This window comes from Methylohalomonas lacus (assembly GCF_024808875.1).
GTDB lineage: Bacteria > Pseudomonadota > Gammaproteobacteria > Methylohalomonadales > Methylohalomonadaceae > Methylohalomonas > Methylohalomonas lacus.
Genome location: NZ_JANUCT010000010.1, coordinates 1 through 55774, shown reverse-complemented (window position 1 = coordinate 55774; position 55774 = coordinate 1). Strand labels below are relative to the sequence as shown.

55 protein-coding genes and 1 tRNA gene (1 of these 56 cut by a window edge) are annotated in these 55774 nt (G+C 59.3%); 33 read left to right on the top strand and 23 right to left on the bottom strand.

Annotated features, from left to right (window positions below; genetic code table 11):
- Together hemW and J2T55_RS08240 are read left to right on the top strand one after the other, a co-directional pair.
- Positions 1–1079, top strand: partial view of a radical SAM family heme chaperone HemW gene (gene hemW, locus J2T55_RS08245; RefSeq protein ID WP_259055549.1) — the 3' portion only. Its footprint begins 106 nt before the window's first position; the window shows 1079 of its 1185 coding nt (coding positions 107–1185); its start codon lies off the left edge, out of view; the stop codon is at positions 1077–1079.
- A gap of 31 nt (positions 1080–1110) precedes the next feature.
- Entirely contained in the window at positions 1111–2094 is a 984-nt protein-coding gene (locus J2T55_RS08240) for a zinc-dependent alcohol dehydrogenase family protein (protein WP_259055548.1), read from the top strand.
- 71 nt (positions 2095–2165) lie between these two features.
- On the opposite strand, the gene J2T55_RS08235 is transcribed toward J2T55_RS08240, so the two are convergent.
- Positions 2166–2705, bottom strand: a complete 540-nt coding sequence (locus J2T55_RS08235) for a PepSY domain-containing protein (RefSeq protein WP_259055546.1) — start codon at positions 2703–2705, stop codon at positions 2166–2168.
- A gap of 119 nt (positions 2706–2824) precedes the next feature.
- Between J2T55_RS08235 and J2T55_RS08230 the strand changes: the two genes are divergently transcribed.
- Positions 2825–3403 (top strand): nitroreductase family protein, encoded by a 579-nt coding sequence (locus J2T55_RS08230; RefSeq protein ID WP_259055544.1) that lies wholly within the window; start codon positions 2825–2827, stop codon positions 3401–3403.
- A 3-nt stretch (positions 3404–3406) separates the two neighbouring features.
- Here the strand turns inward: J2T55_RS08230 and J2T55_RS08225 are convergent, their stop codons facing one another.
- Entirely contained in the window at positions 3407–3538 is a 132-nt protein-coding gene (locus J2T55_RS08225) for a hypothetical protein (RefSeq protein WP_259055543.1), read from the bottom strand.
- A gap of 247 nt (positions 3539–3785) precedes the next feature.
- Between J2T55_RS08225 and J2T55_RS08220 the strand changes: the two genes are divergently transcribed.
- From J2T55_RS08220 to J2T55_RS08205, 4 genes are all read left to right on the top strand, one after another.
- Positions 3786–4559 (top strand): UDP-2,3-diacylglucosamine diphosphatase, encoded by a 774-nt coding sequence (locus J2T55_RS08220; protein ID WP_259055542.1) that lies wholly within the window; start codon positions 3786–3788, stop codon positions 4557–4559.
- 20 nt (positions 4560–4579) lie between these two features.
- Entirely contained in the window at positions 4580–5626 is a 1047-nt protein-coding gene (locus tag J2T55_RS08215; RefSeq protein WP_259055540.1) for a glycosyltransferase family 4 protein, read from the top strand.
- 77 nt (positions 5627–5703) lie between these two features.
- On the top strand, positions 5704–7437 hold the full coding sequence (locus J2T55_RS08210) for a lysophospholipid acyltransferase family protein (protein WP_259055539.1): 1734 nt from the start codon (positions 5704–5706) through the stop codon (positions 7435–7437).
- Positions 7438–7681: 244 nt separating this feature from the next.
- Positions 7682–9142, top strand: coding sequence for a GGDEF domain-containing protein (locus J2T55_RS08205; RefSeq protein ID WP_259055629.1), 1461 nt, complete (start codon positions 7682–7684; stop codon positions 9140–9142).
- A gap of 490 nt (positions 9143–9632) precedes the next feature.
- On the opposite strand, the gene J2T55_RS08200 is transcribed toward J2T55_RS08205, so the two are convergent.
- Positions 9633–10217 (bottom strand): hypothetical protein, encoded by a 585-nt coding sequence (locus J2T55_RS08200; RefSeq protein WP_259055538.1) that lies wholly within the window; start codon positions 10215–10217, stop codon positions 9633–9635.
- 826 nt (positions 10218–11043) lie between these two features.
- Between J2T55_RS08200 and J2T55_RS08195 the strand changes: the two genes are divergently transcribed.
- From J2T55_RS08195 to J2T55_RS08185, 3 genes are all read left to right on the top strand, one after another.
- Complete coding sequence (locus tag J2T55_RS08195) at positions 11044–11457, top strand: DUF2141 domain-containing protein (protein ID WP_259055537.1); 414 nt, start codon at positions 11044–11046, stop codon at positions 11455–11457.
- 145 nt (positions 11458–11602) lie between these two features.
- Positions 11603–12064, top strand: a complete 462-nt coding sequence (locus J2T55_RS08190; RefSeq protein ID WP_259055535.1) for a GNAT family N-acetyltransferase — start codon at positions 11603–11605, stop codon at positions 12062–12064.
- A 30-nt stretch (positions 12065–12094) separates the two neighbouring features.
- Positions 12095–12577, top strand: coding sequence for an AAC(3)-I family aminoglycoside N-acetyltransferase (locus J2T55_RS08185; protein WP_407660068.1), 483 nt, complete (start codon positions 12095–12097; stop codon positions 12575–12577).
- Positions 12578–12680: 103 nt separating this feature from the next.
- On the opposite strand, the gene J2T55_RS08180 is transcribed toward J2T55_RS08185, so the two are convergent.
- Positions 12681–13859, bottom strand: coding sequence for a magnesium transporter (locus tag J2T55_RS08180; RefSeq protein WP_259055530.1), 1179 nt, complete (start codon positions 13857–13859; stop codon positions 12681–12683).
- A gap of 194 nt (positions 13860–14053) precedes the next feature.
- On the opposite strand from J2T55_RS08180, the gene J2T55_RS08175 reads away from it, so the two are divergent.
- Positions 14054–15250, top strand: coding sequence for a BaiN/RdsA family NAD(P)/FAD-dependent oxidoreductase (locus tag J2T55_RS08175; RefSeq protein ID WP_259055527.1), 1197 nt, complete (start codon positions 14054–14056; stop codon positions 15248–15250).
- Positions 15251–15274: 24 nt separating this feature from the next.
- Here the strand turns inward: J2T55_RS08175 and J2T55_RS08170 are convergent, their stop codons facing one another.
- The 3 genes from J2T55_RS08170 to J2T55_RS08160 are packed head-to-tail and all read right to left on the bottom strand — an operon-like array spanning position 15275 to position 17187.
- A complete protein-coding gene (locus J2T55_RS08170) occupies positions 15275–15865 on the bottom strand; it encodes a DUF6655 family protein (RefSeq protein WP_259055525.1) in 591 nt (196 codons plus the stop codon).
- A 47-nt stretch (positions 15866–15912) separates the two neighbouring features.
- Positions 15913–16548, bottom strand: coding sequence for a hypothetical protein (locus tag J2T55_RS08165; protein ID WP_259055524.1), 636 nt, complete (start codon positions 16546–16548; stop codon positions 15913–15915).
- A gap of 21 nt (positions 16549–16569) precedes the next feature.
- On the bottom strand, positions 16570–17187 hold the full coding sequence (locus tag J2T55_RS08160; RefSeq protein ID WP_259055522.1) for a bactofilin family protein: 618 nt from the start codon (positions 17185–17187) through the stop codon (positions 16570–16572).
- Between the two features lie 232 nt (positions 17188–17419).
- On the opposite strand from J2T55_RS08160, the gene J2T55_RS08155 reads away from it, so the two are divergent.
- Positions 17420–18154, top strand: a complete 735-nt coding sequence (locus tag J2T55_RS08155) for a protein kinase domain-containing protein (protein WP_259055520.1) — start codon at positions 17420–17422, stop codon at positions 18152–18154.
- Between the two features lie 64 nt (positions 18155–18218).
- Here J2T55_RS08155 and J2T55_RS08150 read toward each other — a convergent pair whose 3' ends face one another.
- Positions 18219–18572 carry a DUF4711 domain-containing protein gene (locus tag J2T55_RS08150; protein WP_259055518.1) on the bottom strand — a complete coding sequence of 118 codons (354 nt, stop codon included), beginning with the start codon at positions 18570–18572 and terminating at the stop codon, positions 18219–18221.
- Positions 18569–19885: an MFS transporter gene (locus tag J2T55_RS08145; protein ID WP_259055516.1), complete on the bottom strand. Its 1317-nt coding sequence runs from the start codon at positions 19883–19885 to the stop codon at positions 18569–18571. Before J2T55_RS08145 ends, J2T55_RS08150 begins: the two co-directional genes overlap by 4 nt.
- 288 nt (positions 19886–20173) lie before the next feature.
- Between J2T55_RS08145 and J2T55_RS08140 the strand changes: the two genes are divergently transcribed.
- Positions 20174–20392: a hypothetical protein gene (locus J2T55_RS08140; RefSeq protein WP_259055514.1), complete on the top strand. Its 219-nt coding sequence runs from the start codon at positions 20174–20176 to the stop codon at positions 20390–20392.
- 48 nt (positions 20393–20440) lie between these two features.
- On the opposite strand, the gene J2T55_RS08135 is transcribed toward J2T55_RS08140, so the two are convergent.
- The gene (locus J2T55_RS08135) at positions 20441–21316 is read right to left on the bottom strand and encodes a LysR family transcriptional regulator (RefSeq protein WP_259055512.1); all 876 of its coding nucleotides are present in this window, start codon (positions 21314–21316) and stop codon (positions 20441–20443) included.
- Between the two features lie 169 nt (positions 21317–21485).
- On the opposite strand from J2T55_RS08135, the gene J2T55_RS08130 reads away from it, so the two are divergent.
- The 5 genes from J2T55_RS08130 (at position 21486) to J2T55_RS08110 (ending at position 26838) form a co-directional block, all read left to right on the top strand.
- The gene (locus tag J2T55_RS08130; RefSeq protein ID WP_259055511.1) at positions 21486–21968 is read left to right on the top strand and encodes an ATP-dependent zinc protease family protein; all 483 of its coding nucleotides are present in this window, start codon (positions 21486–21488) and stop codon (positions 21966–21968) included.
- A gap of 4 nt (positions 21969–21972) precedes the next feature.
- Positions 21973–22878, top strand: coding sequence for a 30S ribosomal protein S6--L-glutamate ligase (rimK, locus tag J2T55_RS08125; RefSeq protein ID WP_259055509.1), 906 nt, complete (start codon positions 21973–21975; stop codon positions 22876–22878).
- A 5-nt stretch (positions 22879–22883) separates the two neighbouring features.
- A complete protein-coding gene (locus J2T55_RS08120; RefSeq protein WP_259055507.1) occupies positions 22884–23930 on the top strand; it encodes a succinylglutamate desuccinylase/aspartoacylase family protein in 1047 nt (348 codons plus the stop codon).
- 137 nt (positions 23931–24067) lie between these two features.
- Positions 24068–25861 carry a putative bifunctional diguanylate cyclase/phosphodiesterase gene (locus J2T55_RS08115; protein ID WP_259055505.1) on the top strand — a complete coding sequence of 598 codons (1794 nt, stop codon included), beginning with the start codon at positions 24068–24070 and terminating at the stop codon, positions 25859–25861.
- A gap of 92 nt (positions 25862–25953) precedes the next feature.
- The gene (locus J2T55_RS08110) at positions 25954–26838 is read left to right on the top strand and encodes a bile acid:sodium symporter family protein (protein ID WP_259055502.1); all 885 of its coding nucleotides are present in this window, start codon (positions 25954–25956) and stop codon (positions 26836–26838) included.
- 16 nt (positions 26839–26854) lie between these two features.
- On the opposite strand, the gene alkB is transcribed toward J2T55_RS08110, so the two are convergent.
- Genes alkB through ada form a run of 3 tightly spaced genes read right to left on the bottom strand, consistent with a single transcriptional unit; the run spans position 26855 to position 29322 of the window.
- The gene (alkB, locus tag J2T55_RS08105) at positions 26855–27508 is read right to left on the bottom strand and encodes a DNA oxidative demethylase AlkB (RefSeq protein ID WP_259055500.1); all 654 of its coding nucleotides are present in this window, start codon (positions 27506–27508) and stop codon (positions 26855–26857) included.
- A gap of 10 nt (positions 27509–27518) precedes the next feature.
- Complete coding sequence (locus J2T55_RS08100; protein ID WP_259055498.1) at positions 27519–28259, bottom strand: 2OG-Fe(II) oxygenase; 741 nt, start codon at positions 28257–28259, stop codon at positions 27519–27521.
- A complete protein-coding gene (ada, locus tag J2T55_RS08095; RefSeq protein WP_259055495.1) occupies positions 28243–29322 on the bottom strand; it encodes a bifunctional DNA-binding transcriptional regulator/O6-methylguanine-DNA methyltransferase Ada in 1080 nt (359 codons plus the stop codon). The genes J2T55_RS08100 and ada overlap by 17 nt, the downstream gene beginning before the upstream one ends.
- Positions 29323–29446: 124 nt before the next feature.
- Here ada and J2T55_RS08090 point away from each other — a divergent pair, with 124 nt between their 5' ends.
- From J2T55_RS08090 to J2T55_RS08080, 3 genes are all read left to right on the top strand, one after another.
- Positions 29447–30055, top strand: a complete 609-nt coding sequence (locus J2T55_RS08090; RefSeq protein WP_259055492.1) for a DNA-3-methyladenine glycosylase family protein — start codon at positions 29447–29449, stop codon at positions 30053–30055.
- An 87-nt stretch (positions 30056–30142) separates the two neighbouring features.
- On the top strand, positions 30143–30751 hold the full coding sequence (locus tag J2T55_RS08085; RefSeq protein WP_259055490.1) for a mechanosensitive ion channel family protein: 609 nt from the start codon (positions 30143–30145) through the stop codon (positions 30749–30751).
- Positions 30752–30900: 149 nt separating this feature from the next.
- Positions 30901–31545 carry a hypothetical protein gene (locus J2T55_RS08080; RefSeq protein ID WP_259055487.1) on the top strand — a complete coding sequence of 215 codons (645 nt, stop codon included), beginning with the start codon at positions 30901–30903 and terminating at the stop codon, positions 31543–31545.
- Positions 31546–31587: 42 nt separating this feature from the next.
- On the opposite strand, the gene J2T55_RS08075 is transcribed toward J2T55_RS08080, so the two are convergent.
- Positions 31588–35595: a translocation/assembly module TamB domain-containing protein gene (locus J2T55_RS08075; RefSeq protein ID WP_259055484.1), complete on the bottom strand. Its 4008-nt coding sequence runs from the start codon at positions 35593–35595 to the stop codon at positions 31588–31590.
- Positions 35592–37343 (bottom strand): autotransporter assembly complex protein TamA, encoded by a 1752-nt coding sequence (locus J2T55_RS08070; RefSeq protein ID WP_259055481.1) that lies wholly within the window; start codon positions 37341–37343, stop codon positions 35592–35594. Before J2T55_RS08070 ends, J2T55_RS08075 begins: the two co-directional genes overlap by 4 nt.
- Before the next feature lie 717 nt (positions 37344–38060).
- Here J2T55_RS08070 and J2T55_RS08065 point away from each other — a divergent pair.
- Genes J2T55_RS08065 through J2T55_RS08055 form a run of 3 tightly spaced genes read left to right on the top strand, consistent with a single transcriptional unit; the run spans position 38061 to position 41148 of the window.
- On the top strand, positions 38061–38645 hold the full coding sequence (locus J2T55_RS08065) for an ATP-dependent zinc protease family protein (RefSeq protein ID WP_259055479.1): 585 nt from the start codon (positions 38061–38063) through the stop codon (positions 38643–38645).
- A gap of 5 nt (positions 38646–38650) precedes the next feature.
- The gene (locus J2T55_RS08060; protein ID WP_259055477.1) at positions 38651–40201 is read left to right on the top strand and encodes an inactive transglutaminase family protein; all 1551 of its coding nucleotides are present in this window, start codon (positions 38651–38653) and stop codon (positions 40199–40201) included.
- Entirely contained in the window at positions 40198–41148 is a 951-nt protein-coding gene (locus tag J2T55_RS08055) for an alpha-L-glutamate ligase-like protein (RefSeq protein WP_259055475.1), read from the top strand. The genes J2T55_RS08060 and J2T55_RS08055 overlap by 4 nt, the downstream gene beginning before the upstream one ends.
- 254 nt (positions 41149–41402) lie before the next feature.
- Here J2T55_RS08055 and J2T55_RS08050 read toward each other — a convergent pair whose 3' ends face one another.
- The 4 genes from J2T55_RS08050 to rplM all read right to left on the bottom strand — a co-directional run bounded on the left by J2T55_RS08050 (position 41403) and on the right by rplM (position 42914).
- Positions 41403–41606, bottom strand: a complete 204-nt coding sequence (locus J2T55_RS08050; protein WP_259055472.1) for a hypothetical protein — start codon at positions 41604–41606, stop codon at positions 41403–41405.
- Between the two features lie 377 nt (positions 41607–41983).
- Positions 41984–42057, bottom strand: a tRNA-Gln gene (locus J2T55_RS08045).
- Between the two features lie 36 nt (positions 42058–42093).
- Positions 42094–42483: a 30S ribosomal protein S9 gene (gene rpsI, locus J2T55_RS08040; protein WP_259055471.1), complete on the bottom strand. Its 390-nt coding sequence runs from the start codon at positions 42481–42483 to the stop codon at positions 42094–42096.
- Positions 42484–42485: 2 nt separating this feature from the next.
- Positions 42486–42914, bottom strand: a complete 429-nt coding sequence (gene rplM / locus J2T55_RS08035; RefSeq protein ID WP_259055470.1) for a 50S ribosomal protein L13 — start codon at positions 42912–42914, stop codon at positions 42486–42488.
- Positions 42915–43060: 146 nt separating this feature from the next.
- Here rplM and coq7 point away from each other — a divergent pair, with 146 nt between their 5' ends.
- The 3 genes from coq7 (at position 43061) to J2T55_RS08020 (ending at position 45840) form a co-directional block, all read left to right on the top strand.
- Positions 43061–43708, top strand: coding sequence for a 2-polyprenyl-3-methyl-6-methoxy-1,4-benzoquinone monooxygenase (gene coq7 / locus J2T55_RS08030; protein ID WP_259055468.1), 648 nt, complete (start codon positions 43061–43063; stop codon positions 43706–43708).
- Between the two features lie 96 nt (positions 43709–43804).
- Positions 43805–44257: an Hsp20/alpha crystallin family protein gene (locus J2T55_RS08025; RefSeq protein WP_259055466.1), complete on the top strand. Its 453-nt coding sequence runs from the start codon at positions 43805–43807 to the stop codon at positions 44255–44257.
- Positions 44258–44448: 191 nt separating this feature from the next.
- Positions 44449–45840 carry a DegQ family serine endoprotease gene (locus J2T55_RS08020; protein WP_259055465.1) on the top strand — a complete coding sequence of 464 codons (1392 nt, stop codon included), beginning with the start codon at positions 44449–44451 and terminating at the stop codon, positions 45838–45840.
- A gap of 1 nt (position 45841) precedes the next feature.
- Here J2T55_RS08020 and J2T55_RS08015 read toward each other — a convergent pair whose 3' ends face one another.
- Entirely contained in the window at positions 45842–46819 is a 978-nt protein-coding gene (locus J2T55_RS08015) for a hydrogen peroxide-inducible genes activator (RefSeq protein WP_259055462.1), read from the bottom strand.
- 145 nt (positions 46820–46964) lie between these two features.
- Between J2T55_RS08015 and J2T55_RS08010 the strand changes: the two genes are divergently transcribed.
- Positions 46965–47510 carry a Slp family lipoprotein gene (locus J2T55_RS08010; RefSeq protein WP_259055461.1) on the top strand — a complete coding sequence of 182 codons (546 nt, stop codon included), beginning with the start codon at positions 46965–46967 and terminating at the stop codon, positions 47508–47510.
- 51 nt (positions 47511–47561) lie between these two features.
- Here the strand turns inward: J2T55_RS08010 and J2T55_RS08005 are convergent, their stop codons facing one another.
- Positions 47562–48386, bottom strand: coding sequence for an HAD-IA family hydrolase (locus J2T55_RS08005; protein WP_259055459.1), 825 nt, complete (start codon positions 48384–48386; stop codon positions 47562–47564).
- A gap of 286 nt (positions 48387–48672) precedes the next feature.
- On the opposite strand from J2T55_RS08005, the gene J2T55_RS08000 reads away from it, so the two are divergent.
- From J2T55_RS08000 to J2T55_RS07980, 5 genes are all read left to right on the top strand, one after another.
- Complete coding sequence (locus tag J2T55_RS08000) at positions 48673–49536, top strand: SirB1 family protein (RefSeq protein ID WP_259055455.1); 864 nt, start codon at positions 48673–48675, stop codon at positions 49534–49536.
- A 10-nt stretch (positions 49537–49546) separates the two neighbouring features.
- Positions 49547–50632 carry a PA0069 family radical SAM protein gene (locus tag J2T55_RS07995; protein WP_259055453.1) on the top strand — a complete coding sequence of 362 codons (1086 nt, stop codon included), beginning with the start codon at positions 49547–49549 and terminating at the stop codon, positions 50630–50632.
- 56 nt (positions 50633–50688) lie between these two features.
- The gene (zapE, locus tag J2T55_RS07990; protein WP_259055451.1) at positions 50689–51786 is read left to right on the top strand and encodes a cell division protein ZapE; all 1098 of its coding nucleotides are present in this window, start codon (positions 50689–50691) and stop codon (positions 51784–51786) included.
- Between the two features lie 193 nt (positions 51787–51979).
- Positions 51980–52192 (top strand): hypothetical protein, encoded by a 213-nt coding sequence (locus J2T55_RS07985; RefSeq protein ID WP_259055449.1) that lies wholly within the window; start codon positions 51980–51982, stop codon positions 52190–52192.
- Between the two features lie 204 nt (positions 52193–52396).
- On the top strand, positions 52397–53479 hold the full coding sequence (locus tag J2T55_RS07980; protein ID WP_259055447.1) for a DUF294 nucleotidyltransferase-like domain-containing protein: 1083 nt from the start codon (positions 52397–52399) through the stop codon (positions 53477–53479).
- 63 nt (positions 53480–53542) lie between these two features.
- Here J2T55_RS07980 and J2T55_RS07975 read toward each other — a convergent pair whose 3' ends face one another.
- Together J2T55_RS07975 and J2T55_RS07970 are read right to left on the bottom strand one after the other, a co-directional pair.
- A complete protein-coding gene (locus J2T55_RS07975) occupies positions 53543–54895 on the bottom strand; it encodes an ATP-binding protein (protein ID WP_259055445.1) in 1353 nt (450 codons plus the stop codon).
- Positions 54896–54898: 3 nt separating this feature from the next.
- Positions 54899–55579 (bottom strand): response regulator transcription factor, encoded by a 681-nt coding sequence (locus tag J2T55_RS07970; protein WP_259055441.1) that lies wholly within the window; start codon positions 55577–55579, stop codon positions 54899–54901.
- Between the last annotated feature and the right edge of the window lie 195 nt (positions 55580–55774).

Sequence of the window (55774 nt, the reverse complement as noted above, 5' to 3'; positions counted from 1 at the left end):
AACTGCCGGGCGGCGACTATGTCGACGCGCTGCTGCGTGATCTCGATTACACGCTTGACCGCAGATCACAGCCGCCGCTGCAGAGCATTTTCATCGGCGGCGGCACGCCGAGCCTGCTGCCGGCCGACAACATGGCGCAGTTGCTCGACGGCATTGCCGCGCGCCTGCCGCTGGCCGATGACTGCGAGATTACCCTGGAAGCGAATCCCGGCACGGTCGAGGCGGCGCGTTTCCGCGATTTCCGTGCCGCCGGCATCAATCGCCTGTCGCTCGGCGTGCAGAGTTTTGCCGATGAACAACTGCGAAAACTCGGCCGCATTCACGACGCCGCCGAGGCCCGGCGGGCTATAGCCACGGCCGCCGACGCCGGCTTCGACAACTTCAATATCGATCTCATGTTCGGTCTGCCGGAACAAAGTGTGGATGCGGCGCTGGCGGACCTGGAACAGGCGTTCGCCTGCCAGCCGCGGCACATTTCCTGGTACCAGCTGACCATCGAGCCGAACACGGTGTTCTACAAGCAGCCGCCGGTATTGCCGGACGATGAAAATCTGTGGGCGATGCAGTGTGCCGGCCAGCGCCTGCTGCGCCAGCACGGTTACGACCAGTACGAGGTTTCGGCCTACGCCCGCGCCGGCAGCCAGTGCCGGCACAACCTGAACTACTGGCGTTTCGGCGACTATCTCGGTATCGGTGCCGGGGCACATGCCAAGCTGACCGATGTCGACGCGGGCACGATCCGGCGCCAGGCGCGCCACCGCCTGCCGGCCGCCTACCTGCAGAAAGCCGGTACGGCCGGTGTCATCGCCGATGATCGGCGGCTCGATACGGACGACGCCGTGTTCGAATTCATGCTGAATGCGTTGCGGCTCGAACGCGGCGTGCCCGTGTCACTCCTGCGCCGGCATGCCGGCGTGACCGAAGCCGATATCGCGGTGGCGCTGGACAACGCCCGCCGCCTGGGCCTGCTGCGCCGCGATCGCCGGCGGCTGCAGCCAACCGCGCGCGGCCGGCGTTATCTCAATGACCTGGTCGCCCTGTTCCTGCCGGACAATGATGCTGTTGCAGTCCATGGCTGACGCAGCAGTAAAATCCGTCATGCAAACCCCTATGCAAACAATGGTACTGGAGACCATCGGTGAGCCGCTGGTGGCGCAGACCCGGCCCGTGCCGGAACCCGCCGCCGGCCAGGTGCTGATCCGGGTCGACGCCTGCGCCGTCTGTCGCACCGACCTGCATGTCGTCGACGGTGAATTACCCGGGATACGCACACCGATTGTGCCCGGGCACGAGATCATCGGTCGCGTCGCCAGGCTGGGACAGGGCGTGACGGTGCTGGCTGTCGATGACTGCGTCGGCGTGCCGTGGCTGGGCTGGACCTGCGGCGAATGTCGCTACTGCCGACGCGGCCAGGAAAACCTGTGCGAGCGCGCGCGTTTCACCGGTTACCAGATCGACGGCGGCTACGCCGAATACGCGCTCGCCGAGGCCGGCTACGTGCTGCGTTTCGATCAGGTCGTTGACCCGGTCGCCACGGCGCCGCTGCTGTGCGCCGGGCTGATCGGTTATCGCTCATTGCGCATGACCGGCGATGCGCAGCGGTTGGGCCTGTACGGTTTCGGTGCTGCCGCCCACATCGTCGCGCAGATCGCATTGCACCAGGGTCGCGAGGTGTATGCCTTCACCCGGCCGGGGGATACGGCAAGTCAGGATTTTGCCCGCCGCCTCGGCGCGCACTGGGCCGGTGATTCGGACCAGTTGCCGCCGCAGCCGCTGGATGCGGCGATACTCTACGCGCCGGTCGGTGCGCTGGTGCCGGCGACCCTCCGGGCGGTGGATCGCGGCGGGATCGTTGTCTGTGCCGGCATTCACATGAGCGAGATCCCGGCGTTCGCCTACGAGCTGCTGTGGCAGGAACGGCGTGTGCAGTCGGTGGCCAATCTGACGCGTGATGACGGTGCGGCTTTCCTCGACCTGCTCAAGGAAGTCGCCGTGCATACCGAAACCCGCCGCTATGCGCTGAATGAGGCCAACCGCGCGCTGGACGATCTGCGCCATGGCCGCTTGCAGGGCGCGGCCGTGCTGGTGCCCTGAGTCGGGACACAAAAAAGCCCGCCGCGTCCGTGGACGGGGCGGGCCGAATGCTGGCAGGCCAGCGGCGGCGATCAGTTCAGCTGATCTTCTTCACCGATTTCCCACTCTTCCACCTGGACCTCGACGATTTTGCCGGTGACGGCGGAAACCTCGATCTTCCATTCGGTGCCGTCGCTATCGACGATGTCGAATTCATAGGACGGGTCGCCGTTGGCCTCGATCTCGTACTCGACTTCTTTAACCGTGCCCGGATACAGATCGGTGGCGGTCTTCTTGGCGTCAGCCTCGGATACCTTCATGCTCTTGTTGAACAGCGGATCCTCGGCACTGTCCACCTCGCGTTCCATTTCCAGGATGCGGGCGTCCTTGGCGCTGCACTCGAATTCCCATTCGTTGCCGTCGGCGTCACGGACTTCCACTTCATAGGCCGGTACGCCCTCGTCGGTGAATGACAAGTACTCGACCTTGACGAAATCGCCGGGTTTGATCTTGCTGACGGTCTTCAGGCATTTTTCCAATCCGCCCTTGCCGTGGCCGGCGAGCGCGTTGCCGCTGAAGCCGAGCACGCCGAGCAGCAGAATCGGTACAATGATGGTGATACGGTTAATCATGCGGAACCTCCTTGGGGGTCTCACTAAATTGTAGACCATCATAACTGATGCTGCAGCGCAGTAATACAGGAAAAAATACTGGTTTTTCAAAGGATAAATTCCCAGCCACGAAGTAATCCATGTCCTGTTCAACAGAGGTTCAACAAGTGACCGACAGCCTGGAGGCGACCATTACCGGTCGCCGGACCATTCATAACTTCCGCCCCGAGCCGGTGCCGGATGAGCTGCTGATCGCCGGTCTGCAGGTGGCCTGCTGGGCGCCAAACCACCGCATGAACGAGCCTTGGCACTTCTATCTGCCGGGGCCGCAGACGCGCGAGGCCATCTGTCAACTGAATGCCAGACAATTAGCCGAAACCAAGGGCGATGCCGCGGCGGCGAAGAAGTTGGAACGCTGGCGCAGCATGCCGGGCTGGCTGGTGGTGACCGCCGAGCGTGCCGTCGATCCGGTGCGTGACCAGGAAAATTACGCCGCCTGCTGCTGCCTGATCCAGAACCTGGCGTTATACCTGTGGGAAGCCGGCGTGGGGCTGAAATGGTCCACCGGAGAGGTCGTGCGTGATCCGCGTTTCATGGAACTGCTCGGCAGCGACCTGGCCAGCGAGCAGGTGGTCGGTCTGTTCTGGTACGGCTATCCCGACGAGGTGCCCGAGATGAGTAAACGGCCGGCTAGCGAGAGTCTGACCCGGCTGCCCTGACAGTCAGTCAAAACGCCAGCGCAGGTAGTCGGCAAGTGCCCGGCGTTGCCAGCAACAGTTGCGGCCGGATAACGCCTGTTGCTGTTTCAACAGGTTGACGCGCAATTCCAGCCATTGTTCTTCCCGTTCATTCATGCGTCTGCCTCCCGGTGGTCTGCATCTTCAGGATGCCGCCCACAGTGCCAGGCCTGCATGACTCTGGGATGACCACCGCGTTAAGCGCGGATGAAGCCGGCTTTCCAGATATTGTGGTTGTGTCAGGGTTCTGGCCCAGCAATCTTCATATTCCTGTCACACGCCGGGCATGAATTCGTCATCTGTGTTCGTAATACTCGCCGCCAGGTTTAGACCCGAAGGCCACGGCATGACAAGCGTACACAGAATGAAGCCGACATATTATAGAACCATCTTCATATCCGACGTGCATCTCGGATTTTCCGGCTGCAGCGCGCAGTATCTGCTCGACTTCCTGCGTTCGACCCGTTGCGACACGCTGTATCTGGTCGGCGATATCATCGATATCTGGCAGATGAAAAAACGCCTGTACTGGCCCCAGGCACACAACGACGTTGTGCGCACGATCCTCGGCAAGGCCAAGCACGGCACGCGCGTCATCTTCGTGCCTGGCAACCACGACGAAGTGCTGCGCGATATGGACGGTACTGTGCTCGGCAACCTGGAAATCCGCAACGAGCACATTCATACCACCAAGGACGGCAAGCGTCTGCTGATACTGCATGGCGACAAGTTCGACGCGGTCGTGACCTCGTCGCGGACTACCGCGCTGATCGGTAGCGCCCTGTATGAGCTGCTGCTCAAGGCCAATACCTGGGTGAACTACGTACGCCGGAAGCTGGGCTTTTCCTACTGGTCGCTGGCAGCGGTGCTCAAGCACAGGGTCAAGCAGGCGGTCAGCTACATCAGTAACTTCGAGGAAGCGCTCGCCTACGAGGCCAAGCGTCAGAAGGTCGATGGCCTGGTCTGCGGCCATATTCACCGTGCCGAGATCACGCACATCGACGATATGCTGTATCTCAACTGCGGTGACTGGGTGGAAAGCTGTACCGCGCTGACCGAGGCTCACGACGGCTCGCTGGAGCTGATTCACTGGACCGATGAGGTCGAGTCACTGAAACGCCTGAGTGTTGCCGCCTGATTGATCGTTCCGTCAACGCCATGAGAATTGCCATTGCCACCGATGCCTGGCTGCCCCAGGTCAATGGCGTCGTGCGCACGTATGAAAACACCACGCGGGAACTGCGCGAACTTGGTCATGACATCTGTCTGCTGACGCCGGCGACTTTCCACACCGTGCCATGCCCGACCTATCCGTCGATACGCCTGGCGATCAACCCGGGGCCGCGTTTGCGGCGCACGCTCGAAGCCTTCCAGCCCGACGCCATTCATGTCGCGACCGAGGGGCCGCTGGGCCACGCCGCGCGCCGTTATTGCCTGAAAAACGAACTGCCGTTCACGTCGTCGTTTCATACGCAGTTTCCCGAATATATCCGCATGCGCGCGCCGATTCCGCTGGCCTGGTCCTACGCCTACATGCGCCGGTTTCACGGCCCGGCCACGCGCACGCTGGTGCCGACCGAGTCGCAGCGCCAGCGTCTGCTTGAACGCGGTTTCAGCAACGTCGTGACCTGGTCGCGCGGTGTCGATACGAACATCTTCAGACCTTCCGCCGACAAATCATTCCTGCCGCAACCGCGACCGATCTTCATGTACATGGGTCGTGTGGCAGTGGAAAAGAACATCAACGCGTTTCTGGATCTGGAACTGCCGGGCACGAAGGTCGTCGTCGGCGATGGCCCGGATCGACAGAAGCTGGGTGAACAGTACCCGGACGTGGTGTTTAGCGGCTACCGATTCGGCGAAGAACTCGCGCGCTATCTGGCGGCGGCGGACGTGTTTGTCTTTCCCAGTCGCACCGACACCTACGGCCTGGTCATGCTCGAGGCGATGGCTTGCGGCCTGCCGGTTGCCGCCTATCCGGTCACCGGGCCCATCGACGTCATCAGCAACGGTGTGACTGGCGTAATGAACGAGGACCTGCGCGCAGCCGCTCTGCAGGCGCTACAGCTCGACCCGCAGGACTGCATCGACTTCGCACATTCGCGCTCATGGCGTTACTGCGCCAAGGGCTTTGCCGACAACCTCGATCCGTTCAATGCGCCGCCGCAGGATCAGGACAATCCGGTCACGCAGATCACGCTCTGAACAGACAGCTAATGTCGGTACTGCAAACCAGTCCGTTCCGCCTTTCCAGCCAGCCCGTACAGGATGGTTGGTGCGCCGTGCTGAGAAATGCACTCTACCGCGGTGTCGAAGCGGCCAGCGGGCTGGCCGAGCTCGATGCAATCTATCGTGGCAACGACTGGCCGCGACAGCCGCGCGCCTTTTGCGAGCAGGCGTTGCGACTGCTGCAGATCGACTACCGGGTTAACCCGGCAGAGCTCGATCATGTCCCGCGCACCGGACCGGCGATCGTCGTCGCCAACCACCCGTTTGGCGGTCTCGACGGCATCATCGCGGCGCATCTGCTTACCGGCATACGCAGCGATTTGCGCATCATGGTTAATTTCCACCTGTGTCGCATCGACGAATTGCGCGAACTGTTCATTCCGGTCGATCCGTACGCCGGCGAGCAGGCGCGTCGCAGCAACAGCAGACCGCTGCGCGAGGCATTGCGCTGGATACGCGAAGGCGGTTGCCTGCTGGTATTTCCCGCCGGAGACGTGGCGCGTTACTCGGTGCCGCAGCGCGGTGTCCGCGAAGTTGCCTGGAATCCGATGATCGGTCGGCTGGTCCGCATGACCGCCGCGCCGGTCGTGCCCGTGCATATCCACGGTCGCAACAGCTGGCTGTTCCAGACGCTCGGCCTGCTGCACCCGCGCGTGCGCACGTTCATGCTGCCGCGAGAATTGCTGAACAAGACGGGCAGGCAGGTTGATCTGCGAGTCGGCCGGCCAGTCAAGTACAGCCGTCTGCAGCGTCTGGATAGCGATGAAAAAGTGACGCGCTACCTGAAGATGCACAATGGCTTGCTGGCTCGGCAATCAGCCGTTGATCGGCAACCGGCGGCGCGCAACCATGTCGATGGTGCAGCGGTGATTGCGGCGACGCCGGCCGATCTGCTGCAGGCCGAGATCGCGCATCTCGCGCCGGATCAGTGTCTGCTGACGCACGGCGACATGCAGGTGTTCATCGCCCGGGCCGCGCAGATGCCATGGCTATTGCAGGAGATTGGCCGTCTGCGCGAGCTGACCTTCCGCGCGGTGGGCGAGGGCACCGGCCGGGCGATCGACCTGGATCACTACGATACCTATTACCAGCACCTGTTCATCTGGCACAGGAGCAGGCGGGAAATCGTCGGTGCCTATCGGCTGGCCCGGGTTGACGATATCGTCAGCCGTCATGGTCGGCAGGGGCTGTACACGCATTCGCTGTTTCGTTATGGCAACCGGCTGCTCGATTACATGGATCCGGCCATCGAACTTGGCCGTTCGTTCGTCCGGCCCGAGTACCAGCGTCACCATACCTCGTTGCTCATGCTCTGGCGCGGCATCTGCAGCTACCTGGCGAACAATCCACGCTACCGTTACCTGTTCGGCCCGGTGACGATCAGCGGCGACTACGACCGGCACTCGCTGTGCCTGCTGGTCGACAGCCTGCGGTTGAACAATGGCCAGCCCGGCCTGCGGGTGAAACCGCGTACGCCGCTGCCGAATCAGCGGCCCGCTTTCCTGGCCGACGAGGATCTGCACTGCGTTAGCGACATCGATCTGGTCTCCGACCTCATCGCCCAGATCGAGGCCGACCACAAGGGCGTGCCCGTTTTGATCAGGCAATACCTGAAGATGGGCGGCAAGTTCCTGGAATTTAACGTCGATCGCGACTTCAACAACGCTGTCGACGGCCTGATTGTTGTCGACATGAAACAGACCGCCCCGCAACTGCTGCAGCAGTACATGGGCCGGGTTGGTGCTGACGCCTACCTCAAATCCTCAGCCACCTCTCGGCACGACTAAACCGTTCAAGCATAGCCGGAGTCAGGCCGCGCCGGCGGCCGGCGCGTCTATGTGTTGAGTGTGTGTATAGCGTTAACTCGGCTCCCGACACGAGTTACTTGGGCATTTTCCGTGTAAAATCGTCCTCAATGTCAGAGGATCATGCAAATACATCGCATTACTATCTGCTAGTTATTATTACCAACGGCCCGCCGATTGCAACGCCGGGAGTATGGTTATGATCGAGCAGATAAAATCATCCGGTATGCTCAAACGTAACCGGCTATACGAACGCAGCCCGTGGCGGCTATTGCTTGCCGGTGGCCTGGGATTGGCGCTGCTGTATGTCCTGCTCCCTTATGGGCTGACAGCAAGTGCCCTCTATGTGCTTGCTACCCTGGCGGCAGCCGTTACCGTGACGGTTGCCGTGTACCGGGAAAAACAGCTGTTTTGTTCCCTGGCCTGGAAACTGATAGCGATGGCACTGGTACTTGCAGCCATAGGGCACGGTATCTGGTACTGGCTGGATCTTGTGGGCCTGGAACCTTTTCCATCGGCAGCCGATATATTCTACCTGGCGATATATCCACTGTTTATGATGGCGTTATGGTTGCTGGGTAAGCGGAAAAATACCGACGACAGCACTTTAAGTGATGCACTCATCATCGGTATTTCGGCAGGTGTGTTGGGCTGGGCTCTGTTGATTGAGCCATATGTGAATGCGCCTGATATCACGCTGTTGCAGTTGCTTGTTTCAACGGCCTACCCGGTCGCCGACTTGATCCTGCTGCCCATGATCCTGCATCTGGTTTTTCTTCAGCGAACGCGTATTACTGCGCATACACTGCTGCTGGCCGGCATGCTCGCCTACCTGGCTGCCGATATGCTTTATGCGCACGGCAATTCGGCCGGCTGGTACGGGCCCGGTGGCTTCACCGACGGGTTATGGCTGGTTGCCTATAGCCTGTTTGTCGCTGCCGTATGGCACCCATCTTCCAGTGAAGTACCGACATCACATGCCTCGACGGCGCGGCTATCCAGCCAGCGATTATTTATCCTGGGGACTGCGTCTGTATTTGTGCCGGCACTGATACTACTGACTGTTGGAACTGAAATTGGGGTGGTCCGTGTCGCTGCATTTGCCTCGATCCTGCTGTTTCTTCTGATTATGCATCGTATGGCCGGGCTCATACGGGAAACGCAACACCAGGCTGAAAGACTTGAACGCCTATCGCGGATGGATCCATTGACGGGGGCATCCAATCGTCGCGATCTTGAGTACCAGCTGAAACGGGAGGTAGCGCGTGCCGAACGTCTGGGTACAACCCTGTGTCTCGCATTTCTCGACCTGGATTACTTCAAGGACTTTAATGATACATACGGACACCCGGCAGGTGATGCACTGTTGCAGAATTTGGTGGACGCCTGGCAGTCGGACTTGCGTCCGACCGACATGCTAGCCCGTATTGGTGGCGAGGAGTTTGTGATTATTTTTCCGGACACCGATATCGAACAGTGCCAGAAGGCAGTAGAACGTTTACGTAAACTGATCCCGCGCGGCCAGACCTGTTCGGCGGGTTTGGCGGTATTTGCTCCTGGAGAAACAGCCGATGAGCTGATCAACCGTGCGGATCGGGCATTATATTTGGCTAAGAATACGGGGCGGGATCGCGTTGTTCGTGCAGATGACGGACCTTCATTGAATAGGGCTGCGCAAAAAGGTTAAATTGAAATGCTCGCCCCTCTATCTGTTTCTGCCCGCAGCGCTTGTGTTCAGACCAACACCAACATGGAGCCTTGCTCATAATAGCGGGATCCCAGTCGGACTGCAGTGAAATGGTGTCGATGTGATTTAAATTTGCCCAGTTATCAGTTAGCAATTTCTTCAGAGTTATATACGACACGGCAACAGAGCTGCCATGCCGCACAGTATACGGATGCAACTGACCAGCGACCCCGCACACATCGTTTTGCGCGGGAACAATCGGGATGCCTGTATCCTCGCCGTGGATGATTACCGGCTTTACCTCGACTGCCCTGGTCGTGGCCTGTGCAATTACCGTATTGAGCTGCATAGCCATGTACTGGAGAAGCCTTGAGCATCGCCTCCTGAGCCCGGAGGACAAAACCGGGTCTCCTGCCTGATGCAGCATTTGGGCGTTACTAGGCCAGCCTTCTCCAGACCAACGATTATCCCCTAAGCCATGAACTGCCGGTTAACGCTGTTTGGACATATCGTCATACGTCGCATCCCGACCGATATGTTCATGAATGAACCGCTTGATGTGATCCATATCGTCCTCGCACCAGCGCCAGGCACCATGGATTAATCCCAGCCCGAGGAAAAAGAACATTAATGCACCGATCGGGAATGTCAGTGGTACGGGTTTTTGATGGCCTTCAAACGGGCCCGTCAGGAAAACCCAGAAGGAAAACAGTGTGATGAACAGGATGCCACCCAGCCAGATTGCAGCGAAAATTTGCGCAGGAGGGTGAATCTGGAATTTGCCACGCAGATGTAATTGCCCGTTTACGTGATCGAACGAGGCCTTGAGACAGGGTTGGAAGGCATTGCCAAAGGTTCTGCCGCTTGAGACGGGATAAAGCCGGTGCATGCTGACACCTCGATGGGTTGCGGTGCCCGCAATACCGCCGGGATGATTTTGACTGAATAGCAGCTTTAGACTGAAACCCGGTAGCAGGTGTTGCTTGAGACGATTGACTGCCAGAGTTCGCTGACAGGTGAGCGGGATCTCGGCTTCTTCGCTGGGTAGGATTTTATCGAGGAGTCGAAACAGCATGATATCTCCTTCTTCGTTGTCGTTGATTTCGTGAACAAGGCCGTTTCATACTGCACAAGCGCAACATGGTGATTAGAACATGCGACCATAATCGGGCTCAAATCCGCAAGCAGCCTTTGTCAATATCTAGGTATTGGCGATAGCCGGTAACCAAGCAAGCTGGGGAGGATCGCGTGCTATACATGTGCAAACGAGTGTTGAATCAGGGTCTTAGTCCATTGCCAGGATGGTTCTTATTGCGTCTTACCGCCAGGGCGCATGATGTCAGCGATCAGGTTGTGTCCCAGGGTGAATACGGACCGCCGCCAAGCTTAGCCTTGAGGAACCGGCCAGGATTCGAAGAATCATGGCGAGCAAATAGCTGAATGCCCTGGAACTGGCCAATGTATTGCCGGCCGCGTTCAGGCAACAGTTTCACGCGCCGGACCACGATCGAGCCGGGCGGTATGATTGCCATTCATCGCCATGATAAGCGTCCGGATTTAGTCTATATACTGGTGGTGAAATTATCGAATATGGTAACAACCATCCCGACCTCTTTTTGCTTATCAGGCAAACCGGGGTCGACGCCTGAGCTGGCCTTAACCAGTAAGGATGTCCTGGATTACATTGAGCGCGTCTATGACTCTGTTGAATGGCGATAACTGGAAATGTATCAACACAATGACTACGCTTAACTTAAACGTTTGCGGAAACAATGTAGAACCCATATTAGGAATATCATGGGTAAGTCAAGTAATCGAAATTCCCGGTTGGCCTGCACAGTCAGTTATCTGCTGACACAGATCCTATGATAGTTCGTAGATTGACTTTGTGTGTGCTACTGATGTTTATGAAGCTGCCTGCTATCGCCTTTGCCCAAGCGCCGTGTCCTGGGATTCATGTTAAAATCCTGGATATCAGAAATAGCACCGGAGCAGTAGCTTGCGCGCTTTTCGAAGCACCTGAGGGCTTCCCTGCTGAGTTTTTGCGCTACGCGACTAATATCATGATGATAAAAGTTCGGGATACGCAGGCGCGCTGTGACTTTCTGGATATACCGTCGGGAACATATGCGTTGGCCGTCATTCATGATGAAAATATGGACGGCAAGCTGGACACTAATTGGTTGGGTCTCCCCAGGGAAGGCTACGGCTTTTCAAATGACGCAAAAGCCTCGATGAGCGCCCCTTCGTTTGAGGCTGCCAGCTTTCCGTACGACGGCCAAAATCTGGATCTAACGATCAGCTTGAATTACTAGCAATCCATGAATACCGAAGAGTTATTTAAATCCAGTACACCCTTGCAGAGTTTTTCGCCCTAATATTAAAGTCACTCAAGCTAATTTTGGGTTTGTCGCTACCGTTTGACTTACAGTTAGGCTCTGAGCCAGAAAGTTCAAATATATGGAATATGGATTACGACAAGCGACCGAAGACGACTATGAATTTTGCTACGATCTTACAAAGCAGAATATGTACGATTTATTCTGTCGTCATTGGGGAGGATGGGTCGACTCGGAGTTTCGTAAAGGGTTTGTTATAGAGAATATTCAAATCCTGCTGGTTCACGGGCAACGGATCGGATATTTTTGCTGCAAGGTTAGCGAAGATTCAATTTATATTGATAACCTACAAATAGCGTCCCGTTATCAGGGGCGAGGCATAGGGGGAAAAATTCTCTCCGACTTTCTGGACAGGCACAGAGACACTGTAATCAAGCTCACTACGTTTGTGGATAATCCAGCTGCAAAACTCTATGAAAGGTTGGATTTTCAAGTGGTCGAAAAAAATGGTCCCACCATCAAGATGGAAAAAAACCTGACAAGGCTGTGCCGGGCACCGACAAGCAATGCCGGTGAACATTGATACCATAGGATCCAAGGGTGGCCGTTTATGATGGAGTTTCACTGGAGAATACGCCAGATCACCCAGGAAAATCCGGGTTTGATGGATGCCTTGTTGAAGATCTTCGGAGAAGTCTTCAGTGATCTGGAGGCTTATATCAGAAACCGGCCCTGTACTGACTACATACAACAGCTACTTGGAAGCGGCTATTTCATTGCACTAGTTGCCCTGAAGGACGAGCAGGTTATAGGAGGTCTTGCTGCTTATGAACTCAGGAAATTTGAACAGGAGCGCAGTGAGATCTATATATACGATCTCGCGGTTTTGGAGGCGCACAGACGACAAGGCATTGCAACTGCGTTGATCCAGGAACTGAAGAACATAGCGGTTGATCGCGGGGCTTATACCATCTTTGTGCAGGCCGATACCGGGCCCGAAGACGAGGCAGCGATTGCTTTGTACTCCAGGCTGGGAAGCAAGGAGAACGTACTGCATTTTGACATTCCCGTGCGTAGTCGTACTACAGCCCCATGACCGTGCATGGCAGGGGCACCCTCCTGCAGGCATTCTGGTTCAAACAAGCCTCAGTAATTCCATGAAATGCCCTTGAAAGTGGTGTCCGTGCCCCTTGAGGCTGTTACAAGATCATTATCGTTGCCAGAAACAGCATTAGACCCATGCCGATGATATCGGTAAACGTGGTCAGGAAGATGCTGCTGGCGGTGGCCGGGTCGGCGCCGAAGCGTTTGAGAACCAGCGGCACCATGACGCCGAAAATGCCGCTGCCGATGCAGGCGCCGGTCATGGCAAGTACTATTACGATCCCCAGTGTCAGTGGCTGCATGGACTCGGTTGCCATGGCGTAACCGAACATGGCGATACCCGCTATCAAGCCGACTATGGCACCGTTGAGTGCGCCTAAAAGAATTTCCTTGCGCAACAGTTTGCGAACCGGGTAGTCACGCAACTGGCCGAGTGTGATGCCGCGTAGCGTAATCGCCAACGCCTGACAGCCGGTGTTACCGCTCTGGCCTGCCAGTACAGGCAGGAATACGGCCAGTGCAACGACCTGCGTGATGGTATCCTCGAACATGCCGACGACGAAAGCGGCTGCGAATGCCGTGACCAGGTTGATCAATAGCCACGGGTGACGCATGCGGAATGCCTGTAATACCGAAGTACTGATCTGTTCCTCCTTGTCGACACCATACTGACTGCCAGCCTGGCCGCTGATCTCCGAGGCGATACGTTCGTACAGTTTCCAGCCATGCACCACGCCGACGATACGCCCGTCGTTATCGACGACCGGGTACAAGGGATAGTGCCGGTACATGGCCTCGCTCACTGCTTCCTGGACCGATGTGTTCGGGTCAAACGTGAAGGGCTTTTTGAGCATGATGTCGGCCAGTGTTTGCGACGGTTTGGCCAGCAACAGATCGCGCATGCCGACCACGCCGACCAGGCGCTCTTCCTCGGTGGTGAATATATAGCTGATCTCGCTGATGTCCGTGCTCTTGACGAGAAACGTGAGCGCTTCGGCCACCGTATAGCTGGACGGCAGGATGGCGGGCGTGGTGGTCATCAGCTCGCCGACGGTTTCTTCAAGGCCGGAGATGACCGCCCGGGTTGCCTGATCCTCGGGCGTGGCGCTTTCAGCGAGATGTGAGGCGATCTTGTTAGCCTGCTCGCTATTCAGACGTGAGAGCACGAACTGGATTTCGTCAGGCGGCATTTTCGCCAGTTGCTCGGCGGCATCTTCCGGTGTTTTCAGCTTGATGTCGTCGACCAGTTCAATCATTCCCGGGCTGCGCGGCATGATCTGCTCCTTGGAGATGGGCTGTATGCATCCAGTATACAGGCAAGCCCGGCAACGGCCGCAAACCATGGCTTTCCCGGAGGCAAGGTCATTCGAACCGGTGCGGTGGTCTGCTTCGGCGCCATGGCTGAATCGAGGGAATACAGGGAATATATAGTGACGCGCCGGCCTGCCGCTCGCGTAAAATAGCGTCGATGTCAGACGCAAGCGCCAATATTCCCCATTATGATGTGATCATCGTCGGCGCCGGCGCGGCCGGATTGATGTGCGCGATCACGGCCGGTCAGCGCGGCCGGCGGGTGCTGGTGCTGGATCATGCCAACCGGGTCGGCAAGAAGATTCTCATGTCCGGCGGCGGGCGCTGCAATTTCACCAACCTGTATTCGACGCCGGAGAATTTCATCTCGGCGAACCCGCATTTCATGAAATCAGCGCTGGGCCGCTATACGCCATGGGACTTCATCGCACTGGTGGAAAAGCATGGCATCGGTTATCACGAGAAGAAGCTCGGCCAGCTGTTCTGCAACGAGTCGTCAAAGGACATCGTCCGCCTGCTGCTGGCCGAGTGCGCGGCTGCCGGAGTTACAGTGCGCACGCATTCGCCGGTGCGCATAGCGCAAACCGGTGAGCCGTACCGGCTGGTCACGCCGCAAGGGGAGCTGTCCTGCGAATCACTGGTGATCGCGACCGGCGGGCTGTCGATCCCGAAAATGGGTGCGACCGGTTTCGGCTACGAACTGGCGCACTCGCTGGGTATCCCGGTGCAGCCGACACGGGCAGCGCTGGTGCCGGTGACTTTCGACGGTCGCAAGCTGAAACAGTTGCAGGACCTGGCCGGCGTGTCGCTGGATAGCGTCACGGCGGCAGACGGCGTCGAATTTCGCGAGAATCTCCTGTTCACCCACAAGGGTCTGAGTGGACCGGCCATCCTGCAGGCATCGAGTTACTGGCAGCCCGGCCAGCCCCTGCAGATCGATCTGTTCCCCGACATGGACCTGGTCGAACATCTACGCGCGCAGCGCGAGCAGCGGCCAAAGCTGGTATTGAAGAATCTGCTCGGCGAGCGACTGACCCGGCGCGTGGCGCAGCGCTGGTGCGAACTGTGGCTGGAGAATAAGCCGCTGGGCCAACTGAGCGACGCTGATATCGAGCAGGTTGCGGCGCATTGCCAGCCGTGGACGGTATGGCCGTCCGGTACCGAGGGTTACCGCACTGCCGAGGTGACGCTCGGCGGTATTGATACGACAGCGTTGTCGTCAAAGACCCTGGCCTGCCGCGATCATCCGGGTCTGTATTTCATCGGCGAAGTGGTCGACGTCACGGGCCACCTGGGCGGGCACAACTTCCAGTGGGCCTGGGCGTCGGGTTATGCGGCGGGTCAGTATGTCTAGCGGCTTAGCTGTACCGGTAAGCGGCTAGTCACGCGCGCCCGCGGGTATGAGATCGCTGGTGGTCCAGCTGACAAACAGCAGTACGCGCCAGCGGGTGAGGTTGGAGAAGCCGAAGGTCGGGTCGGTACTGGCGATCAGCGCGCCGTCATCCGCGTCGTAGGCAAAGGCCGCGATCTTGGCGACGCCTTCCTGCTGCTCTTTCTTGAAGAGGGGGAGTTCCGGCAGCTCGGGCGCTGTCGCAAACGGCACCGGCACTTCGATGCTGGGCGTACCGAACAGGGTTCGGCGTTCGTCGATGGACAGGGCGCCGGCACGCACCTCGACGATGACGTCGGCGCTGTCCGCTGACCTGGCCATGCGCAGGTCCTGTTCCAGCAAATGCTGGCGAATTGCGCCGACGGCGTATTGACCGTCGCCGTCCTTGAATCTCGAGGTCTGCAGCCAGACGCGCGTATCTGCCGGCAGCTCGAGTGTCAGTTTCCTTGCCGCTGCATCGGCGGCCCCGGAAATGAGCAGCTGTTCGGTGGCGCTGCGGGCCGGCAGCGTCTGTTTGGTGCTGGTACAGCCGAGCAGGGCGGTGCCCAGTAGCAGGATCACAACGAGTCGGTACGTCATTGGTGACTTCAGGATTCAGACAGGTGGCGTGTTGTTCTGATACACGATTACAAGTGGAACAGGAATTCCTGCATGCCATTGCTGAGCAGCTTGGCCCGCTCGATGCGGTAGTCCGACATGCAGTGGGCCAGGTCGTCCGGCGTATAGCGCGGTGCCTCGCATTCGCGGCTGGTCATGCGGATGTTCGCCAGCCGGGTCGAGGTCAGGGCGTCATCGTCGGCTTCCCACACCGGGTAGTACGGACCGGGTCGTTCCGGCATCTGCTTGCCGGAATAGACGATCAGCGCATGAACCAGTGTACCCGGCTGTGCACGTCCGGCAATCTCGGCCATGACCGCCGTCAGTGCTGGCCGCTGCAGGTAGTTGAGCAGATCCCAGCACAGCACCATGTCAACGGGTTCCGAACTGCAGGCCGGCAGGACGGATTCGGCCAGCTGTCGGCACTGTGCCTTGTCCGCCTCGGCATTCAGCGACTCGATGGAGACCGGCAGGTCGGCGATCTCCAGCCGGCAGCGGAACTGGTTGAGAAAGCCGATCGTCGCCGCCTGCGCCGGCCCGAGATCGAGCACGACCCAGCGGCCACCGGCGAGCATTTTCTCGGCGAGCGAAACAAACAGCGGCGCCTTCAGCGCCTCGGGCGCCAAAGGTTCGTTCCGCCCGACGGCGGTACTGACGGCACTCACGACTGCTCAGGGGCGATTACGTCAACCAGCGGTGCCTCCCTTGGCGGCCTGCGCCGTCGTATCCGGGCTGCTTGAAGCGGTCGATTCCGGGCTGGCGGCCGGTTTGCTGTCACCGCTGCCTGCCTGTTTGCCGGGGAACGCGGTGGTCTTGCCGTTGCCGCGGTTGTCGGCGAAGGCCTTCTGCAATGCCTCGGATTCCGGGTCCATCTCGATCGAGCCCTTGAAGCGGGCGCCGTCTTCCAGGCTGACGCGCGGCGAGATGATATTGCCGCGCACTTCCGCGGTCTTGCGGATGCTGATGCGTTCGGCGCCGTACAGGTCACCTTCCATGAAACCGTCAACATTGATGCTGTTGGCGTAGACGTCGGCGGTGACCTTGCCCTGGCTGCCGATCGTCAGGGCATTGTGCTTGAGGTTGACCGTGCCCTTGACCTCGCCCTCGATGATCAGGTCTTCCTCGCCCCTGAGATCGCCATTGATGTGAATGGAAGGGCCGATTACCGCGGCTTCACGGCGGCCGCTGGTCGCGGCCTGACGGGCCGGGGCCGGTTGCGGGCTGCCGGTTTCCATGGCTGCCTCGTCGTTGGGATAGAAGTCGTCGTCTTTCGCGGCTGCGTCGCGCTTGTTGAAATCAAACATAGTCGTCCTCTTGGGGTTGAGGTTATACCGCTGGTTGTCCTCCTCCCCAGGAGACACCTTTTAAAGTATATGCCTGAACCGGCCGCTGTCTACCCGTCCAGCACGAATTACCGGTTGATTACTGTGACTGGCATAGCAAATCATTCAATCTCTGCCGCGACCGGGGCCGCATTATCCAGCTTGTCCGTGGACGGCGCTGTAATACAATGAGCGGGCTTTTCAGGGGAGCGCCATGGCAGCCAGAAAATCATCCAGGATCGACGCTTTCAACCTGCAGCCGGGTCGCGCCATCAGCCAGAAATACGAGGTGGTGGAAAAGCTTGGTGCCGGCTGGGAGGGCGAGGTCTACCAGATCCGTGAGCGCAATACCGGCATCGAGCGTGCCGCCAAACTGTTCTATCCCCAGCGCAATCCGGGCAACAAGACCGCGCGCACCTACGCCTGCAAGCTCCACCGTCTGCGCCACTGCCCGATCATCATCCAGTATCACACCGAGGAGACCATCACCTACCGCGGCATCCCGATCACGGTGCTGGTGTCCGAGTTCGTCGAGGGCGAGCTGTTATCGCAGTTCCTGAAGAAGCAGCGCGGCGGTCGACTGAGTCCGTTCCAGGCGATCCACCTGCTGCACGCGCTGGCGGTGGGCATGGAGGCCATTCATCATCTGGGTGAGTACCACGGCGACCTGCATGCCGACAATATTATCGTCAGCCGCTTCGGTCTCGGTTTCGAACTCAAGTTGCTCGACATGTTTCACTGGTCCTATCCGAAGCGTGAAAACATTCAGGGGGATATTCTCGATATGGTCCGGCTGTTCTATGATGCGCTCGGTGGGCAGAAGCATTACTCGCGCCAGCCGGACGCGGTCAAGCGCATCTGCTGTGGTCTGAAGCGTTCCTTGATCCTCAAGCGTTTCCGCAGTTCGTCACACCTGCGTGAACACCTGGAGACGATGTCCTGGGAATGAGCAGTCAGGTGGTAAATCTTCTGTGTGGTACCCGGCTCTGCCAATAAACTCTTGCTGGATACTGTTAGCGCATTCCCTGGTTATCGAGCTGCCAGTCGATGACGGCGGTGCGGTCGATGTGGGTGAACGGGCTGACCAGATTTTTCAGATCGCGCCAGACTTTCGGTGACGAAAATAGGACGTCGATTTTCGTGTTGTGCTGCTCGGCAAGTTGTTGCAGCGTCGCCATGGTGTTGCGACGCTCGGCCTGGGTCAGTTCGCGTTGCATGATCACGAGCAGATGCAGCGTATCGCCGTTTGCCGTGGCAACGACCGCGGGATAATGGCGGATTTCCAGGCACAGGCTATCCTGGCTCAGCTGCTGGATGGCTGCTTCCAGTAGCGACTGGTGTTCACTAGCCAGGGTTGGCGTTTTCATATTTTCAGGTCCTGTATGGTTTCTGTTTCCTGTTCATCAGGTTCATCCGTATCGTCAGCTTCGTACAGATGATCTTCCTCGGAACGCGGGTCGAGTTCCGGCGCCAGCGGGGTCGTTCGCGGTACCGCCATGAAGGCCGTTTGATGCCTGTCCGGTGCGGTGTCATGCCAGCGCCACATGAATGCAGCGACGAGCGCCGCCGTGATCATGATGAAAACGAACAAGCCACTGGAGCCCAGCAGCCACATGAACAGCGCCGCCAGCAGCGGTCCGATTGCCGCACCGATGCCGTAGAGCAGCAGCATGACGGTGGTGGTCATGACGAACTGGCCGTGGGGGGTCTGATCATTGGCATGGCAGACGCTGAGCGGGTAGACACTGTAGGCGATGCCGCCAAAGATCAGCGCGCTGAGCAGCGTCAAGCCCGGGCCGCCCAGATTGAAGATAAAGCTCAGCGGCATGACGACCATGGCGAGCCCCAGAACCAGCATCAGCAACCCGCGGTCGTAACGATCCGAAAGCTTGCCGATCGGCCACTGCAGGATGAGACCACCGATGATCGACAGTGCCATAAACAGCGATATCTTGGCGCTGCTGAGACCGTGCTGGATGCCCCAGGCCGGCGCCAGTGTCAGGTAGGCACCGATGATCATGCCCGAGCTGAACGAACCGAGCGAGCCCTGGGGTGCACGGCGCATGAAATCCAGAAACCGGATTTTGTGTACCTCGATCTGGGCCGGATGCGTCGCCCGGGTCAGTGCGATCGGGATCAGGCACAGGGCGAACAGCAGCGCGGTAACCAGGACCAGTTCGATGCCGACCGGGTCGCCAACGTTGAGCATGAGCTGGCCGGCGGCCATGCCGAGGTAGTTGCTGATCATGTAAAAGGAAAACAGCCGGCCACGATCGCCCTGCGTAGCGATTTCCTGCAGCCAGCTTTCGATAACCAGGTACATGCCGGCGAGCGAGAAACCGGTCAGGGCACGCAATACAGACCAGGTTGCCAGCGAATCGAATAGCCCGTGCAGGATGACCGAGATCGTGGCCACGGCGGCGAACGCCGTAAACGAGCGAATATGGCCGACGCGGGCGACTATTGTGCGGGCATACAGCGAGCCGGCCATCATGCCGCCGAAGTAACTGGCCATGACGATACCGATCACCTGCGCGTTTACGGCACCCAGCGACATGCGCACGCTAAGGAAGATGTTCAGCAGGCCAACCGCCATCATGAACAGAAACACCGAGATCAGGATCGAGGGCAACGTCCTAGTGAGCTGCAGACCGGGGTTAAGCAGATTGATCGTGACCATGGAACTGTCCAAGCCTGTTGACGCGGTGTGATCGGGGCCGAATTGTGCCATACATCGCGCGCGTATTAACGCAAATTCTCACTGCCGGGGCGGCAGTCCGGCAGCGGCGAGTTTGATGAAAATATTTTCTCGTTTCCATTCAAAAAAATCACTGTACGCCGCCGGTGTCGATGCTATAAAGCGCGGAATTCACCAGCCAAGCGCAGGTGGAGGTATTCCGGGACCGGCATGATCGACCAATGCCGGCGTCCGGTAATGTAACGGCTACTTAATTGAGGGCTAAACCGCATGGACATCAGCCGGGATCAGACCGATTACCTGGAAGATGATGGTTTTATCAGCGATGACAGCAACGACGATATCGCCACGCTGGATGCCAGCCTCGAGCAGGACGTCAATGGCGTCGCCTGGCGCGAGATTGAGAAATACCGCGAGCGTCGCGAGCTGGAAAGCATCCTCAAGGATGATTTTTACAACGATCTCGATATCAACAGTGTCTGGGACTAGCGCGCTGCGGCCCTGAGCCGTACATGTCCGGTCTCCGGTGCGGGTGAGCTAGGGCAACGGCAGTGGTGGCTTTTGCAGCTTGTCAATCCGGCCGCTCAGGTCGCTGAGTGTTTCTATGATTTCACGCCGGTCAGTGTCCTGTCGGTAGACGGCGTATACCTGGCGTTCGATAACCGGTGCTTGCGGCACCGGGAACAGGCGTCCGGCCTCGACCCATGGCTGAACCTGCGGCTCGGCGAGATAGGCGGCGCCGGCGCCGCTTGCCAGCAGCTCAAGTGCGGCGGCACCCAGACCCAGCCGCAACCCGGGTGCCGGTGCGTCCGGGAACAGCTGCGCGTGCTGGTGGGCGAAATCGCCGCCCCAGTCGACGTAAATGTAGTGTAGACCCAGCGCCTGTTCGAGTGGTGCCTGCGGCTGAGAACTGACCAGCAACAGGCGAAAGCGGCAGCTCTCCGTAACGGTCAGCTCCGGCAGCCGCGGCGGTTCGAACAGCAGACCGAAATCGAGGCTGCGATCGAGCACCCGTCGCAATATCGATTCCGGGCCAAGGGCATCGGCGCTGATGGCCACATCGCCGTGCTGTCGTTGTACCCACTGCAGCCAGTCCGGAATGAGAATCGCCCAGAGATTGGGTAGCGCCGCCATGGTGATATGCTGGCCGCTGTCGTCGCCGACCGCGACATCCAGCCGTGCCCGGTTCCAGTTGGCAATGATGGCCTCGGCATGGCGCAGCAGCTTCTGCCCGGCGGTGGTCAGCTGGATGTTGTTCCGATCGCGCATGAACAGCCGCACGCCAAGTTCGTCCTCCAGCTGGCGGATGCGGGCGCTGACCGCCGACTGGGTGATGAACAGGTTTTCGGCGGCGCGACCGAAGTGACGCGTCTGCTGGACCTCGATGAAAGTTCTGAGCAGTTCTACATCCATCAATATTTAACCTGTCACAAAGCCGATCAGCGGTATTCAAACGCCGGTCCGGGCGGTATCCTTGCCGGCTGTTATTATTGCGGCGCTGACGCGGCCCACGAGACCGCCCAGCTATTGTTAGCATATCCTGCGCCAGGCGGCGACAGGTGGCGATTTGCAGGAGACGCCCATGACATCCAGGCCGGTGATAGGCTGGCGCGAATGGCTGGCGCTGCCGGGATTGGGTATTCCCGCCATCAAGGCCAAGGTGGACACCGGCGCGCGTACGTCGGCGCTGCACACGTTCGGTCTGGAAACCTACAACGAGGGTGGTCATGAACTGGTCAGGTTCCGCATCCATCCTTTGCAGAAACGTACCGATATCGAGCTGGAATGCATTGCCCCGGTGATCGACCGGCGCACCGTACGCGACTCCGGTGGTCATGCCGAAGAGCGCATCGTGATAGCGACGGAGCTGCAGCTGGCCGAGCGGCAGTGGTCGGTCGAGATTACGCTGACCAGCCGCGACGACATGCTGTTTCGTATGCTGCTGGGCCGTGAGGGCATCCGTCATGGCCAGCTGCTGGTCGATCCGGCAGCGTCCTATGTGCATGGCAGGGCCCTGGCCAAAAGCTATGCCGTGACCGAATCCACCACACCCGACGAAGAATGATGTTATGAAGATCGCGATCCTGTCCCGTAACCCGAAACTCTACTCCACCCGGCGACTGATCGAGGCTGCTGAAGCGCGCAACCACGAGGTGGTCGTCCTCGACGTGCTGCGCTGTTACATGAGCATCGCCTCGCACCGGCCCAGCATCCACTACAAGGGCAAGGATCTGACCGATATAGACGCGGTGATTCCGCGCATCGGGGCCTCGGTAACGTTTTACGGTGCCGCAGTGCTGCGCCAGTTTGAGATGATGGGCGTCTACCCGCTGAACGAGTCGGTGGCCATCACCCGTTCGCGCGACAAGCTACGCGCCACCCAGTTGCTGGCGCGGCGTGGCATCGGCCTGCCGGTGACCGGCTTTGCCAACAAGCCCGACGATATCGAGGACTTGTTACGCATGGTCGGCGGGCCGCCGGTGGTCATCAAGCTGCTGTCCGGTACCCAGGGTATCGGTGTCGTGCTGGCGGAAACCAGCAAGGCGGCCGAGACCGTGATCGAATCCTTCCTCGGCCTCAAGGCCGAGGTCCTGGTGCAGGAATACATCAAGGAAGCCGGCGGTGCCGATTTGCGCTGTTTCGTCATCGGCGACAAGGTCGTTGCAGCGATGAAGCGCCAGGGCAAGGACGGCGAGTTCCGCTCCAATATTCATCGCGGCGGCAGTGCCAACCTGGTGAAGATCACCCCTGAGGAACGTTCCACTGCAGTGCGCGCGGCCAAGATCATGGGGCTCAATGTCTGTGGTGTCGATATTCTGCGCGCCAATCACGGGCCGGTGGTGATGGAAGTCAACTCATCGCCCGGGCTGCAGGGCATCGAGAATATCACCAACAAGGACATTGGCACCCAGGTTATCCAGTTCATTGAAAAGAACGGCGTGCGCGGCAAGACCAAGACCCGGGGGCAGGGCTAGGCATCGTGGCGGCTGCCCTGAAAATCAACGGTACCGTTGTCCGGCCGGGGCAGCGCCGGCTGATCGAACTCGCCATCCCGGATCTGTACACGCATACGTCGCTGAACATTCCGGTGCAGGTGATCAACGGTCGCCAGGACGGTCCGCGCCTGATGGTCAGCGCGGCTGTGCACGGCGACGAGATCAACGGCGTCGAGATCATTCGTCGCCTGCTCAACCTGAAAGTACTGGATCGCCTGCGTGGGTCGCTGGTCGCCGTGCCGGTGGTCAATGTCTACGGCTTCATCAACCAGTCACGCTACCTGCCGGACCGGCGCGATCTCAATCGCTCATTTCCCGGCTCGGAATCCGGGTCGCTGGCCGCGCGGCTGGCACACACGTTCCTGAACGACATCGTTGCCCACTGCACGCACGGTATTGACCTGCATACCGGCGCCATTCACCGCGAGAACCTGCCGCAAATTCGCGCTTATCTCGATTCCGAGGAAACCCGCAGGATGGCGCAGGCATTTGGTGCCCCGGTGGTACTGCATTCCAATCTCGTCGACGGCTCGATGCGCCAGGCGCTGTATGAGCGCGATTTCCCGATTATTGTCTATGAGGCCGGTGAGGCGCTGCGGTTCAGTGAGGTGGCAATCCGCGCCGGTGTCCAGGGTATTGTCTCGGTCATGCGTGATCTCGGCATGCTGCCGCGGCAGAAACGCAAGGGCAAAACTTACGAGCCGCTGGTGGCGCGTAACAGTACCTGGGTACGGGCCCCGCAGAGCGGTATTCTGCGCATGGTCGTGCCGCTGGGTGCGCAGGTCGACAAGGGCCAGCTGCTGGGCGTGATCTCGGATCCCTTCGGCGAGCGCGAGGAAAACGTCGAGGCCACGGTATCCGGTATCGTCATCGGCCGTGTCAATATTCCACTTGCCAACGAGGGCGAGGCATTGTTCCACATCGCCCACTTCCGCCGTGCTGACGGCCTGCAGGATCGCCTCGACTCTTTCCAGGAGGAAATGGATCCGGCCACCGATGATCACCTACCGCCCGAGGCGCCGATCGTCTAGCGGCGCGAACATTGCCCGCTCGACTGCTAAGCTTGAATACAGGGCTGTTCAGGACAACCTGATTGTCACCTCAATGATCAGTCTGTCGGGGGAGCGGCAAAGCGGTTATTGCCTGCAGCCGCCCAGGGAGGTGAATAGTGCCGAAACAGCAGCGCACCGAGGCGCAATGGAGTGAACTGCTCAGCCGCGAACGGCTGGCGCGGCAGGAACTGGAAACGATCAAGCGGTCGCTGGAGCAGGAGCGTGAGTTTCTTAACGCAATGCTGGAAAACCTTTCCGATGGCATCGTTGCCTGCGACGAAAAAGGCATCCTGACGATCTTCAATCGCGCCACGCGCGAGTTCCACGGCTTGGCGGAATCACCCCTGCCACCTGATGAGTGGGCCCGCCACTACAGGCTCTATCACCCCGACGGCAAGACGCCCCTGGAAACCAGCGAAGTGCCCCTGTACCGGGCCCTGCGCGGTGAAGTGGTCAGGGATGCCGAAATACTCATCGCGCCGGTGGATAAACCGCATCGTCTGATGCTTTGCAATGGTCAGCCGATCATCACAAAGAACGGCGAACAGCTGGGTGCGGTGGCGGTCATGCATGACATCTCCGATCGCAAGGCGGCGGAACGGGCGATCGAGCACCTGGCCTACTACGACTCGCTGACGCAATTGCCCAATAGGCACTTTCTGCACGAACGCTTGAAGAGCGCCCTGCGCAACAACGAGATCAGCGGCCGACAGGGCGCATTGCTGTTTATTGATCTGGACAATTTCAAGACGCTGAACGATACGCTCGGCCATGACCTCGGCGATCTGCTGTTACAGCATGTTGCCCGGCGCATTGTCGACTGCCTGCGTCAGGATGACATCGTCGCCCGCATTGGCGGTGATGAGTTTGTCATTCTGCTGGAAGATATTACCGACAGTCCGGGCCTGATTGAAAAAAACGTTACCTCTATAGCCAACAAGATCATTAATGCGTTCACACCTGCCTTTGAACTCAAGGGCTATGAATACTACAGCACGCCAAGCATCGGCATAACGCTGTTTGACGGGCGGCATGAATCCGTTGATGATTTGCTCAAGCGTGCCGATATTGCCATGTACCAGGCCAAGGCGGCCGGCCGCAATACGATTCGTTTTTTCAACCCGCAGATGGAATCAATGGTGACAATGCGGGTGGCCATGGAAAGCGAATTGCGCACGGCTGTCGACAGGAAAGAGTTCACCGTCCACTATCAGCCCCAGGTTGATACGCACAAGGGCGTGTATGGCATCGAGGCGCTGGTACGCTGGCAGCATCCGCAACGGGGACTGGTATCGCCGGCCGATTTTATTCCCATCGCCGAAGAAACCGGACTTATCCTGCCTATTGGTGACGCGGTTCTGGAAACTGCCTGTCAACAGCTCAGAGAGTGGTCGGAACTACCCTGCTATGGCGATCTGAGCATTTCAGTCAATGTCAGCGCCCACCAGTTCCGGAATCCCGCTTTTGTCGACCGCGTGAGTGCGCTGGTAAACCGCCATGCAGTCAAACCGGATCGTCTAAAGCTGGAGCTGACCGAAAGCCTGTTACTGGAAAACGTCGAGGAAGCGGTTGCGAAAATGAACCAGCTCAAGGCCCATGGTGTCGACTTTTCACTTGATGATTTCGGCACCGGCTATTCGTCGCTGGCCTATCTGAAGCGTCTGCCGCTGGAGCAGCTCAAGATTGACCGGTCGTTTGTCCACGATGTGTTGACCGATGCCAACGATGCCGCGATTATTCGAACCATTATTGCACTGGGCAATAGTCTTGGCCTGGATGTTATTGCCGAGGGGGTGGAAACCGAGGCGCAGCGCGACTTTCTCGTCGCCAACGGTTGCTCCTGCTATCAGGGCTATCTGTACAGCCGGCCGCTCGCCATTGAGCAACTGAGCATGTTGCTTCAGTTTTGAACGCACGGCACTGGCATTTCTACGTTCAGACTTTATAGTATCCGCAAAATCATCACGCCTGCGCACGTTTCGCAGGTGCAGGGGAGTTGAACTTGGAAGCCAATATACTGACCGCCGTATTTCTGCCGCTGGCGCTGGTCATCATCATGCTGGGCATGGGGCTGTCGCTGACGCCGGCGCATTTTCGTGCCATATTCGTTGCGCCGCGCCCGATTCTGGTGGGGCTGGCGCTGCAGTTGGTGGCGCTGCCATCACTGGCCTGGCTGCTCGCCTGGGCCTTGCAGATGCCACCGGCACTGGCGGTCGGCCTGGTGCTGATCGCCGCCTGTCCCGGTGGTGCAACGTCAAATCTCATTTCGCATCTGGCGCGCGCGGATGCCGCATTGTCGATTACGCTGACGGCCCTGAGCAGCCTCGTCATCATCTTCTCGCTACCATTCGTGGTCAACGCGGCGTCGCTGTTTTTCATGGAAGCGGGACAGAATGTCAGCCTGTCAGTGCCGAAGACCATCCTGCAGATCGTCGTCGTCACGGTCATCCCGGTAAGTATCGGTATGTGGTTGCGTTCGAAGTCACCGGAGCGGGCGGACCGCGCCGAGCGCAGCGTGAAGGTGCTGTCGGCGCTGTTTCTGGCGCTGGTCATCGCCGGTATATTGGTCGGTGAACGGGACAACCTGCTGCGCTTTTTCATGCTGGTCGGCGTCGCAACCCTGCTGCTGAACCTGGGCAGTATGCTGCTCGGCTACGTCGGTGGCCGCTTGGCGCGCCTGCCGGTTGCCCAGGTTCGGACGGTAGTCATCGAGGTCGGTATCCAGAACGGCACCATGGCGATCGCCGTCGCGACCGCGCCGACGTTGCTGAACAACAGCAGCATGGCGATACCAGCGGCCATCTACAGCCTGATCATGTTCGTCAGCGGTGCGGTATTGATCGCGATGGGCAACAGGAATACCTGGACGGTCGCGGAAACACCGTAATGCGGCTGCCGGACGTTCAGTGCGCGCGGCGCAAGGTCAGGTTGATGCGGTAACGGCCGAGCAACGGATGTTCGCCGTCCTTCAGCGGTGCCACGCCGTGATAGCGCAGGCGATCCTCGCCACCCCAGACGACGACGTCACCATGCTGCAGTTCGATGCGCGCCGGCCGTTCCTTGCGCCTGAGGCCGCCGAACAGGAACGTCATCGGCAGGCCCAGTGACACCGAGACGATGGGCTGGGTCAAATCCGCCTCGTCCCTGTCCTGATGCAGTGACATGCGCGCGCCCGGTTCATAGCGGTTGATGAGACAGACGTCGGGCTGAAATGCGGCGAAACCGGCTGCTGCCGCGGCCCGGCTGGCCAATTCCGACAATGTTTCGGGCATGGCCGGCCAGGCGCGGTCATTCAGCGGATCGGTGGCGCTATAGCGATAGCCGTCGGTGTCGGCCGTCCAGCCGTAATCGCCGCAGTTGCTCATCGCCGCCGACATGGTGAAGCCACCCGGCGTCTGCATGTGCCGGAACGGTGCCGTGGCAACCGCATCTTCGATCGCCGCCAGCAACGCCGTGTCGCTGGCCGCGGCATAACGGCGCAGGATAACGCTGCCCGGGCCGAGTCGCTCCTGCCAGGTTGAGGTATCAGTGATATCGTTGAAGAGTTCAGCAGTCATGCACGCTCAGCTATTGGGCATCGTGAAAGATGATGCCGAGCGTGTGACGCCGGCCGTCACGAACGCGACTGACGCCGTGACGCATCTTGACGCGGTAGGGGCCGCGACTGCCCTGGACGGGGCGTTCGTTGACCGGAAAGATGACGGCATCGCCCTGCGTCAGCGGTACGACTTCGGGCCGTGATTGCATGCGCGGACGCTGTTCGGCCAGCACGAACTCACCGCCGCTGAAATCCTGCCCCGGTTGCGACAGCAGGATGGCCACTTGCAATGGGAACACGTGCTCGCCGTAGAGATCCTGATGCAGACAATTATAATCGGCGGCGGCGTACTGCAGGATCAATGGGGTTGGCCGGGTCTGGCCGGCGTCATGGCAGCGCTGCAGGTAGGCCGCATGCGTTTCGGGGTAGTGTGGTTCATGGCGCAGCGCCGCCTGCCAGCGATTGGCAATGGCCGCCAAAGGTGGATACAGCAAGGTGCGCAGTTCGGCAACAAGGGACGGCAGTGGATAGGCGAAGTACTGGTATTCACCGCGGCCGAAATTGAGCCGCTCCATGACGATGCGGCTGCGAAACCGCTGGCTGTCTTCGTACAGCGCCGCCAGTTCGCGGCATTCGCGTTGCGACAGCAAGCCTGGCAATACGGCGTTGCCGTGGTCGTTCAGTTCATCCGTCAGTACCTGCCAGTTGTACGCCGCGATGCGCCCGGCGACGTCGGTGTCGGTTCGGCTGATTTCAGCGTTTGCGCTCATCACCGGCCTCGCGCTGCAGCAGCGCGCGCTTTCTTTCGACGCCCCAGCGGTAGCCGGACAGGCTGCCGTCGGTGCGGACGACGCGGTGGCAGGGAATGACGACTGCCAGCTTGTTGGCGCCACAGGCCTGTGCCACCGCACGGCTGGCGTTCGGCTGACCGATGCGCCGGGCAATATCCGCGTAGCTGGCCGTCGCGCCGCCCGGGATTTCGCGCAGCGCCTGCCAGACACGCTGCTGAAAGGCGGTGCCACGTATGTCCAGTGGCAAATCCAGACCCAGGTTCGGCGTCTCGACAAGTCCGACTACCCGGGCGACGAGCTGTTCGAAATCCCGGTCAGCGCCGATCAGTTCCGCTTTGCTGAAGCGATCCTGCAGATCCCGCGTCAGTGCCTGCGGATCATCGCCGAGAAAAATGGCGCACAGGCCGCGTTCGCTTGCGGCGACCAGAATGCTGCCCAGTGAACATTCGCCAATGGCAAAACGGATACGGTTGTTCGCGCCACCGGCGCGGTAGTCGGAGGGTGTCATGCCGAGTATGTGGTCGCTGTGTTCGTAGAAACGGCTGTTCGCATTGTAGCCGGCGGCGAATATCGCCTCGGTAACGCTGCCGTCGCGTTCCAGTGCCGCGCGCAGGCGCCGGTTCCGGCAAGCCTCGGCGTAGGCTTTGGGCGACAGGCCGGTGACAGCCCTGAACACGCGCTGCAGATGCCAGGGACTGAGGCCGGCCCGCCGGCCGAGTTCGGCCAGAGTCGGCGGCGTTGTCATTGACTCGATGTAATGACAGAGGGCGGCGACGGTTTGTGCGTGCTGCTCGTGCAGTGCCGGCTGTTCCGGCCGGCAGCGCTTGCACGGCCGGTAACCGGCGCGTTCGGCATCGGCGCGTGTGGCATGAAACTCGACGTTTTCCGGTCGCGCGGTGCGTGCCGGGCAAGACGGGCGACAGTAGATGCCGGTGGTTCTGACCGCGTAGTAAAATTGACCGTCGGCGGCCCGGTCGCGATCGACCACGGCTGCCCAGCGTGGATCGTTTTCGGTGGTGGTATTCTGTGGCGTGGCTGGCATGACCTGATTACCTCGCGTTGATTGAACGCTGTCAATCTACCCGGCGTCAAGCCGGCTGACACTCCGCTGCTTGCTGTCAAATGCCTGCGTATCCAACTACATGATAATCCGATAGAATTTTTACATGTTTAAAGAAGCCACGCAGTACCTGGCGACGCTGGACGACGACTGGGCCGGGCTTATTGAGGCCGTCGGCCCGTGCCGGCTCAAGCCGCATCCAGAGCGCGAACCTTATGCGGCCCTGGTTCGGGCAGTGACCTTTCAGCAATTGCACGGCCGCGCCGCGGAGGCCATTCTCAATCGCCTGCTGGAACTCGGCAATGGCCATATCCCCGAACCCGATGAATTGCTGGCGCTGGATTTCGACAGCCTGCGCGCCTGCGGTTTCTCGGCCCGCAAGATTGAAACACTGCGGGGCGTTGCCGGTGCCGTGCAGAGTGGCCAGGTACCGACACGCCGCCAGGCCAAACGCCTCGATGACGAGGCACTGATCCAGCGGCTGATATCGCTGAAGGGCATCGGCCGCTGGACGGTGGAGATGCTGCTGATATTCACGCTCGAGCGCCGCGATATTTTGCCGGTTGACGATTTAGGCGTGCGTGACGGTTACCGTCGACTCAAGCGGCTGGAAACGCCGCTGACCCCGGCGCGCCTGCGCCAGGTCGGCAGTGCCTGGAGCCCTTACCGAAGCGTGGCAACCTGGTACCTGTGGCAGGTACCGAAAGCCGCCTGAAACAGACTGGCGCTGTTGCCGCGAACAGCTGCGGTTTATAATCCGCGTTCAACCTGATTTCTCCGCTAATGGCCTGTTCCGATCACTATGACCGACTGGATTGCATCACCTCTGGAATGGTTGCAGAACTATCAGCTGAACCTGTTATTCAGTGCGGTAGTTGTTGTCGTCTACTTCATCATCCGGCGTATCGTGCTGCCCAAGCTCGAGGCTTATGTCGAACGCGACAACCTGAACCAGCAGACCTTCAGGAGTGCGCTGTTCACTTTCAGTCTGCTTTCGGCCGTGGTTGCACTGGGTATCCTGCTGTTGATCTGGGGCATCAACATCCGGGAACTGCTGGCCGTTTCCACCGGCATCATGGCGCTGACCGGTGTCGCGCTGTTCGCGACCTGGTCCATATTAAGTAATGTGACCGCCTTCTTTATCCTGCTGTCGCACCAGTCCTACCGGCGCGGCAACTACATACGGGTCATAGATGTGGATAATTACATCGAGGGCTATATCAGCGAGATCAACATGTTCAATACGATCCTGATAACCGAGGACCGTGAAACCGTCGTCTACCCCAACAACCTGCTTACCGCCCGCGCCACGATCATCAACCCCCGCGACCGCAAGCGTCCCATTGGCAAGATCGAGGATTTCAGGAAAACAGAAACTAGCGTGGACGGCGGGTTGAACGATAAGGATTAGTTTGTTGCCGATATCATGGCAGGCAGAAACTGCCTGCCATGGATTCATGACACCTGCCAGAATTTTATCATTGCAGGGATGCACTGTTTTACAGTAATACCGATGTATGGTTTGCTGTCCCCCTGATTACACCATCAGGGGGGGGGGGCATGAAAATCGCTTATCTGGGACTGTTGTCCCTTCTGTTTCTGAATACGGCCTGTACTCACCAGGTCACTTTTGACGATCCCAGTCATTACAGTATTGCAACACCACGCCAGGATACTGGTACAACTGCTGTTATTGACCGGCAGACACTGGAGAACAGTGTACCAATTCGGGCTTTCATGACTGGTATTGCACACAAGTGGGAAGCCCAACCGGGAGACATGCTGCGACAGGTGGCCGATATTGAGTTGCCGCAGATGTTTTCAGACTATGAGTTCGTGACTGATTATGACGAGCAAACGAAGCCGGCTGACTGGATCGTTCTGGAATTGGCTGTACCAAACTATGAATTCGATGAGTTTCGTGCCGCGGTCAGTGTACGTGCCATCGCTTACAGATCGGGCGAAGCGCCGATCCTGGATGAAACCTATTCTGCGGAGGGTGACACCCAGGGCGCCAAGATGTTCTGGGCCGGTGCCTTTGGCATGAAATCGGCCATTCGACAGTCATCACTTGACGCTTACCAGAAAATATTCGTGGAGTTACGCTCAGATCTGCTTAAGGCACTCGAGGCACAGGCCGATAGTTCCACCACAGCGGCGGTTTACGCCCGGGTGACAGTGCCGGCTACCGAAAACGGGCCGTAAGTTTAAGTTGGCTGGGTTTTCGATCGCGTAACAGCCAGGCTTTCAGTCCCACGGACTGCCGCTTTCGATCTGGTAAAGGAGATCGACGCCGGTGCCGGTACCCTGTTCGGCCTCCAGCGAAAGATGGCGGTTTATTTCATAGCGCAACTTCACCGTATTGGCGGCCGCATCGACCAGACCGGCGCCATAGCTGATGTAGAGATTCGGCGCCAGGTACTTGCCGACGGTGAGTTTGGCGTCGACCTCGCCGCTGCTGGTGGTGCCGGTGTCGACGCTCAGCGTATCGATGCCGAAAGTATCGGCAATGGTCTGTTGCAGTGATTCGGTGCGTTTCAGTCCGAGGTTGGCCGCGGCGTTCAATAACGCGTTACCGTCACCGGATCCGGCACCACTTAACGGCCGGCCGGTCACGATATACGAGAGTATGTCCGCCTCCGGCATGGACGGCGTCGAGAACAGTTGCGTCTGCGGTTGCTGGGCCGTACCGGACACCGCGATACCGGCGGTGACATTGTCGACCTTGCGTACCGCGCGTATGTTCAGGGCCGGGTTGTCGATGGGCTGGTTGGTGAAGATGATCTCGCCGGTCTGGATGGTCAGATCCTGGCCGTACGCCGCGTAGGCACCATCAACCAGGCGCAGTTCGCCGCTGGCTGTCGCCGGTTTGCCCGGCGTCTGGTTTACATCCAGGGCGCCGGTCAGCCGGCTTTCGAAGCCCTTGCCCTCGATGCGTATCCGTTCGCCGAGTTCGACGCGCACGCGCGCATCTATATCGATGCCGGCGTCCGGCACACCGTCCGCGTCGCTGACGATGACCTCGTCGCTGGAGACGGGAATGCTCCCCGGTGCGCCGAATGGCTGTATCAGCGCTTCCGGTATCAGCACCTGGCCGCGCACTTTCAGGAGATTGTCGCGAAACTCGATCTGCAAATCCGGTGAGGCCAGCGCGGTTATATCGGGCAGGTTCAAAAGTCTGAACTCCTCACCCTGGATCGTGAGGCCCGGTACCACGATGGCGCCCGCCTGCATCGCTACCTGGCCGTTGATGTCGAGCTGGCCGGGACCGCTTTGTGCGCGGCCTTCCAGGCTGAGTCCCTGTTCCGGCTGGCCGCGAACATCGAGTTCCAGCGTGCTTAACGTGATGCCCAGCTCCGGCACACCGAAATCGCTCGCTCTCAGGCTCAGGTTACCGTCCAGTGCCGGACTGCCGATGTTACCGCTGACCGTGAAGTCGGCCTGGAGGCCGGCCTGTTTGGCGACAAAGCGCGGGTACAGCGCCAGCAGCGGCTTGAGGTTGTCGACATTCGCATTGAGATCGCCGGACAATGTGGTTTCATCGATGCGGTCGAATCGCAGCGCGCCGGTCTGCAGCCGGCCGGACAGTTTGCCGGGCGCCGGTTTGTCGAAACGGCCGTCCAGCGTTAGTGTCAGTCCGTCATCGCCGTTGCCTTCAAGTTCGGTGTGCAGCTGGCTGATGTGCATCTCGGTTTCCGCGTCGGTTGTCACGCGGATATCATCCAGGTGGATGTGGCCGCGGGCATCATGGAGCTGGTCGGCGTTGCCGCTGACCTGCAGCGACACGGCCAGGTCAGCCTTGACCGGCGGCACTTTTTCCAGCTCGACATTGTCACTTGCCGTATCGATACGGTAGTTGTTCAGGTCGAGCTGTCCTGACCAGTCAGCGCCCGCCTGCCAGTTGCCGGCCAGGCACAGTGCGGCAGGCTGCTGGCGCCAGCAGTGTTCCGGCAGATCGACATGCTCGCGGCTGACGTTCAATCGTAAGGGGGGATCGAGTTGCCAGCGACCGGCGATGGTGTCGTTGTATGTGCCCTCGTCGAGGGCCAGCGCCCAGCGTTGTTCGTTCCAGCCGCCGCTGCCGGCGATGGTCAGCTGGCGCTCGGGCATTTGTACATCCAGTGCCAGCGTGTGTTCGCGCAACTGGCCGTCGCTGGTCAGGGTAAGCTGTTCGATGAGCTGGTCATCGCGTTGCAGTTCGCGCGCGTTCAGCGACAGTGCGAAGCGATTACTGCCGGTGTTTACATCCGCCTCGGCGTCGAGTTCGACAACGCTCAGCCAGGGTGTCTGCACCTGCCGCGCACGGATCGTCGCCGTGACGGCCGGGGCGAGGTAGTCTCCGGAAACCTCGCCCTGCGCCCGCAATTCACCGCCGGCGTCGGGCAGCAGCTGGGCCAGGTCCGGTGAATTCAACTCGAAGTCGACTTCGCTGTCGCGGCCCAGACGGCCGTCGGCACGCAATGTCGAGTCGGCGACCTGGAGCTGCAACGCCTTGATGTGGTAGCGGTCCGCTTCGATCACGGCAGCGCCACTGGCGGTTAGTGGATAGCCGCGCAGCTGGCCGTCGATTTGCAGGTCTTCCAGTTCGGCCTGCCAGTCACCGCCCGCCGGCTGTTGAAAGTGGACGCGGCTGCCGCCGTTCAGTCGACCGGACCAGTCCGGCCAGTGTCTGCCCGGGTCGATGGCGTCGAGTCGGACGTCGGCGCTTGCATCCAGTGTGCCGTCCGCCCAGCCGGCACGGCCCTGAACGTTGACCCGGCCGTCGAGCAGGCCCAGCGTCAGCGCTTCAATATCAATGTGAGACTGGTCGCCGCTGGCGCGCAGTTGCCAGTCGGTGGCCGGTACTTGCGCGCCCGCCAGCCGGCCGCTGCTGGTCAGGCGATAGTTTTCCAGGTCGCCCTGCAGGTTGAAAGTGCCCTGCGGCGAGCGCAGTGCCGCCTTCTCGTCACTGCCGGGAATGACAATGTCCTGCCAGTCGCCGTCGAGCCGAAATGTCGGCACCTCCTGCCAGTTCACGTCGCCTGTCGCCTGCAGGCGTCCCTGTGCCAGCTGGCCGTGCAGCTTGTCGATCGTCAGCGACTGGCCGTCGCCATGGGCATCCAGTTGCCAGCTGGAGGCGATCGGTTGCGGGCTGTCCGCGCTCAGCTGCAGGCGATAGTCATCGAGCCCGCCGCTGACACTGAGGCGGCCGCTGGCCGGCTGCGGTTGTGCCAGCGACCAGTCGCCGCTGACATCGACCGCGGGTTGGTCGCCGTAATGGACGTCGCCGGCAAGCGTCAGGGCTAGGTCGCGCGTCGGGTTGTCGACCTGCAGTTTGTCCAGGGTGATCGACGGCTCGTCCGGATCAAGCCGTAGTGCCGTGTCCAGGTTCAGGGTTTCGTTGATCGCGCCCTGCAGTTCGCCGTCGAGTCGGGCGTTGATGCGTTCGGCGCTGCCGTCAGCCTCAAGGCGGGCCGTCAGGCTTGTCGCCGAGTCCAGCCACGGCGACAGATCGGCGTCGCGGGTCGCCAGCGTTGCCTGCCAGCTGGGCGCATCCAGCAGGTTACGCGCCGTCAGGCTGGCTTCAACTTGTTCCGGTTCGGTCAGGGTCAGCCCGGCGATGACTTCAGCGGCATCGCCCTGGCTGTCGATGCGCCCGGCGATGACCGGCTGGTCGGGCAGCTGCAGCTCAAATTCGGCCTGCAGGGTGTGGGACCATGGCGGGTTGATCGCGGCCTGGCCGCTGGCGTTGAGTTTAACTGCGATGTCGTCAATTTCGCCCTGCAGGCTGAAGTGCTCGATGAACAGCGTATCGTTGACACTATGGGCGCGCAGCTGGATGTCATGCAGGATCTGGCTGTCGATTTGCAGGCGCGCCACATCCAGTTGTCGTAATCGTACGGTCAGCGGCAGTTCGATGGCACCGCCGGTGTCAGCGTCCGTTTCCGTCGGTGGCAGGGTGATCGCGATGCTGTCGGCGGCAAGTCGGTCGATGTCCAGATTCGCCTCAATCAACGCTGCCGGTCGCCAGGCGAACTCGAAGTTCACAAGATGCACGTCCAGTTCACCGGCACGGTAGCGCAGTTCGCCGAACCGGAAGCGGTCGAGCAAGCGGCCGTCGATCGCCTGCACGTCCAGTTCACCGGGGGCGAACTGCTGGGCGAGGCCGACCGCCGTGCGCAGACCGCCGGTCGTCGCGGTGAGCAGGCCCGCGGCGATGACCAGCAGCAGAAGCAGTGTGGCGAGGCCGAGCAGAAATGCTTTCAGGACTTTCACAGATCCGCCCCCAGGGAAATATGCAGTCGCAGTGGCGTGTCTTCCGCGGTCACGCCTGCAGCGACGTCCACCTTGATGAGGCCCACCGGCGACAGCCAGCGCAGGCCGACGCCGGCGCCGACCTCAAGTGGATCGGAGAAACTGCTCATCGCGTTACCGAAGTCGACAAAGGTGGCGACACCGTAGTCCTTGTAGACGAACTGTTCGTATTCGATGCTGCCAACGAACAGATAGCGGCCGCCGACGACTTCGCCGTCATCATTTTCCGGGCCCAGGGTCTGATAGCCGAAGCCGCGAATGCTGTTGTCACCACCGGCGAAATAGCGCAGCGACGCGGGCAGCTTGCTGAAGTCGGTGACCTCGGTGGCGCCCAGCTTGACGCGTACCAGCAGGCGATTGCGCCAGCCCAGCGCGCGTACGTATTTGCCGGAAACCGTCGCCTGGATAAACGAGGTGTCGGACAGCAACGGCTCGGCGGCACCTTTCAGGTCCAGGCTCAGGCGGCCGCCGCGCCGGGCATATATGGGATCATCGCTCCAGCTTCGCCACCAGCTGGCGCCGGGGATGAACAGCTTGGTGGTATCGCTGTCATTGGCGACCTCGAAGTCCTCCACCAGGTAGGAGGCCGACAGCGTTTCGTTCCAGCCCCAGCGGCTGGTGTTCTGGAACAGGGTGGCCTGGCCACTGCGGCTTTTCGAGGTATCCGTGTCTTCATTGGTAAGTGAGCCGCGCACGCCGACGTCGGCGTCGCGATCACGGAAATAGGGCATTAAATACGTGCCGCTGAGCGTGCTTGTCACCGGCGACAGCCGCAGTTCCGAATCGAAACGGTGACCGCGCTCGTTCAGGTAGCGTGCCTCCCAGCCGAGTCGCAGCCGTGGGCCGGTGTCGGTGGCAAATCCGACGCCAGCGGTGTACCGGTTCGGTTTGCGGGGTTCGAGCTCGACGTCGACCGGAACTTCTAGATCGTCACCGGCGGTTTCATCCGGACGCACATTGACCGAGCTGAACATGTCGCTGTCGATCAGTCGTTCACGCAGTTTGAGCGGATCGCGGCTGTCGTAGGGATCGCCCTCGGCAAACGGCAGGTAATTGCGCAGGAAATCCGGTGCCAGCGGTGTCTCGCTGAAGCTGACCGGGCCGTAACGGTAACGCGGACCGGTATCGAATTCGAGAACAATATCGGCGCGCCGGGCCTTGGGGTCGACCCGCATTTCGCGGCGCTTGAAAGTCGCGTCGAAATAGCCGCGTTCACGCGCCCGTCGCTCTATACGGTTGCGGTAATTATCGTAGGTCTGATGTTCGAGTCGGGCACCCTGGCGAAACGGGTGGTCCGCGCGCAGCTCGTCGAAGGTTTCGGTGTCCGCGCCTTCACCGCTAAAGCGGATGTCGACCTGGCCGATGGTCACCGGCTTACCCGGCTCGATTGTATATTCGGCCAGCCAGCCGTCTTCCGTCTGTGTCAGATTCGTCTCGATGTCGGGCGAATAGTAGCCGAAAACCTTGAGCGCCTTACGGATCTCGTCGCTGGCTCGACTATGCAGAAACCGGATGCGTGTCGCGGTCAGGTCGCGTTCCCTTTCGCGGTGCAGGCTAACGCTGGCTTTGACATTTTCGAGGATGGCATTACTGACACCGCTGAAGCGGACTTCGACGGCGGTGGGTGCAGACGTATCGTCGTCTTCCGCGGCGGCCGCTGTCAGAACGGTCAGCAACAGGCAGGTGGTGAGCAGAATTCGGTTTAGCATCAACTGGGTTTTGTACGGGCGATAGCCTGACTGTCGCGGACGATCTGCGGTCCGGTATTAAATACCCACGTATGGTAACCCGTATAGCCGTGCCGGATAACCAGCCCGGCAAATTTTTATACCGTTTGCATGAGTTTATTGCGCTAATCGCGTTGATCCTGGGCGGCGCTGCAGCCGCTAGTCCCCAATAATGGCTGTAATTCTGCGCGCCCGGCGGCTGTCCTGAAGGTAAGGGCATTAAGCTGAGCCTGGCGGACCGGTTACGGGCGGTTTTGACCATGATTTGTCCGTATGCGGGCAACTAAATTTACGCCCAATTGTCTGACGGCGCAGCCTGTCGGCTATGGGCCCGTGTCCGGTTTTCGCCGGGCGTGGTGGGTACACGAGCGCAACAGTCGGCTGACAGGTTGGCTGTGTCGGGTGCACGCGTGCTTGCCTTGCCGGAAGCAAACGTGGAATTATCGGGCGTTAGCATCACAGCCTTGGCCGCCTGTGTGGGCGGGGGCACGGCCCGCTGGAGACGGCGTGTCGCGTGCTGCGAGGCCCGGCCTCGCGCCGGGCTGACCGGCTGATCAGTGCCAGAAGCGTCGGTAATTCTGACCACTGTGACCGATATCGCAGGATTGCCCGGCTCCCGCTGCATCGCCACACTGCTGACTGTCGTGTTGTAAGATATAATTGCCGGGATTTCGGATCATGCCGTGGCGTCGGTATCGCTTGAGCATCTTCAGCCCGTTTTCAATCCACAATACATTACAAGCAGGTTCAGGCATGTTTTATAACAGGACTCTTCGTTTCGGCCTCATGGCTGCCCTGGTTCTGGGGCTGTCGCTGTCGGTTGCGAACCTCCAGGCTGATACCAACATCCAGCAGATCTACAGCTGGAAGGAAAATGTCAGGGTTTATCCGTCCGGATTACAGTTCAAGGCGAAGCTGGACAGCGGCGCCAAGACGTCATCACTGCATGCGATCGAGATCGAGGAATTCGAGCGTGATGGTGAGGAGTGGGTTCGCTTTGTTACAGAAAACCATAATGAAGAGAGGGAAACGATAGAGCGGCGGCTGGAACGTAACGTCAAAATCAAAGAGCATGGAGGTGGCGTTCAACGCCGGCCTGTCGTGAAAATGGGTATATGTCTGGGCCGCTTGTACAAGGAAGTCGAGGTTAATCTTGTCGATCGCTCCAATTTTATTACGGGCATGCTGGTCGGACGTACGTTCATGGAAGATGATGTTCTTATCGATCCTTCCACGACTTATGGTCATATACCGGATTGCGATCGTAAATCCATTGACGACTGAGTGTAATGAGTAAGGCACCACTGCTCTGGCTGGCAGGGATACTCGCGTTCATTGGCGCGGCATTCTTCTGTTATAAATGGATCTACATGGGCTATCCCGTGATTCCGGGAACCACAGCTGATTTATGGCAGATCGAAGTCAAGGTGAATTTCGATGCCCGGGACCGCGGTATCAAGGCATCATTGTTTGTACCGAACAATTCGAGCAATTTTGCCATTCTTGACGAGAATTTCGTTTCGCGCGGCTATGGCCTGACAACCCAGCGCGAGAACGGCAACCGTCGCGCTGTCTGGTCGATTCGTACCGCCAGTGGTTCACAGACGCTGTATTACCGCGCCACGGTCGAGCGGTTTACCGCAAGCGAAGCCGAAAATGTCCTGCGTGAGCCGCCGGAGACGCGTGACCACGGTTTTGAAGGCGCCGAGTTCGAGGTGGCCAAGGATATCCTGCAGTCGGCGCAACAGAAGTCCGCCGATCTGGATACGCTCGTTGCCCAGCTGGTGCGGCTCGCCAACAATCCTGATGACGAAAACATGAGCCTACTGCTGGATGGCAACGAGTCTCTGGAAGCCCGGATTAATATCATTACCCGCCTATTGGCACTCAGTTATGTGCCAGCCCGCGTAATACATGGTATTGAACTGACCGATCAGCGTCGCCAGACGGATATCTCACCCTGGCTGCAGGTTTTTGAAAAGGACCGTTGGCGGGCTTTCGATCCGCAGACCGGCCAGGCTGGTTTGCCCGACAATTTTCTTGTCTTCTGGCAGGGCCGTCAGCCGCTGATCGAGGTTAATGGCGGAGATAACGCCAAAGCCGATATTACGACGCTGAAACTGGAGCGTGAGGCTGTAGAGGCGGCGACCGCGCGAACGGGTTTTATGAGTCCGGTATTGCAGGGTATGTCGTTGCAAAGCCTGCCGCTATCGACCCAGCAGGTCTATGAGATCCTGTTAATGGTGCCGCTGGGTGCATTCCTGCTGGTGATCATGCGCAATTTCATCGGCCTCAAGACTTTCGGCACGTTCATGCCGGTGCTTATCGCCTTGTCCTTTCGCGAAACCCAGCTTATTTGGGGCATTATACTGTTTACTGTAGTTGTCGGGAGCGGCCTGATGATGCGCTTTGCACTGGAACGTCTGAAGCTCTTGATGGTGCCAAGACTGGCCGCAGTATTGACCATTGTTATCCTTTTGATGATGGCCATCAGTATTCTGACCAATCATTTTGGCATTGAGAGTGGTCTGTCCATTGCCCTGTTTCCCATGGTTATCATCACCATGACGATCGAGCGCATGTCGATTGTCTGGGATGAGCGCGGCGCCGGTGAGGCCATCAATCAGGCGCTGGGCAGTTTAGTGAGTGCGGCACTCGCGTTTATGCTCATGAGTAACAGTTACCTGGAGCACCTGTTCACGGTTTTCCCGGAACTGTTGCTGGTATTACTCGCACTGTTGCTGTTGATGGGACGTTATACCGGCTACCGTTTGCTGGAGCTGCGGCGTTTCAAGGTCCTGGCTGAGCCAACCCGACCAAGTACGCCAGACTCCGTATGATATTTGCCACGCCCAGACAGCTGCGTGAAGCCGGTGTTCTCGGTATCAATGAGCGTAACTGCAACTACACCCTGATGCACAATTCGCGCAGTCTATATCCGCTTGTTGACGACAAGCTGCAGACCAAGAAGATCATGCTTGAAGCCGGTCTGCGCGTGCCCGAACTTTATGGTGTGGTTGAAATCGAGCACCAGATTTCCGAATTGAACAGTTACCTGTCGCATTACCGCGATTTTGTCATCAAACCTGCACAGGGTACCGGTGGTGACGGTATTATCGTCATTACCGGCCGGGTCGGCGATCGCTATCGCAAGGCCAGCGGCAAACTCATGACCAGTCAGGAAATGGGTCATCAGGTCTCGAATATTCTCAGCGGGCTCTACAGTCTCGGTGGCCACAATGACAAGGCCATTATCGAATACCGGGTCAAATTTGATCCGGTGTTCGATCCGATCAGTTTTCAGGGTGTACCGGACGTGCGCATCATTATCTTCATGGGCGTGCCGGTCATGGCGATGATGCGATTACCCACGAGTGCTTCAGATGGCAAGGCCAACCTGCACCAGGGCGCCATTGGTGCCGGGGTTGACCTGGCTACGGGTATAACCATGACAGCGGTGTTCAAGAATGATGTCATCGATCGCCATCCCGATACCAATGCGCCGATAACCGACGTGCAGGTGCCGCATTGGCAGGAGCTTATGGATATTGCCGCGCGCTGCTACGAGCTGACCGGTCTGGGGTATTTCGGCGTCGACATGGTGCTCGACAAGAATCTTGGCCCAATGGTACTGGAAATGAATGCCCGCCCGGGACTGAATATACAGATAGCGAACCGCATGGGACTGTCGCATCGGCTGGAACTGATCAGGACGCACGCCGCCGAGCTGAAAACGGTAGGTGAACGGCTGGAATTTGCGCGCACGTCTATTGCGCCGCTGGATTAAGTCGTCTTGCCGTATGGAGATGGCTGGGATGGCTGGCAGAGGTTATTGTTCCTGAAGGAGATTTCGGGAGATCTGCAGATTGTGTCAGAAAAAGCCTGTCATAAGCGGCGAAAATCTCGATGCCCGGGCCGCTGACACAAATCGGCACAGGGCTTATTGTGCGCTTGGTCTGAATATCAGGCCTTCTCCTCTATTAAGTCCCCGGTCCTTGCGACCGGGGCATTCACATCCGATAGGACCTGGACACGCTTGAGCTAGCGTGGCATGTCATGAGGCCGGTGGTTGCTGCCCGTCAGATCTTCGCCCAGCTCGCGCAGCAGTCGGTTGGTGAGTTTCTGTTCGGCCAGTTGCTGCCTGATGCCTCGGCTGACAGCATGGACCGCATAGAGAAGCAGCCCGGACAGGCCGGCAATCAGGCTTAATAAAATCCAGATAATCGTGGCGGTTGCCGTGGTCATTGTCTCCTCCTCCCCCGAGCCAGACCAGTTAAGAATAGGTTAGTGAAAGACCTGTGGCCATACCCTGAATAGGTGATTTTTCTACCTGGCAGTCGTCGAGGCGCATTTGCGATGTAACCGCGGTTTCGTTTTGCTATTGAATTGGCGGATCCTGGCGGACGAGTGGACAAAAGCCACCTGCGGCTGGCTTTGTTCAGAATTGCGTCATATTGGCTGGAAAGGAGGATGACTCGGACCTTTCAGGTCCTCGCCCTGCGGGCCAGCGTCACTGCGCGCCGCTGTTTCGAATCGCTGGCGCGAACCGGGTTATTGAAGTGGAGGTTCGAATCCTGCTCGTACAAATTAAAAAACCCGCCACAAGGGCGGGTTCTTTAATTTGGCTGGGGGAGGAGGATTCGAACCTCCACTGACGGAGTCAGAGTCCGTTGTCCTACCATTAGACGATCCCCCAATGGCGATCCGGCAGCATTGCCGCCGGTGCGAACGATTAGCGCTTGCTGTACTGCGGACGCTTGCGGGCCTTGTGGAGACCGATCTTCTTGCGTTCGACTTCGCGATCGTCGCGGGTGACATAACCGGCGGCACGCAACGGCGGGCGCAGGTTCTCGTCGTATTCAATCAATGCCCGGCTGATACCATGACGAATGGCGCCGGCTTGGCCGGAAATGCCGCCACCGCGTACGTTGATCTGGATATCGAACCTGTCGTTCAGGTCCGTGGCTTCCAGCGGCTGGCGCACCAGCATGCGGCCGGTTTCACGACCGAAGTATTCTTCCAGCGGACGCTTGTTGATCGTGATCTGGCCGCTGCCCGGACGCAGGATGACGCGTGCGGCCGAGTTCTTGCGGCGACCGGTGCTGTAAAACTGTTCGCTCATGTTCAGATTTCCAGTTGTTTGGGCTGCTGGGCGGTATGCTTGTGCTCGGCGTTCGCGTAAACCTTCAGTTTGCGGAACATGTCGCGGCCCAGTGGACCCCGCGGCAGCATGCCCTTGACGGCCTGCTCGATGATGCGTTCCGGCTTGTGGTTGACCAGTTTGTCGAAACTGATCGAACGAATACCACCCGGCCAGCCGGTATGACGATAGTACATCTTGTCGGTCGACTTGCGGCCGGTCACGTTGACCGCGCCGGCGTTGATCACGACGATATAATCGCCCGTGTCGACATTCGGCGTGTATTCCGGCTTGTGCTTGCCGCGCAGTCGCTTGGCGATTTCGCTGGCGAGACGACCGAGATTTTTACCGGCGGCGTCAACGACATACCAGTCGCGACGGACCTCGGCGGGTTGGGCATTAAAGGTTTTCATTGCTATTCAAAAGGTTATCGGAGCGCTAAAGGGCGGAAATATTAAGGCTTCCGGATGGTCCCTGTCAATACAAAAACCACCCTTCAAATAGCCCGGCAGAGCGGTATGATAACAACTGCAGCCTGCATTTTTGCCCGGAATTGCCCATGACCCAGCTCAGACGCCAATTCAGTCCTACTGACAACTTGATCCGCCGCTTCGACGGCTGGCTGCGGCGGCTGCAGCCGGCCGCTGCCGTCACCCGGCCCAATCCTGCCGCCGACACTGTGGACAGTGCGCTGGCGCCCGCTGAACGTCGCCACTCGGCGGCACTGATGCGGGTCAATCACAGTGGTGAGGTCTGTGCCCAGGCGCTGTATTGCGGTCAGGCATTGACCGCCCGGCAGGTGCCGCTACGCCGGCACCTGTTGGCCGCCGCCGCCGAGGAGGCCGACCACCTGGCGTGGTGCGCGCAGCGGCTGCAGGAACTCGACGATCGTACCAGTTACCTCAACCCGCTCTGGTATGCCGGTTCTCTGGCTATTGGTTCGCTGGCGGGACTGAGCGGCGATCGCTGGAGCCTCGGCTTTGTCGCTGAAACCGAGCGCCAGGTCGAACAGCACCTCGAGGGTCACCGGCAGCGATTACCGGCCGGTGACCGCCGTTCGCGCGCAATCGTCGAGCAGATGCAGGCCGATGAGGTGCGCCATGGTCGCGACGCCCTGAACGCCGGCGGGCGGGTCCTGCCCGGGCCGGTGCGGCTGGCCATGCGCGCCAGTGCCCGGGTCATGACCACCACCTCTTACTGGCTGTAAACGCCAAAACGCCGCGATGAACACGGCGCTACTTGAAAACCGTCGCCGTACCCCTATATAGCCGGTAAGCCAACCGAGCGCGTTAGGAGGTGCAAAATGGCGATCATGCATTACGAGCCGTGGAGTCTGCTGCGGCAAATCCAGAGTGAACTGAACAATAACCTCAATCAATTCGACAGTTCGGGCGTCGAAAACGCCGACAATTCCAACGTCGTGACCAGTCACTGGCGGCCGGCGGTCGATATCCGCGAGGAGAAGGATCGTTTCGTCATCGTCGCGGATCTGCCCGGTGTCGATCCCAAGGATATCGAGGTGACCATGGAAAACGGCGTACTGGCCCTGCGCGGTGAGCGCAAGTTTGAAAAGGATGTCAGCGGTGACAACTACAAGCGGGTCGAACGTGCCTACGGTACGTTTTATCGCCGCTTCTCGTTGCCGGACAGCGCCGATCCCGACAGGATCGAGGCACAGGGCCGCAACGGCGTACTCGAAATTGTCTTGCCGAAACAGGAAAAGGTGCAGCCGCGTCGCATCGACGTGAAATCCTGACAGGCTGTTGCTGAACAGCAGACTGGTCATGCCGGTCTGCTGTTCATTTTGCAAATACCTGCGACTGAACTTTAGCGGCCGATGCCCTCACTAAAGCCGTGGCAGCCGGTCAACAACGGATTATGGTTGTCCCCCGGAGGCCTGGAACAACCCTACTGACACCATTCCCATGATGAGGTGGAGAACGATCCATGATGTCGATAGCCCGTGAATATTCCCGCTATTTCCTGCTGTTTGGTCTGGTCATAGGTGCGCTTCTGACCGTGGCGGTGCAGGCGGCTCTGCCACAGAAAGGCGAGGCCAATGGCGTGCCGTCGCTGGCGCCCATGCTCGAGGAAGTCACGCCGGCGGTGGTGAACATTTCCACCGAGGGCACGGTGCAGATGCGCCAGAATCCGCTGTTCAACGATCCGTTCTTCCGCCGTTTCTTCGACTTTCCGGAGATGCCGCGCGAGCGCAAGACGCAGAGCCTCGGCTCGGGCGTCATTGTCGATGCCGAGCGCGGCCTGGTGCTGACCAACAACCATGTCATAGCCAATGCCGACACGATCAACGTCACCCTGCGCGATGGCCGCGAATTCAGCGCCGAACTGATCGGCACGGACCCGGCGACCGATGTGGCCCTGATTAAGATACCGGCGGAGGATCTTACCGCCCTTGAGCCGGCCGATTCCGAGGATCTGCGTGTCGGCGACTACGTCGTGGCGATCGGCAACCCGTTCGGTCTCGGTCAGACGGTGACCTCTGGCATCGTCAGCGCACTGGCGCGCAGCGGGCTGAGCATTCTCGGCTATGAGGATTTCATTCAGACCGACGCCTCGATCAATCCGGGCAATTCCGGCGGTGCGCTGGTTAATCTGCGTGGTGAGCTGGTCGGGATTAACACTGCCATCTTTTCGCAAAGCGGCGGTAACATCGGCATCGGTTTTGCCATTCCCATCAACCTGGCGATGACTATCAGCGAACAGCTGTTGGAGCATGGCGAGGTCAAGCGCGGCAGCATCGGGGTGCAGATCCAGGATCTCAATCCCGAGCTGGCGGAAGCCTTCGGCCTGAGCAAAAAGCATGAAGGCGGTGCCGTGATTGTGCAGGTGTTCGATGGATCGCCGGCCGCCGAGGCCGGTCTGCAGGCGGGCGACATCGTCCAGCGCCTGAACAATGCACCGGTCACCAGCACCTCCGATCTGCGCAATCGCATCGGCTTGCTGCGTGCCGGCGAAACGGTCAGCCTGACCGTACTGCGCGATGGCGAGGAAAAGACCTACAAGGTCGAGATTTCGGACGAACAGGCAGTCGCCGGTCAGCCGGCGGCGCGTAACGAAAAACTGCAGGGCGTGACCCTGGACGAGATCGGTCCCGACCATCCCATGCACGGCAAGCTGCAGGGTGTGGTCGTGGCCGATATCGAACGCGGCGTACGTGCCTGGCAGGCGGGGTTGCGCGCGGGCGATGTGATCACTTCCGTCAACCGGCGTGCCGTACGCAGCATGCAGGAATTCCTGCAGCTCGTGGATAATCTCGAGGGCGCGCTGCTGTTGCGGGTGGTTCGTGGTAACAGTGCCGCCTTCATTGTCATCAAGTAAATCATGACGCCGATGATGCCGGTGCCGTCTCGGTACCGGCGACGACGCCGGCATCGTCCAGCGGCGTGACACCACTCAGGCCGGTTGCGCGGATAGCGTCGCTGACCACGTCGATCACGCGCGTGCGCGGGTAGGTCTTGCGATAGGCGATTGCCACGTCGCGATAGGGGCAGGGTTCGGCAAACGGCCGGAATTCCAGCAGGCCTTGCAGGTCGCTGCCCTTGGTGGCCGAGGTGCAGGGCAGTACCGTCACGCCGGCGCCGGAACCGACCATGTGACGGATGGTTTCGATGGAACTGCTTTCCAGGGTTTTCTGGATGCTGCTGTCGCTGTTGTAGTTGCCGACACAGCCAGGGCAGACGTTGACGACCTGTTCGCGAAAACAGTTGCCGGCGGCCAGCAGGAGCAGGGTTTCCTCCGACAGGTCCTGTGCCTGGATGCGTTTTTTCCGCGCCAGGTTGTGCTTGCTGGGCAGAGCGACGACGAACGGTTCGCGGTACATGGGCCGGGTGACCAGGCCCGAGACATTGAACGGCAGCGAGATGATGATGACGTCAAGCTCGCCGGCGCGCAGCTTTTCGGTCAGCTGTTCGGTGAAGTGTTCCTCGATCAGCAGCTTCAGTTCCGGCGCCTGTTCATGCAGCAGCGGGATCAGTTTCGGCAACAGGTACGGACCGATCGTGTAGATCACGCCGAGACGCAGCTGGCCCTTGAGATCGTCGCGGCCCTCCTGGGCGAGATGGCGGATGGTTTCCGATTCCTCCAGCACCACGCGGGCCTGTTCAACCACCCGCTGGCCCACGGGCGTGATGCTGACGTCATGCTGGCGTCGTTCGAACAGCTTGATGCCCAGCTCTTCTTCCAGTTTCTTGATGGCGACGCTGAGGGTTGGCTGACTGACATGGCAGGCCTCGGCGGCACGGCCGAAGTGCAGTTCGCGGGCTACGGCAACGATGTAACGCAGTTCAGTCAGTGTCATCAAACATCATCCATTGGCCGGGCGCGGGCGTATATCCGGAAATACGCTGGCGGCCAGCAGTTGATTCGCGGGCAACGGGAGGTTTTCCCGGGAACGATGGCTGCCCGCCAGCAGTCTATAGTGTATTGATAGAGGGTATAAAATCATGCGCCAACTAGCGAACATTTTCCTCGGCGGCTGCATTCTCGCGCTCACCGGCTGCGCCGGAAACATTCCACGCGAGATTCAGACTGCACCCATAGAGGATCCCGGCGTCCGTGAAGTGCGCGACAACATCGATCACTATACCGGCCGCAGCGTGCGCTGGGGCGGCGAAATCGCGGCGGTGGAAAACCGTGAAAATGAAACCTGGATCGAGGTGGTGAGCAAACCACTCGGCAGCTACGGCGAGCCGCGTGACGAGGATGATTCCGGTGGCCGTTTCCTGGCCCGGATCGAGGGCTTTGTCGATCCGCAAATCTATGCCGAGGGGCGCGAGCTGACGGTGGTCGGTGAGGTGGAAAGCCGCATTGTCCGCAGCATCGGCGAGCATCCCTACACCTATCCGCTGATTCGGGCGACCAGTCATTACCTGTGGCCCGAATACGCCCGGCGTGAGCGTGACGATTACCACCTGCGCTACCACTACGGCCACCCGTTCTATCACGGCTACGGTTTCGGTTACCGGCGCTATTATCCCTACTACTGGTAGCGCCGGCGCGCGCGATTATTGGCGAGTCACCGGTAAATGCCGGCGGACAGCCTATTTCGCCATTACGATTGGCTCGTCCGGCCAGCTGTCCGCAAGGGGGTCCATGGTGCCGGTCAGCAAAGCGTCCAGCAGGCGCAGATCCACGTAGCTGGCACCATGGCTGTTGCCAGCCTGGACCTCGAAGGCGTCATCGGGTGCGCCGAGCTGATCGAGCACCAGCGAGGCGCCGCTGAAATCGTGGTGGCGGGTGAAGCGGTGCGTGGTAATTACGGTTTTCAGGCCGGCGGCCCGGGCGGCCCGGTTGCCGCTGGCCGTGTCCTCGATGACAATGCACTCGTCCGGCGCCAGCCCGAGCTCCGCCAGCGTGAACTGGTAAACCGCCGGCGAGGGTTTCTTGTCGACAACCGTATCGCTGGTGACTACGGTTTCGAAGTAATCCCTGAGTGGCCGATCGAGTGCATGTAATAGCAGGGTCTCGACGTTGAATGTCGATGAGCTTGTCGCCAGGGCGATATGCAGGCCGGCTTGCCGCGCCTCCTGTAGCAGGCGCAACACACCCGGGCGCAGACCGATGTGGCCGTTGACGAGTTTGTCGCGGTAGATGGCTGACTTGTGTGTATGCAGCTTGAGCGCCAGTTCACGCAGCGTAACGTTGTCGGGGCGCGGTAACAGGTGCGCCTCGGCATAGGCGCGTATGCGCTCGCGGCCACCGGAGGTGGTCAACAGTTCGGTGTATTCCTCGGGACTCCAGTGCCAGTTGATGCCATGCTCGGCGAAGGCCTCGTTGAAAGCCTGACGGTGAAATTCCTCGGTATCGGCGAGGGTGCCATCGACATCGAAAATGATGGCCTGAAGCGTTGTGGTCGCGTTACTCAAGGGACCGCTGCAAGGTGGCAAATTGACAGGAAAAACTGTTATTCATTGATGTTCCGAAAAAAATTATTTTGATGCATTGCAATATTAGGACAATTTCTGCAGCCAGTCCAATGCCTATGACACATTAATGTCACTTAATTTGCGACTGTACGCCCCAGTGTTGGTTCCTTACAACAGACCTGCCGGCCGCGATCCACGGGCCGGAAACCAGTATCATGGGCCCGATGCCGGTCGTTGTGGTCGGTTGCTATTCAGAATACGCAGGATTCAGGCGGGTGGTTGCGCCATGATGGAAGCAGAGCAGATTCAGCCCGATGTCGACGCCGACTTTCGGCGCATGGTCGCGGGCGACGATGCCGGCATCAACCTGGCCGAGGCGGCACTGCTGGTGGCGCGCGGCGAATACCCGCACCTCGACGTCGACTACTATCTCCATGTACTGGATGACATGGCGGCGGCCGTCGCCCAGCAACTGCCCGATGCCGGCAGCACGCCGCAGATCCTGGGCCAGATCAACCATTATCTGTTCAGCCAGCAGGGTTATAGCGGCAACCTGCACCATTTTCTCGATCCACGGAACAGTTTTCTCAACGACGTCATCGAGCGCCGGCTAGGCATACCGATCACACTGTCATTGCTGTACATGGAAGTGGGTCGACGCCTGGGCCTGATGATTGAGGGCATTTCTTTCCCCGGCCATTTTCTGATCAAGCTGGCGGGCGCTGACGGCGACATCGTACTGGATCCCTTCGCCGGCGGGGTGTCGCTGGATGAATCCGACCTGCGCCGACGGCTGCAGCACGTCAATTCGTCCAGCAGTAACGGCTTGTCCGACAGTCTGCCGGAACTGCTCCAGCCGGCCGGCAACAGGGCTATCCTGGCGCGCCTGCTGCGTAACCTGAAGTCGATCTACAGTAATGCCGGCGATCGCCTGCGTCTGCTGCGAGTGCTCAATTACCTGTTGGCGGTAACGCCTGACGACGTGCGCGAACTGCGCGAACGCGGCGAACTTTACGAGCAATTGCAGTGCCATCGCGCGGCCCTGGATGATTTCGAACGCGTCTGCCTGCTGGCCCGGCAACCGCAGGAAAGCGAGCAGATGGCCAGCCGCTGCGCGGCGCTGCGCCGGCGCACCGAACTGCTGCATTGAAACCGAAATCATGACCGAATCAGCGGACAAGCAACGGTCGCTTCCCCGCAAGGGCCGCGGTGCAGCCAGCAAGCCGGACGCGCGCTATCTGGGCGATACGCGCGAGGCATTTGATGACGGCTGGTACCAGGACACGGAAATCGCCCCGCTGCGCACCACGGTGACGGTCGAGCACAGCAAGACCGTGCTCAGCCGTAACAACTCGCCCGACATCCCGTTCGAACAGTCGGTCAATGCCTACCGCGGCTGCGAGCATGGCTGCATTTACTGTTACGCGCGCCCGACGCACGCTTACATGGACCTGTCGCCGGGGCTGGATTTTGAAAGCCGGCTGTTCGTCAAGCCGGACGCGCCGGAGTTGCTGCGCCAGGCGCTGGCGAAACCGGGCTACGTTTGCAAACCAATCGCGCTCGGCACCAATACCGATCCCTACCAGCCGATCGAACGCGAGTGGCGCGTGACCCGCGGCATTCTCGAACTGCTCAATGACTGCCGCCATCCCATGACGCTGGTCACCAAGTCATGCCTGGTTGAACGCGACATCGATCTGCTCGCCGCCATGAGCGAGCGCCGCCAGATCGAAGTGTTTGTGTCGGTGACCACACTGGACCACGGTCTGGCGCGCTCCCTGGAACCGCGCGCCACGGCGCCGCAGCGACGCATCGAATGTCTGCGCCGGTTACACGAAGCCGGCGTGACCACCGGTGTCATGTTCGCGCCGGTGATTCCGGCCATCAACGACGCCGAACTCGAGGCGGTACTGGAAGCCGCTACAGCGGCCGGCGCCAGCCACGCCGGCTACGTCATGCTGCGTCTGCCGCATGAGGTGAAAGACCTGTTTCGCGAGTGGCTGGATAATCACTATCCGGATCGCGCCCGTCATGTCATGAGCCTGATCAATGATATCCGCGACGGCCGTGATAACGATGCGAACTTCGGCAGCCGCATGCGTGGCCAGGGTGTCTTCGCCGAGCTTGTCCGTCAGCGCTTCCGCAAGACCTGCAAACGGCTGGGGCTGAACCAGCCGACGCGCGAACTCGATACCAGCCTGTTCATACCACCGCCGGCCGACCGTGACCAGATGACGCTGTTCTGAAAGCGCTTTATTCTGTCGCGCTTCCGAATAAAACTGAACAAAAACACCAACCATCGATGACACCACTCGAACAGTATCAGTGCGAACGTCAGGCCGGTCGTCTGCAGCCGGACCCGGAGCAGGAACAGGTCATGCAGCAGTTGCAGGCGCTGTACGATGAGCTGCTTGCATTCGAACAGCGCCGGACAGGGTTGTGGGCACGACTGAAACAGGCGCTTGGTGCGGAATCACCGGCCGCACCGCGGGGACTTTATATCTGGGGTAGCGTCGGTCGTGGCAAGACCCTGATGGTCGATATGTTTTTTCATAACCTGCCGTTCGACGACAAGCTGCGCATGCACTTTCATCGCTTCATGCAGATGATTCACCAGCGGCTGCGTGAGTTGCCCGATACCAGTGATCCGCTACCCATCATTGCCGAGCAGCTGAGCCGGCAGGCCCGCGTGATCTGTTTCGACGAGTTTCATGTCGGCGATATCACCGATGCCATGCTGCTGGCGGGCCTGTTTCGTGCCCTGTTCGAGCGCGGCGTCGTGCTGGTGGCCACGTCCAATACCGAACCGCAGTATCTCTACTGGGATGGACTGCAGCGCGAGCGTTTCCTGCCGGCGATCGAATTGATCGAACAGCATACCCGCGTCGTGCCTATCGGCGGCAAGACCGATCATCGTTTGCAGTTTCTCGATAATGCCGAAATCTATCACTGCCCACTGGATGACGAGGCACAGCGCTGCCTATACAACAATTTCATCAACCTGGCACCGGAACCGGGTAGTGAGGGCGGGACGATTGAAATCGAGGGCCGCGCGATCGAAACCGTGCGTGAGGCCGATGGCGTGGTCTGGTTCGAGTTTGACGCGTTGTGCGATGGTCCGCGCAGTGCCGCCGACTATATCGAGATCGCGCGTACCTATCAGGCCGTTTTGCTGGCTAATGTGCCGCGGCTGGATGCCGATAAGGAAGACCGGGCAAAGCGTTTGATCAATCTCGTCGATGAACTTTATGACCGGCGGGTCAAATTGATCATCTCCGCCGAATGCGCGCCGGACGGTCTTTACTGTGGCAACCGCCACGCGGCCGATTTTCAGCGCACGATCAGTCGGCTGCAGGAAATGCGCAGCCATGCTTACCTGGCCGGCTCGCACAGGCCCTGAATCCATGCGCTATGTGCTTCGCAGCATTTTATTGGCTGACAATAAGTTAGCGTATTTATTTGACACTATTATTTAAATTGACTATATGTTATTAAAGCCGCAATATATCTGTAACTTATTGATAAAAAAGAGGTCATAATAACCAGCGCCCGAACAGGGGGCGTGATGGTTTTTTTCAAGTTAAATCAAACAGATGCATACAACAAAAACAACCGGCAGTTTGCAGAGTCTTGAAGCACGTATCGCCCAGGTTCTGGAACACCGTTACGGTGATGGCCTGGTTTACCTGCCGAAGGAATGGCCCGGACAACTGCTGTCACTGGCCCAACAGTTCGGTTTCATCGATGCGGAAGGCTACCTGACGCGCAAGGGGCGCGCATTGCTGGCCCGCTACTACTTCGCCTGACAGCGCTGTATTTCCGCCCCGGCGTATTCCGCCAGCGGGAGCGCCTGCTCACCACCAACCATAGCGATGCGCTCTGGCCGGTTCCGTTGTCCAGCCGGCTAAAGTTCGAGTCGTGCTTTCGAGCGATAATGTCACACGGGATGATCGACGTGGTTGATCTGTGTACATTGCCCGCCTCAGCCATAGTACGGAAATCTTCGCACTTTGAATGAAGCCCGCCCAACAACCCCGACCACGGGCTTGGCCTATGCCGCGGCGCGTGACTGGTTACCGCTGTGCGGTCTTGATCACTGTCCGACCCTGCGCCATGCCTGGCGGCATTCGCGGCTAACCTATGAACGTGTCGATGCAGCACTGAACGATTTCGACCCGGCCGGCGAAGTGGTGACGTTGGCGGCGGCCGGGTCGCTCGGGCGCATGGAAGCACTGCCGCATTCCGATTGCGATCTGATCGTGATCATCGATGACAATCTGGAAGGGCAGGCTGATGCTGCGCGCCGGATAATGGAAGCAGTATGGGCACGTCTCGAGTCCCTGGATTTGAAGCTGCCGAAGTCCTGGGGCATTTTTGTCGAACCGACAAGTATGGCAGCGCTGACGCGTCCGGACGCCCTCGGCAATCTGAATGATTCACGCGCGCTGTTCGGCAAGCGTCTGCAATGCCTGCTGGACAGTCAGCCCCTGTTCAGACCACAGCAGTTCCGGCAGCTACAGCACCGCCTGCTCGACTGGTACGCCACAGCCTTTCTGCACGAGCATGCGGACAAGACCTGGACCTATCTGCTCAACGATCTGGTTCGCTATTACCGTTCCTATGCCGCCTGGCAGCAGTTTGAACTCAAAATCGAACATGACGACAGCTGGTATATTCGCAACGCCAAGCTGCGTACCAGCCGGTTAACCATGTATGCCGGGCTGTTGTTGCTGATCGGCGAATGCAGTCGCCAGACGCCATCCGGTAAGGTTGACTGGCTACTGGACAAACTCTCCCTGACACCACTGGAGCGGATCGCCTGGGTCATGCAGCAATACCCGGGATATGAAGATGAGCTTGAGCATCTGTTCGAAAGCTACGAGGTGTTCCTGGCGGCGATGAACGATGAATCCGTGCGCACGGCGCTGATCGAGCGCGCGCCACGCGATCGGGCCGATCTGCCGCCGGAAAAAATTCCCGAGTACCAGCCGATCCATGACGGTTCCGCCGAGATCATGGATATACTCACACGCTTTATCCTGGCGCGCGGCAACGACTGGAGTCGGCGGTTCCTGCGCTACATGCTGTTTTGACGGGAACGCAAGGAATACGCATATTCGCCGGCAGCAATTGTTCTGCCGGCTAGCAAATCAGCTTTAGTCGTCAGCAATGTTGTCAGAGGCGGTGCTGTTTACCGGTAACGAGACGCTGACATACAGGCCGCCCAGTTCGGATTCGCTGAATTCCAGCTGGCCATTATAGTGATCGACAATATCCCGGGCGATCGCCAGGCCCAGCCCATGGCCATCGGTTTGTTCATCAATGCGTTGACCACGCTGATCCAGCATGGCGCGTGAATCCGGCGGGCAACCAGGACCGTCATCCGCCACTGTCAGCTGCATCGACGGGTTAGCGGTAACGGTGACCTCGATTCTGCTGCGTGCCCATTTGCAGGCGTTATCGACGAGATTGCCGATCAACTCCAGCATGTCTTCGCGTTCTGCCGCCCAGCTGCCCTCGTAGTTCTGATGCAGAACTATTTTTACACCGCGTTCTGCATAGATCTGCTCAAGCATGGCGGTCAGGGGCGGGAGATCCGTATCCGGGTTGAAGCGGGCGCCACTGCTGTTGTTGCCGGCCAGGCGGGCACGATTGAGCTCGCGCTCAAGACGCTGATGCATGGCATCGGTCTGTTCAAGGATTTGTTTGCGCAGTGCCGGCTGGTCGTCCAGCCGATCGGAATGACCGACCTGTCGCAGGACACTCAGTGGCGTTTTCAATGCATGCGCAAGATTACCGACCATGCGACGGGAGCGCTCGACGCGCTGGTTCAACAGCATGAGCAAGCGGTTTACCTCGCGCACGAGCGGCAGGATTTCGCTTGGCGCACTCTCACGCACCGCCCGGATTTCGCCACGCGCCAGCTTCTTCATGTCGTGCTGGATACCGTGCAGGGGCGCAAGTGTCTGCCGCATAAGCAAATACTGGAATGCCAGCAGCATTAACAGGAGGATGCCGGAGAATATCAGGTAGCGGGTCTGGAAGTCGGCGATCTCGGCCTGCAACGCGGATATATCCTCAGCAACGCTGATGGAGATGGCGTGGTCCTGTTTGCGGAAGCCCTCGCTCAGCACCAGCAGCTCCTGATTCAGCGGTCCGGCCAGACGCTGCTGGCGACGCTGGCCCATGGTAATGGCCTCAACGTTCAGATCCTGATCCCAGAGCGTTGCCGAACGCAGTATCTGATCGCCGATCTCTATATGGTAGTAATGGCCTGAAAACGGCTTGTCATCGAAGTAGGTCTGCTGTTTAAGTTCAATCAAGGCCTGACCGTCTTGATCGAATGTGATCGCACTGAGCAGCATGTCAACGTCACCCTGAAGTCGTGAAGTGACATAGTTTTCCGTAATCTCGCGAAACGTGAAGCTGACCAGCCACCACTGCAGCAGGACAATAGCGATCAGGCTGACAAGCAGGCCCAAACCGAGCGTTTTTTTCAGTGAGCGCACGCGTTATCGGTCGTTGTTGTTTGAGTCCTGTACAAAAACGTAACCCTGGCCGCGGCGAGTTTGAATGACACCATCACCCAGTTTATTGCGTAAGCGTCGGATATAGACTTCTATGGTGTTACTGTCGCTTTCATGCTCACCGTCATAGATATGTTCCGCCAGGCGAGATTTCGATAATACCCGGCCCGGATGTGACATCAAGTAGTACAGCAGGCGGTATTCCATGCCGGTCAGGCTGAAGGTTTGCCCCGTATTATTCGAGATGGATTGGCTCTCCGGTTCTAGGGTCAGACCAGCGACGCTCAGGCTGGGCTGGGCTTGGCCATGACGGCGCCGCAATACGGCCTGGATACGCGCGAGTAATTCTTCGGTATGAAATGGTTTGCCGAGATAATCATCGGCGCCGGCCTTGAAACCATCGACTTTCTCGTGCCAGGCATCACGGGCTGTGAGTATTACGACCGGAACATCGTTTTGCTGTTCGCGCCAGGTCCGTAGGACCTCCATGCCGGACAGGCGCGGCAGGCCCAGGTCTAGTATCACCACATCGTAGGGTTCGGTACTGCCGAGAAATTCACCATCCGCGCCGTTATTGGCGATATCTACGGCGAAACCGGCACTACGCAACGAATTCCTGAGTTCAGTCTGGAGATCTTGATCGTCTTCGATCAACAGTAAACGCATCGCTCAAGTATCCCAAATCGTGACCATACGGGCCGCGGCTTTTCTAGGAAAAAACCGGAACTGCCATGTTCTCGATGGCGGCGGGTGTTTTTGTATTCGGAACTAGGGCCTGTTGATCTTTCACATGGGCAGCCAGATTATCGCGCAGGCCAACGCAATCATACTGGCATAGTTTCGCTGCAGTTTGTCATAGCG

What these genes read in the sequence shown, in the direction of transcription:
- rpsI (WP_259055471.1), bottom strand. Translation starts at nt 42,483, where the DNA reads ATGAGCGAACAGTTTTACAGCACCGGTCGCCGCAAGAACTCGGCCGCA.
- J2T55_RS08205 (WP_259055629.1), top strand. Translation starts at nt 7,682, where the DNA reads ATGCTCAAACGTAACCGGCTATACGAACGCAGCCCGTGGCGGCTATTG.
- J2T55_RS08090 (WP_259055492.1), top strand. Translation starts at nt 29,447, where the DNA reads ATGTTTAAAGAAGCCACGCAGTACCTGGCGACGCTGGACGACGACTGG.
- J2T55_RS08220 (WP_259055542.1), top strand. Translation starts at nt 3,786, where the DNA reads ATGAAGCCGACATATTATAGAACCATCTTCATATCCGACGTGCATCTC.
- rimK (WP_259055509.1), top strand. Translation starts at nt 21,973, where the DNA reads ATGAAGATCGCGATCCTGTCCCGTAACCCGAAACTCTACTCCACCCGG.
- J2T55_RS08235 (WP_259055546.1), bottom strand. Translation starts at nt 2,705, where the DNA reads ATGATTAACCGTATCACCATCATTGTACCGATTCTGCTGCTCGGCGTG.
- J2T55_RS08185 (WP_407660068.1), top strand. Translation starts at nt 12,095, where the DNA reads ATGGAGTTTCACTGGAGAATACGCCAGATCACCCAGGAAAATCCGGGT.
- zapE (WP_259055451.1), top strand. Translation starts at nt 50,689, where the DNA reads ATGACACCACTCGAACAGTATCAGTGCGAACGTCAGGCCGGTCGTCTG.
- J2T55_RS08195 (WP_259055537.1), top strand. Translation starts at nt 11,044, where the DNA reads ATGTTTATGAAGCTGCCTGCTATCGCCTTTGCCCAAGCGCCGTGTCCT.
- J2T55_RS08050 (WP_259055472.1), bottom strand. Translation starts at nt 41,606, where the DNA reads ATGACCACGGCAACCGCCACGATTATCTGGATTTTATTAAGCCTGATT.
- J2T55_RS08130 (WP_259055511.1), top strand. Translation starts at nt 21,486, where the DNA reads ATGACATCCAGGCCGGTGATAGGCTGGCGCGAATGGCTGGCGCTGCCG.
- J2T55_RS07995 (WP_259055453.1), top strand. Translation starts at nt 49,547, where the DNA reads ATGACCGAATCAGCGGACAAGCAACGGTCGCTTCCCCGCAAGGGCCGC.
- J2T55_RS08140 (WP_259055514.1), top strand. Translation starts at nt 20,174, where the DNA reads ATGGACATCAGCCGGGATCAGACCGATTACCTGGAAGATGATGGTTTT.
- J2T55_RS08155 (WP_259055520.1), top strand. Translation starts at nt 17,420, where the DNA reads ATGGCAGCCAGAAAATCATCCAGGATCGACGCTTTCAACCTGCAGCCG.
- J2T55_RS08170 (WP_259055525.1), bottom strand. Translation starts at nt 15,865, where the DNA reads ATGACGTACCGACTCGTTGTGATCCTGCTACTGGGCACCGCCCTGCTC.
- J2T55_RS08100 (WP_259055498.1), bottom strand. Translation starts at nt 28,259, where the DNA reads ATGAGCGCAAACGCTGAAATCAGCCGAACCGACACCGACGTCGCCGGG.
- alkB (WP_259055500.1), bottom strand. Translation starts at nt 27,508, where the DNA reads ATGACTGCTGAACTCTTCAACGATATCACTGATACCTCAACCTGGCAG.
- J2T55_RS08225 (WP_259055543.1), bottom strand. Translation starts at nt 3,538, where the DNA reads ATGAATGAACGGGAAGAACAATGGCTGGAATTGCGCGTCAACCTGTTG.
- J2T55_RS08070 (WP_259055481.1), bottom strand. Translation starts at nt 37,343, where the DNA reads ATGCTAAACCGAATTCTGCTCACCACCTGCCTGTTGCTGACCGTTCTG.
- J2T55_RS08055 (WP_259055475.1), top strand. Translation starts at nt 40,198, where the DNA reads ATGATATTTGCCACGCCCAGACAGCTGCGTGAAGCCGGTGTTCTCGGT.
- J2T55_RS08175 (WP_259055527.1), top strand. Translation starts at nt 14,054, where the DNA reads ATGTCAGACGCAAGCGCCAATATTCCCCATTATGATGTGATCATCGTC.
- J2T55_RS08085 (WP_259055490.1), top strand. Translation starts at nt 30,143, where the DNA reads ATGACCGACTGGATTGCATCACCTCTGGAATGGTTGCAGAACTATCAG.
- J2T55_RS08150 (WP_259055518.1), bottom strand. Translation starts at nt 18,572, where the DNA reads ATGAAAACGCCAACCCTGGCTAGTGAACACCAGTCGCTACTGGAAGCA.
- ada (WP_259055495.1), bottom strand. Translation starts at nt 29,322, where the DNA reads ATGCCAGCCACGCCACAGAATACCACCACCGAAAACGATCCACGCTGG.
- J2T55_RS08190 (WP_259055535.1), top strand. Translation starts at nt 11,603, where the DNA reads ATGGAATATGGATTACGACAAGCGACCGAAGACGACTATGAATTTTGC.
- J2T55_RS08025 (WP_259055466.1), top strand. Translation starts at nt 43,805, where the DNA reads ATGGCGATCATGCATTACGAGCCGTGGAGTCTGCTGCGGCAAATCCAG.
- J2T55_RS08020 (WP_259055465.1), top strand. Translation starts at nt 44,449, where the DNA reads ATGATGTCGATAGCCCGTGAATATTCCCGCTATTTCCTGCTGTTTGGT.
- J2T55_RS07970 (WP_259055441.1), bottom strand. Translation starts at nt 55,579, where the DNA reads ATGCGTTTACTGTTGATCGAAGACGATCAAGATCTCCAGACTGAACTC.
- J2T55_RS08160 (WP_259055522.1), bottom strand. Translation starts at nt 17,187, where the DNA reads ATGTTTGATTTCAACAAGCGCGACGCAGCCGCGAAAGACGACGACTTC.
- J2T55_RS08215 (WP_259055540.1), top strand. Translation starts at nt 4,580, where the DNA reads ATGAGAATTGCCATTGCCACCGATGCCTGGCTGCCCCAGGTCAATGGC.
- J2T55_RS08015 (WP_259055462.1), bottom strand. Translation starts at nt 46,819, where the DNA reads ATGACACTGACTGAACTGCGTTACATCGTTGCCGTAGCCCGCGAACTG.
- J2T55_RS08240 (WP_259055548.1), top strand. Translation starts at nt 1,111, where the DNA reads ATGCAAACAATGGTACTGGAGACCATCGGTGAGCCGCTGGTGGCGCAG.
- J2T55_RS08230 (WP_259055544.1), top strand. Translation starts at nt 2,825, where the DNA reads ATGTCCTGTTCAACAGAGGTTCAACAAGTGACCGACAGCCTGGAGGCG.
- J2T55_RS07985 (WP_259055449.1), top strand. Translation starts at nt 51,980, where the DNA reads ATGCATACAACAAAAACAACCGGCAGTTTGCAGAGTCTTGAAGCACGT.
- J2T55_RS08080 (WP_259055487.1), top strand. Translation starts at nt 30,901, where the DNA reads ATGAAAATCGCTTATCTGGGACTGTTGTCCCTTCTGTTTCTGAATACG.
- J2T55_RS08180 (WP_259055530.1), bottom strand. Translation starts at nt 13,859, where the DNA reads ATGCCGCGCAGCCCGGGAATGATTGAACTGGTCGACGACATCAAGCTG.
- J2T55_RS08135 (WP_259055512.1), bottom strand. Translation starts at nt 21,316, where the DNA reads ATGGATGTAGAACTGCTCAGAACTTTCATCGAGGTCCAGCAGACGCGT.
- J2T55_RS08145 (WP_259055516.1), bottom strand. Translation starts at nt 19,885, where the DNA reads ATGGTCACGATCAATCTGCTTAACCCCGGTCTGCAGCTCACTAGGACG.
- rplM (WP_259055470.1), bottom strand. Translation starts at nt 42,914, where the DNA reads ATGAAAACCTTTAATGCCCAACCCGCCGAGGTCCGTCGCGACTGGTAT.
- J2T55_RS08200 (WP_259055538.1), bottom strand. Translation starts at nt 10,217, where the DNA reads ATGCTGTTTCGACTCCTCGATAAAATCCTACCCAGCGAAGAAGCCGAG.
- J2T55_RS08010 (WP_259055461.1), top strand. Translation starts at nt 46,965, where the DNA reads ATGCGCCAACTAGCGAACATTTTCCTCGGCGGCTGCATTCTCGCGCTC.
- coq7 (WP_259055468.1), top strand. Translation starts at nt 43,061, where the DNA reads ATGACCCAGCTCAGACGCCAATTCAGTCCTACTGACAACTTGATCCGC.
- J2T55_RS08060 (WP_259055477.1), top strand. Translation starts at nt 38,651, where the DNA reads ATGAGTAAGGCACCACTGCTCTGGCTGGCAGGGATACTCGCGTTCATT.
- J2T55_RS08000 (WP_259055455.1), top strand. Translation starts at nt 48,673, where the DNA reads ATGATGGAAGCAGAGCAGATTCAGCCCGATGTCGACGCCGACTTTCGG.